Here is a 47,645-nt window from a genome sequence, read left to right as displayed (position 1 = left end):
TTTTCTCGCCCCCGCCGCCCCTACCCGTCCCATCCCTTCCTGGGGGCTGCGCCCCCAGACCCCCGCAATCGGCCTGAACGGCCTCGTCCTCAAACGCCGGACGGGCTGAAAGGGCCCGCCCGTCCTCAAGTGGCGTACGGGCTATTGGGCAGGGTGGTGGGGCGGGATCTCCGGGAGGTCGCCCGTCGCCTCGTACGCCGCGAGCATGTCGATGCGGCGGATGTGGCGGGTGTCTTCCGAGAACGGGGTTGCCAGGAAGGTCTCCACGAACTTCGTCGCCTCGTCCTGGGTGTGCATGCGTGCGCCCACCGCGACCACGTTCGCGTTGTTGTGCTGGCGGCCCAGCGACGCCGTCTCCTCGCTCCAGGCCAGCGCCGCGCGCACCCCCTTCACCTTGTTCGCGGCGATCTGCTCGCCGTTGCCCGAGCCGCCGATCACGATGCCGAGGGCGTCGGGGTCGGCCGCCGTGCGCTCCGCTGCGCGGAGGCAGAAGGGCGGGTAGTCGTCGAGGGCGTCGTAGATGTGGGGGCCGCAGTCCACGGGGTCGTGGCCGGCCTCCCTGAGCCACTCGACGAGGTGGTTCTTGAGTTCGAAGCCCGCATGGTCGGAGCCGAGATACACGCGCATGCGTCGAGTGTGACACGACTGTTTCGGGGCAGCAGCCTCGGGGGTTGATCCCGAAAACTGACCGCAACACTACAGAACCTCAAGGAAACCTCAAGTAACGATCTGGATTCAAAGGTTCAGGAATCGCTTTGCCTCCGATTCACTGGACCGACTGTTTACGCCGTCCCCACCGGCGCGCTTCCCCGTGCTTCCCCGTTCACCCGGCGCAAAGGAATTCCCCCCCATGACCGCCTCTCCGTCCTCCGGGCTTCAGGCCGGGCTCAAGAACCGGCATCTCTCGATGATCGCCATCGGCGGTGTCATCGGTGCCGGGCTCTTCGTCGGGTCCAGTTCCGGTATTCAGACCGCCGGGCCCGGCATCCTGCTCTCGTACGCCCTCGTCGGCACCCTCGTCGTGCTGGTGATGCGGATGCTCGGCGAGATGTCCGCCGCCAATCCGACCTCCGGCTCGTTCTCCGCGCACGCCGACCGCGCGCTCGGGCGCTGGGCCGGGTTCTCCATCGGCTGGCTGTACTGGTTCTTCTGGGTCGTCGTGCTGGCCGTCGAGGCGACCGCCGGTGCCGTCATCCTCGAAGGGTGGATTCCCGCCGTACCGCAGTGGGCCTGGGCGCTCATCGTGATGGTCGTCCTGACCGCCACCAACCTCGTCTCCGTCGGCTCCTACGGCGAGTTCGAGTTCTGGTTCGCCGGGATCAAGGTCGTCGCCATCAGCGCTTTCGTGATCATCGGCGGGCTCGCCGTGTTCGGTGTGCTTCCCGGGGTCGACAGTGACAAGGCCGGGCTGTCGAATCTCACCGACTCCGGTGGCTTCCTGCCCAACGGGGCCGGCGCCATCCTCACCGGCGTACTGCTCGTCGTCTTCTCCTTCATGGGCAGCGAGATCGCCACGCTGGCCGCCGGTGAGTCCGAGGACCCGCAGCGGGCGGTCACCAAGTCGACCAACAGCATCATCTGGCGCGTCGCCGTCTTCTACCTCGGCTCGATCTTCGTCGTCGTCACGCTGCTGCCGTGGAACGACCCCTCGATCAAGGAGAAGGGCTCGTACGTCGCCGCCCTCGACTCCCTCGGTATCGCGCACGCCGGTCAGATCATGAACTTCATCGTGCTGACCTCGGTGCTGTCCTGTCTCAACTCCGGCCTCTACACGGCCTCCCGCATGGCCTTCTCCCTCGGACAGCGCGGTGACGCGCCCAAGGCCTTCGCCCGCACCACCTCCCGTGGCGTACCGCTCGCGGCGATCGTCGCCTCGGTCGTCTTCGGCTTCGTCGCCGTCTTCTTCAACTACGAGTTCCCGGACTCGGTCTTCCTCTTCCTGGTCAACTCCTCCGGCGCCGTGGCCCTGTTCGTCTGGCTGGTCATCTGCTTCTCGCAGCTGCGCATGCGGAAGATCATCGAGCGCGAGTCCCCGGAGAAGCTCGTCGTGAAGATGTGGCTGTACCCCTACCTGACCTGGGCGACCGCCGCCCTCATCGTCTTCGTCCTCGGCTACATGCTCACCGACACCGAGCACGACGGACGCGAGACCGTGCTTCTCTCACTGCTGGTCGCGGCCGTCGTCCTCGCCATCGCCGTCGTACGGCAGCGGACCGGGCGCGGGGGCGTCGTCGTGACCTCCGGCGGTCCCGCTCCGGACGACGCCGAGGACGTCGACGGCGTCGTCAAGGTCGGCTGACGACAGTCCCCTGTGGTGCGGGAGTCGTTCACAGCACCGTGAACGACTCCCGCACCCGTTCGTAGGTCCGTACCGCCTGCTCCTCGATCTCCTCGTGGTACCAGGTGCTTATCTGGTACGACTTCCCCTGCACGTCGAAGCCGAGCAGCCGCGCGTGCCAGTGCGTGCCGTCCAGGGTGAAGGTGTACTCCCAGACGACCGCCGGGTGGCCCTGGTACGTCGTCTCCGCGAGGGTGATCTTCCGGTAGTCCTGGCCCTGGCGGGCGTTGCGCTCCGACTCCTCCCAGGTCTCCAGCAGGTCGCCGCGCGCGAGGGCGGACTTGGCGAGGAGTTCCTGCCTGCCGTCGGGGGACGTGTAGTGCACCTCGGCGCCCGTCTTCACGTCCCGGCGCCAGCCCTCGGGCGTCGCCCAGGCGTACCCGCCCGCCTCCTCGTGCGCGCCCGGCGGCAGGCTGCGCGGGCGCGAGGTGCCCTCGACCGTGGGTTCGGGGGTGGGCTCGGCAGTGGTTCCGGGGGTGGTGGGGGTGGCCGAAGTTCCCCGTGACGTTCCCGGGGTTGCCGTGTTCTTGTCCTCCGGTGAACCCGCCGTCGACGCCAGGACGATACCCACCACCGCCCCCGCCGTGACCACACCGGCCGCCACCATGCCCGTACGACGACGGCCTCGGCGTCGGTCGCTCCCGCGCCCGGGGTCGGGGTCGGGGTCGGGGTCGGGGTCGGGGTCGAACGGGCGCGCGGGGCCCGGGAGTTCGCCGGGCGGCGGCTGCGGGGGCGCCAGCACTGGCGCCGGTGGCTGGGGGCGGGTCTGGGTCTGTGCCCGTGCCTGGGTGTGTTCCCGCTCCTTCGTCCGGACCAGGGAGACACCGGTCTTGCGGGTGGGGATCGCCGAACCGGCCTCGGACCGCATCTCGGAGGGGACTTCGGTGGAGGCGCTGGATGCCTGTATCGCGTCCATCGGCTCCAACGGCAGTGGTGGGGGCTCGGGTTCGGGTCCGGGTTGCGGGTGCTCCCGTGGCTGCCGTGCGGCCCGTACGAGCGGTGCGTCCAGGTAGGCGGGGGTCGGGGTGTCCTGGAGCGGACGTACGGGAGGTGGGGGCGCGGGGGCCGGTATCTCCGGCTCCGGCTCGGGGGCCACCGGCTCGGGGGGCGCCGGCTCTGGCTCCGGGTACGCCACCAGCCGCAGTTCCCTTTCCACGGACTCCAGTTCGGGCCTCGCCGACGGTTCCTTCGCCAGGAGGGCGGCCAGGATCTCGCGCAACGGGCCCGCCGAGGCGGGGAGTTCGGGGTCCTCGTACAGGACCGCGTGGAGTGTCGCCAGGGTCGTCTCGCGGGAGAACGGGGAACGGCCGCCCAGGGCCGCGCAGAGGGTCGCGCCGAGGGACCACACGTCGGACGGCGGGCCCTGGTGCGCCCCCGAGATCCGCTCGGGGGCCATGTAGTCGGGCGAGCCGACGAGCATGCCGACCATCGTGAGGGCCTTCGCGTCCTGGATGGCGGCGATGCCGAAGTCGGTGAGGACGACCCGCTGTTCGCGCCGCTCCACCAGGACGTTGCCCGGTTTGATGTCGCGGTGCAGCACTCCCCCGGCGTGCACCTGGCGCAGTGCGGAGACCAGGCCGAGGCCCAGACGGGCCGTGTCGGTCGGGCCCAACGGGCCCTCCTGGACGAGGAGTTGTTCGAGGGAGCGGCCGGCGACCAGCTCCATGACGATCCACAGGCGCTCACCCTCGTCCACGACGTCGTACACCCGCACGACGTTCGGGTGGTCGATCCGGGCCGTCGCCCTGGCCTCGCGGAGTGTGCGTTCGCGGCGGGTGCGGGTGTCCTCCGCGTCGAGTCCGTCGATCCGCATTTCCTTGACGGCCACCGGCCGGTCGAGCATTTCGTCGGCGGCCCGCCACACCCGCCCCATTCCCCCCTGACCAATACTTTCGACCAGCCGATATCGGCCCGTCACCACCAGACCTGAAGCACCGCCGCCCATATTCCCCGGCAATCCTCTGCACCCCCTCAACGCACGCCCCACCAGAACCACAATGGTCACACTTCGTGCCGTACCAGCATAGTGGTGGGAAATCTTGTGGTACCTCTTCAAGGACTGCGAATTCAGGCGCAGTCCAGGGGGATCCAAGGGGGACGAACATGAGTTCTGGTCGCACGACGGTCATCGCGGGATCGCTGCTCACGGCATCTTTCTCGGCCGTGATGATCCTTTCCTTCACCGCCAGCGCGGAAGACCAGGGACCCGGAAGCAGCAAGGGGGGAAAGGCCGTCGACCCGGCGCCCGCGGGCGTCGAGCTGACCACGGAGTTGCCCGAGAGCATCTCCGTCGACAACAGTTCGAAGGAAACCGCGCTTACCGCCACGGTAAAGAACGAGGGGAGCAAGGAGAGCGGCGATATCCGGCTTCTGGTCGTCGGATTCGATGGAATGACGGTCAAGAACGTTCAGGGTTGTGCGGAGATTCCCGAAGGGGATCTTCCGGAAGGCTCGAACAGCGGTTTCAACTGCGCCGTCGGCAATCTCGCGGCAGGCAAGTCGAAGTCGTACGACGTCGAGGCGACGTTCGACCTCGGAAAGACGGGCAAGATCTGCCTGCCCGTCCAGACGGCGGACGGCTCGAAGACGTACTGGCAGCAGGGCCCGGTCCCGTTCGGTACGACGAACCCGTCGCCGAACGCTCCGGCCACCCCGCTGCTGCTCGGCACCGACAACACCCCGGTGGCACCCGGCGGTGACGAACTCCCGAGCACCGGTCCGGCGAGCAATCTGCTCCCGCTCGGCGGGGCCGGCGCGGCGCTGCTGTCCGCCGGGGCGGCGGGCCTGTGGTGGTCCCAGCGGCGGCCTCAGGGCTGATCGGTAGTCGGTAGACGGTGGAGGGGGAGGCGGTGTCCGCCTCCCCCTCCACCAACACCCTTGTTCTCAGTGCTTGTTCAGCCCTTGTCGACGAGCTTCCACGCCGTCGGCAGTACGCCCATCGCCAGCGCCGCCTTCAGCGCGTCGCCGAGCAGGAACGGGGTGAGGCCGGCCGCGATCGCCGCGCTCAGGCTCAGGTCGGCGGCCAGCGCGAGGTACGGGACGCCGATCGCGTAGATGATCGCCTCGCCGAGCAGCATCGTGCCCGCCATGCGCACCACCGAGCGGTCGGCTCCGCGCCGGGCCAGGGCGCCCACGGCGGCCGACGCCAGCAGCATGCCGAGGATGTAGCCGAAGGACACCGACGTGCCCGAGCCGCCCTCCGCGAACCACGGCACGCCCGCGAGGCCGGCCAGGGCGTAGAAGACCAGGGCGGCGAGGCCGCGCCCGGCGCCGAGGGCGGTGCCGACGAGGAGCGCGGCGAAGGTCTGCCCGGTCACCGGCACCGGCGAGCCGGGCACGGGGACGGCGATCTGGGCGGCGATCCCGACGAGCCCGGCACCGCCGAGCACGAGCGCGGCGTCCCGGACGCGGGAGGCGGGGAGCAGGTCGGCGAGGACCAGGCCGGGGCGGGCGGGGGCGACGGCGGTTGCCATGGGGACTACTCCGCGGGGATGTGAGCGGCAAGGGACATCGTGACGCTATCCCAGCGCCCTCGGGCCGATCACCGTCAGCGCTCGACAAAGGGGGCGACGGCGGCTTGGTGGGCTCCGGACAAACGATGGGGGTTACACCTGGTTCGGCGTGATGCCGGTCACTGCGGTGGCGTGGTGCGGGATACGGGGTGCGGCGGGCGGGAGCGGTACGGGAACTGTAGGGTTCCGCCAATCCCGGTGGCCGCGTGGACAAGTGCCGTCTCGCCCGCTGGTCGCCATCTGGGCAGCGGCGGACCGCTTTGCTAGCTTCGTGAGCATGGTCGCCCAGTCCCGGTACTTCTCGTCGCGTCGCTATGTCGACCTGCGACGCGTGGGCACGGCCACCTGTCGCCGCCCCGGGTGAGGCGGCTCCGGCACGCCTCGCTCCACAGGACCCGCCGGCCTCGACGGCTTCGACGGCTTCCCGGGTCCTCACGAGACGGCGCAGTGTCGGACCCGTTCCCCGAGGATGATCGCCATGCCCCGTGCCGCGGCACCCACCCTTGCTTCCCCTTCTCCCTCCTCTTCCTCTCGTCCCTCCCCTTCCTCTTCCTCTTCTTCTTCTCGGATTCCTCGTGCCGCCGATTCCGACCGGCGGCGGACGAGCGCGAGTGTCGTGCTGCGGTCCGTGCTGGAGCACGGGCCGGTGGCGCGCAGCACCATCGCCCGGCTTACGGGACTGTCGCCCGCGTCGGTGACGGACTACTGCGCGCGGTTCGCCGAACTCGGCCTGATCCGTGAGGAGTCGGCGCCCCGGCGGTCGAACGGCGTGGGGCGTCCGCATGTCCCCGTCGATCTGGACGCCTCGCGGTTCGTGGTCGCGGGTGTGCATGTGGCCGTGCCGTACACGACGGTCGCGCTGCTCGATCTGCGCGGACGGGTGCTGGCCCGGCGGGAGTTGAAGCACGAGCGCACCGACCCGGGGTGGGTGCTGGCGCGGGCCGCCGAGGCGTTGCGGGCGCTGCTGGACGGCGTGCCCGACTGCCGTCCCCTGGGGGTCGGGGTGGCCGTGGGCGGCTGGGTGGACCGGGAGTCCGGAACCGTCGTCGAGCACCCGATGCTGGGCTGGCGGGACGTGGCGGTGCGGGACGTGCTCGGTGCCCGTACCGGGCTGCCGGTCCATGTGGACGGGCACGCAAGGGCGTTGGTGAACGCGGAGCGACTGTTCGGGCCTGCGCGGGGCGGCGGGAGCGTGCTGCATCTGTTCGTCGGCAATGTGGTCGACGCGGCGTTCGCGACCAACGACGAGGTGCACCACGGGCCGCGTTCGCAGGCGGGGGCCATCGCCCATCTCCCGGTGCCGGGCGGCACGGAGGTCTGCGACTGCGGTCGAGTCGGCTGCCTCCAGGCCGAGTTGAGCGAGCGGACGCTGTGCCGACGGGCCCGGGAGGCCGGTGTCGTCGAGGGTACGAATCCCATGCACGTGGTCGCGGCGGCGGCCGGGGGCGACCCGGACGCCGTGGCGCTGCTGGTGCGGCGGGCGGGTGCCGTGGGCCGGGCGGCACGGCTGCTGCTCGATGTACTGAACCCGGAGACGGTGGTCGTGACCGAGATCGGGATCATCCACCGGGAGGACTGCCTCGCCGCGCTGCGCGAGGGGGTCGGCACCGAACGCGCCGCCTTTGTCGTGCCGACGAGTTTCCCGGATTCGGTGCTCGCGGTGGCGGGCGGTTCGGTGGCGCTCGACGTCCTGTACCGGGATCCGCTGGCGGCTTCACCTCAGGCTATTTAATTCAGAAACTCCGAATGTTGACAGGGTCGGGCGTGGCCAGCAGCATCGTTCTCATGAGCCCCTTCGTGAGCTGTCGCACCCTTTGTTGCTGACACGTTGCCGCGTGTGAAGCGCTCATTTCCCCCTGTTCTTCCTGCGTGAATTCACTTTTCCGGGCCTCCTCGCGCCCTGAATTCCGTATGCGTTCCCGCCTTTCGAACTCACGGAGTATCACCATGTCAGTCGACCGACGGCTCTTCCTCACCTCTCTCCTCGGCGCCGCGGCCGGTGTCGCCGGGCTGAGCGGCTGCGCCGACAGCAGTGCCGCCGCCAGCAGCAAGGGTGCCTCGACCGCGCCGCTCGCCGAAAAGGTCCCGGCCGGTACGAGTCTGAAGATCTCCTCGTATCTGAACACCCAGCAACTGCAGTTCAAGCTCGCCAAGTTGGGTGATCTGCCGTTCAAGGTGTCGAGCTGGGCGAACATCGGCGCCGGTCCCGATGTCATCAACGCCTTTCGGGCGGGCTCGCTCGATGTCGCCAACAACGCGGGTATTCCGCCGATCCAGGCGCATTATCAGGGATACGACGCGAAAATCGTCGCGATCAACGTCACCCGCAAGCCGAACTATCTGTTCGCCACCAAGCCAGGCAGCGACATCAGGTCGGTCGCCGACTTCAAGGGCAGGAAGCTCGCGTTCTCGCAGGGCCAGGCCCAGGGCGTCGTACTGCTGCGGGCGTTGAAGGAGGCCGGGCTCGCCTACGACGACGTCGACCTCGTCCCGCTGACCAGCAACCAGTTCCTCACCGCCCTCCAGTCGGGCCAGGTGGACATCGCGCCGCTGGGCAACAGCCAGGCGCCCGCGTATCTCCAGCAGTACGAGGCCAAGGGCGCCCGGACCATCGCGACGGACGTGGTCGACCTGCTGAACCTGCTGTGGGCGCCGGCCGCCGTGCTGAACGACCCGGCGAAGGCCGCCGCGGTCGCCGCCTACATCCCGTACTGGGCCAAGGGCCAGGTGTGGGCGTACGAGAACCCCGACAGCTGGAACGAGGAGTTCTACGTCAAGACGCAGAACCTGACCCTCCCGCAGGCGCAGGCCATCACCGCGCTCGCCAACAAGCCGCTGTTCCCGCCGAGTTGGGACGAGGCGATCAAGTGGGAGCAGGAGACCGCCGATCTGCTCGCGGAGGGCGGCTTCGTGAAGAAGTTCGACGTGGGCTCGCTCTTCGACCACCGCTTCGAGGGCATCGCGGCGAAGTCCGTGAGCGCGGAGTACCGGAGGTGACCGCCGTGACCACATCCACATCCACGTCCTCATCCACCCCCCCATCCACCTCTGGGTCCGCGTCCCCGTCCGGGTCCGCGTCCGGGTCCGCGTCTACGGCCGCATCGGTATCCGCTTCGGCGGTCTCGGGCGCTGAACTCGCCCAGGTGCGCAGGCGTCGTCGGTTGTCCCCGGGCAAGCGGCTGCCCGCCGCGCAGTTGATCGGGCCGGCCCTCTTCATCGCCCTGTGGGCCGGTGCCTCCGCCGCCGGGCAGCTCGATCCGGCCGCGATCCCGGCACCCTGGACCGTGCTGAGGACCGGGGTCCATCTGTGGACCGACGGGACCCTGCCGAACGACATCCTGACCTCGCTGCGGCGGGCCGCCTCCGGCTTCGCGATCGGGCTGACCGCCGGGATCGTCCTCGCCCTGGCCGCCGGGCTCAGCCGGGTCGGCGAGGCGCTGATCGACGGGACGGTCCAGCTCAACCGGGCGATCCCGACCCTCGGTCTGATCCCGCTGTTCATCCTCTGGCTGGGCATCGGCGAGACGTTCAAGGTCGCGATCATCGCCATCGTCGTCTACATCCCGATCTACCTCAACACGCATGCCGCGCTGTCCGGCATCGACAGCCGGTTCGTCGAACTCGCCGAGGTGCAGGGGCTGTCGAAGCTCCAGTTCGTCCGGCAGATCGTCGTGCCCGGCGCGCTGCCCGGCTTCTTCGTGGGCCTCAGGCTCGGGGTGACCGGCTCCTGGCTGGGGCTGGTCGTCCTGGAGCAGATCAACGCCACCAGCGGACTCGGCTACATGATGTTCCAGGCCCAGAACTACGGCCAGAGCGACGTCATCCTCGTCGGCCTGGTCGTCTACGGCGTCTTCGGCCTGGCCTCCGACAGCGCGGTCCGCCTCATCGAACGGAGGGTGCTGTCATGGCGACGCACGCTGAGCAACTGACCCTGGCCCGGCCCGCTGTCCAACTCCGGGGACTGACCCGGTCGTTCGACGGACGGACGGTCCTCGACGCCCTCGACCTCGACATCCCCGCCGGGCAGTTCGTCGCCCTGCTCGGGCACAGCGGGTCCGGCAAGAGCACGCTGCTGCGGGCGGTCGCGGGGCTCGACCACGAGGTCGAGGGCAGTGGGCAGCTCACGGCGCCCGAGCGGGTGTCGGTGGTGTTCCAGGACTCGCGGCTGCTGCCGTGGCGGCGGGTGCTGGACAACGTACTGCTGGGACTTGAGGGCAAGGAGGCCGCCGCCAAGGGGCGGGAGGCTCTTGCCGAGGTGGGGTTGAAGGGGCGGGAGCGGGCCTGGCCCAGTGAGCTGTCGGGCGGGGAGGCGCAACGGGCCGCGCTGGCGCGGTCGTTGGTGCGGGAGCCCGAACTGCTGCTCGCCGATGAGCCGTTCGGGGCGTTGGACGCGTTGACGCGGATCAAGATGCACGCGTTGCTTCGGGAGTTGTGGCGGAGGCATCAGCCGTCGGTGCTGTTGGTGACGCATGACGTGGATGAGGCGGTTGTGCTGGCGGATCGGGTGCTGGTGTTGGAGGCGGGGCGGATCGGGGTTGATCTGGTCGTCGATCATGGGCGGCCTCGGGAGGAGTACAGAGGGGTGCTGCTGGAGGCGTTGGGGGTTACGTCGGACGTGCGGTGAACGGTCCTTTTCCTCGCCCCCGCCGCCCCTACCCGTTCCCATCCTTCTGGGGGCTGCGCCCCCAGACCCCCGCCAATCGGCCTGAACGGCCTCGTCCTCAAACGCCGGACGGGCTGAAAGGCAGACACCAGCCCGGCTGAATTGCCCCGGCCGGCCTCAGGCGCCGGACGGGGCGAAACGCCCTGCCCGTTCTCAGGCGCCAGCCCGGCCGAAATGCCCAGGTGCCCTCAAACACCGGACCGGCTGGAAAGCCCCGCCCGCTCTCAAGCGCCGGGTCGGCTGAGATGCCTGGGGCTCGGCTGGGAGGACGCAGTAAACGGGTGGGTGGGTGGGAAAAGTACTCGCCCCAGCAGCCCCGCCCTCAAGACGTAAAGGATCCCCATGCCCCGCCAACTCCACCTCAACGCCTTCCTCATGAGCACCGGACACCACGAAGCCTCCTGGCGGCTCCCGGAAAGCGACCCATACGCCCACGTCGAGCTGGACCACTACATACGGCTCGCCCGGATCGCTGAGCGCGGCACCTTCGACTCGCTCTTTCTCGCCGACAGCCCACAGCTCTGGGGCAACATCGCCCAGCGACCCGCCGGTGCCCTCGAACCCCTTACCCTCCTCACCGCCCTCGCGACAGCGACCACCCACATCGGGCTGATCGCCACCGCCTCCACCTCCTACAACTCCCCCTACAACCTCGCCCGAAAGTTCGCCTCCCTCGACATCATCAGCGGCGGGCGGGCCGGCTGGAACATCGTCACCACCGCCGGTGTCGAGGCCGCGCGGAACTTCGGGCTCGACGCCGAGCCCGCGCACGCCGAGCGGTACGCCCGGGCCGCCGAGTTCCTCGAAGTGGCGGGCAAGCTCTGGGACAGCTGGGAGGACGACGCGATCGTCGCCGACAAGGCCGCCGGGGTCTGGGGTGACGACTCGAAAGTGCATCCGCCCCGGCACAGGGGGAAGTACTTCAGCGTCGAGGGCGGTCTCAACGTGCCCCGCGCTCCCCAGGGTTACCCGCTGCTCGTGCAGGCCGGGTCCAGCGAGGACGGCAAGGGGTTCGCCGCCCGGTACGCGGAGGCCGTGTTCACCGCCCAGCAGACCATCGAGGACGCGCAGGCCTTCTACGCCGACCTCAAGTCCCGTACGACGGCTGCCGGTCGGGACCCCGACCACATCAAGGTGCTGCCCGGGATCGTGCCCGTACTCGGGTCGACCGAGGCCGAGGCGCTGGCCGCCGAGCAGGTCCTGGAGGACCACATCGTCTACACGCATGGCGTGGAGCGGCTGGAGAGTCTGCTCCAACTGCCGCCCGGGACACTGGAGTTGGATTCCCAGCTCCCCGCCGATCTGCCGCCCGAGAGTGCCATCGAGGGGGCCAAGAGCCGGTACACGCTCGTCGTCGAGCTGGCCCGGCGTGAGCGGCTCACCGTGCGGCAGCTCATCGGGCGGCTCGGCGGCGGGCGCGGGCATCTCACCTTCGCCGGTACGCCCGAGCAGGTCGCCGACGAGATCGAGAGCTGGTTCACGCGGGGTGCCGCCGACGGGTTCAACATCATGCCCGCGGTCCTGCCCTCCGGCCTCGACGCCTTCGTCGACCACGTCGTCCCGATCCTGCGCGCCCGCGGTCTGCTCCGAACGGAATACGGCCCGCGCCGCACCCTGCGCGAGAGGTACGGCCTCCCGCGCCCCGCCAACCAGTACGCCGCCAAGCCCGCTCTCGTCTGACGAACACCGCAACCCTGATCCGGAAGGAACCCCCGTATGTCCGGCATTGAGATTCAGAAAGTCACCGCCAACATCGGCGCCCGGGTGTCCGGCGTCGACATCGCCAAGCCCCTCGACGAGGAGCAGATCGCCGCAATCCGCGAGGCCCTCAACGTCCACAAGGCGCTCGTCTTCGACGAGGTGAACCTGGACGACGAGGGGCAGCAGGCCTTCGTACGCCACTTCGGTGAGCTGACCACCGCGCACCCGACCGTGTCGGCCGTCGACGGCGCTCCGAACGTGCTGCCCGTCGACAGCGAGCGCGGGCGGGCCGCCAACCACTGGCACACCGACGTCACCTTCGTCCTCAACCCGCCGCAGGCCAGCACCCTGCGCAGCATCACGATCCCGCCGTACGGGGGCGAGACCCTCATCGCCAGTTCGGCGGCTGCCTATCGGGACCTGCCGGAGCCCTTGCGGCAACTGGCCGACAACCTCTGGGCCGAGCACACCAACGACTACGACTACGCCGTCCCCGACGAGGAGCTGGACGAGCAACAGGCCGCCCAGCGAGCCCAGTTCACGTCGATCCAGTTCCGTACCGCGCACCCGGTGGTCCGCGTCCACCCGCTCACCGGTGAACGCGGGCTGTTCATCGGCGGGTTCGCGCAGCGGATCGTCGGGCTGTCGGTGGGCGAGTCTCGCAAGATCCTGGACCTGCTCCAGGCGTACGTCACCCGGCCGGAGAACATCCTGCGGCACCGCTGGTCCCCCAACCAGCTCGTCCTCTTCGACAACCGCATCACCCAGCACTACGCCATCGACAACTACGACGGACAGCCGCGCCGGCTGCACCGCGTGACCATCGCCGGTGACATCCCGGTCGGCATCGAGGGCAAGGAGAGCTACTCGATCGCCGGGGACGCCTCGCACTACACCTCCGTCGCCGAGTAGGCCACGCTCCCCCATCCCTCGGCAAAGACCCTCGCGCATACCGCGCGAGGGTCTTTTTATTGCTAGCGTGTAGTTGCAAGCAATGTGCAATAAGAGGTCGAGGGGACCCCGCATGCCCGTGTACACGCTTCCCGAGCTGCCGTACGACTACTCCGCGCTCGCGCCCGTGATCAGCCCCGAGATCATCGAGCTGCACCACGACAAGCACCACGCGGCGTACGTGAAGGGTGCCAACGACACGCTGGAGCAGCTCGCGGAGGCGCGCGACAAGGAGACCTGGGGCTCGATCAACGGCCTGGAGAAGAACCTGGCCTTTCATCTCTCCGGGCACATCCTGCACTCCATCTACTGGCACAACATGACCGGCGAGGGCGGCGGCGAGCCGCTCGCCGCCGACGGCGTCGGTGACCTCGCGGACGCGATCACCGAGTCGTTCGGTTCGTTCGCCGGCTTCAAGGCGCAGCTCACCAAGGCCGCCGCGACCACGCAGGGCTCGGGCTGGGGCGTCCTCGCCCACGAGCCGCTCAGCGGACTCCTGATCGTCGAGCAGGTGTACGACCACCAGGGCAACGCCGGTCAGGGCTCGACCCCGATCCTGGTCTTCGACGCCTGGGAGCACGCCTTCTATCTCCAGTACAAGAACCAGAAGGTCGACTTCATCGAGGCGATGTGGGCGGTCGTCAACTGGCAGGACGTCGCGAAGCGTTACGCCGCCGCCAAGTCCCGTACGGATGTCCTGCTGCTGGCGCCCTGAGCCCGCGGCGGTGAGCGTCCTGCCTCGTGATCGTCTTCTCAACCTTCACCGGCAGGCGGAATGACGGGAGGCCCCCGCGAGGACGTGACTCGCGGGGGCCTCTCCACATCATGACCGGCCGGTCACCTGGGAATCAGAGGTTGCTGAAGTCCGGGCCCTTCGTCCGGGTGCGCTTGATCTCGTAGAAGCCGGGGACCGAGGCGACCAGCAGGGTGCCGTCCCACAGCCTGGCGGCCTCCTCGCCCTTGGGGGCCGGGGTGACGACCGGGCCGAAGAAGGCGATCTGCTCGCCGTCGGCGCCGGGGACCGCGATTACCGGGGTGCCGACGTCCTGGCCGACCTTGGTGATGCCCTCCTTGTGGGAGGCGCGCAGCTCGGCGTCGAACTCGAAGTCCTTCTGCTCGGCGTAGTCGATCAGGTCGGCGGGCAGGCCGACGTCGGCCAGGGCGCCGGCGATCGCCTCCAGGGTCGGGCCCTCGCCGCCGTTGTGGATGCGGGTGCCCAGGGCCGTGTAGAGCGGGCCGAGGACGTCGGCGCCGTGCTTCTGCCAGGCCGCCGTCACCACGCGTACGGGCTGCCAGGCCTGTACGGCGAGCATCTCGCGGTACTCCTCGGGCAGCTCGTCGAGCTTGTCCTCGTTGAGCACCGCCAGGCTCATGATGTGCCAGCGGACCTCGATGTCCCGGACCTTCTCGACCTCCAGGACCCAGCGGGAGGTCATCCAGGCCCAGGGACAGAGCGGGTCGAACCAGAAGTCGACGGGGGTCTTGGTCGAGGTCGTCTCGGACATGGGTCTCCCTAGAGAAAGATGCGCTTGCCAGAGGCAACGCATGCCCGGCGCCGTCGCATTCCCGGTGTCCGCCGCCAGTGGTGCGTGGCAGGATCGGTGCTGGTCGGCCGTGCTGACGACGACCTGTGAGAACCGCCTATGGCGACAACTGATGACGATCTAGGGAGTGCTCGGTGCCCGGTGAGAATCTGTCCCGCGACGAGGCCCGGGAGCGGGCCGCCCTGCTGTCCGTCGACGGGTACGAGGTGTTCCTCGACGTGCGCTCCGCCGTGGGGGACACCGCTGGTGGGAGCGGGGTGCGGACCTTCCGGTCCGTGACCACCATCCGGTTCCGGTGCGCCGAGCCCGGTGCCGCCAGTTTCGCCGACCTCGTCGCGCCGAGCGTCACGGCCGTCTCCCTCAACGGGCGGGATCTCGACCCGGGGGCCGTCTTCGACGGTACGCGCATCCTGCTGGAGGACCTCGCCGCGGACAACGAGCTGGTGGTCGACGCCCAGTGCGCCTACTCCCGCACCGGCGAGGGCCTGCACCGCTTCGTCGACCCGGAGGACGGCGAGGTGTATCTGTACACGCAGTACGAGCCCGCCGACTCGCGCCGCGTCTTCGCCAACTTCGAGCAGCCCGACCTCAAGGCGCCCTTCCGCTTCGAGGTGCGGGCCCCGCAGGAGTGGGTCGCCTGGAGCAACGGGCTCGGCGAACTGGTCGACGGTGTCTGGCGGTTCGCCGAGACCAAGCCGATCTCGACCTACATCACGGCCGTCCTGGCCGGGCCCTATCACTACGTCACCGACACCTACTCCCGGACCTTCGCGGACGGTACGACGCTCGACATCCCCCTCGGCGCGATGTGCCGCAAGGGGCTCGCGCCCTACTTCGACTCCGCCGACGTCTTCCTCGTCACCAAGCAGGGGCTGGACTTCTTCCACGACCACTTCGACTACCCGTACCCCTTCGGGAAGTACGACCAGGGGTTTGTCCCCGAGTACAACCTCGGTGCCATGGAGAACCCCGGACTCGTCACGTTCCGCGAGGAGTTCATCTTCCGGGGGAAGGTGACGCAGGCGTCGTACGAGCGGCGGGCGAACGTCATCCTGCACGAGATGGCCCACATGTGGTTCGGCGACCTCGTCACCATGGAGTGGTGGGACGACCTGTGGCTCAAGGAGTCCTTCGCCGACTTCATGGGCGCCTTCTCGCTCGTCGAGGCGACGCGCTTCACCAACGGCTGGGTCACCTTCGCCAACAACCGTAAGTCCTGGGCCTACCGCGCCGACCAGCTCCCCTCCACCCACCCGGTCACGGCCGACATCCGCGACCTGGAGGACGCCAAGCTCAACTTCGACGGCATCACCTACGCCAAGGGCGCGTCCGTCCTCAAGCAGTTGGTAGCGTACGTCGGCCGGGACGCGTTCCTCGAAGGCGCGCGGCGGTACTTCAAGCGGCACGCGTACGGCAACACGCGCCTCGGTGACCTGCTTTCGGTGCTGGAGGAGACGAGCGGGCGGGACATGGTCTCCTGGTCGCGGGCCTGGCTGCAGACCGCCGGGGTCAACTCCCTCACCCCGCAGGTGCTGTTGAGCGCGGACGGGCTGATCACCGAGCTGGCGGTGCTGCAGGAGGCGGCCGAGTCGCATCCCGAGCTGCGTCCGCATCGGGTGGCGGTCGGGCTCTACCGGCGGTCCCCCGAGGGGGCGTTGGAGCGGTACGCGCGTGCCGAGGTCGATGTCGACGGGCCGCGTACGGTCGTGGCGGAGCTGGTCGGGAGCGAGGCGCCGGAGCTGGTGCTCGTCAACGACGACGACCTGACGTACTGCAAGATCCGTTTCGACGAGGGGTCGTTGGACACGCTCCGCGCGCAGCTCGGCGACCTCACCGACCCGCTGGCCCGCGCCCTGTGCTGGTCCGCGCTGTGGAACCTCACCCGTGACGCGCTGATGCCGGCCCGGGACTTCGTCGACCTGGTGCTGCGGTTCGCGGGGCGCGAGTCGGACATCGGTGTCCTGCAGATGCTGCACGCCTGGGCAGGCTCCGCGCTCACCTTCTACGCGGCCCCCGACTGGCGGGCGACCGGTGAACGCCTGCTCGCCGAGGGCGCGTTGAAGGAACTACGGCTCGCCGAGCCGGGCAGCCAGCACCAGCTGACGTGGGCCCGCTTCCTGGCGGCCGTGGCATCCAGCGAGGCCGATCTCCAGCTGCTCCAGGGGCTGTTGGAGGGCACGGCGAAGATCGACGGCCTCGACGTCGACCAGGAGCTGCGGTGGGCGTTCCTGGAACCGCTCACCTCGCACGGCGTCGCCGACGAGAAGACGCTCGCCGCCGAACTCGGGCGCGACGACACGGCGTCCGGCAAGCGCCACCAGGTCCGCTGTCTCGCCGCCCGTCCCTCGGCCGCCGTCAAGGCCCAGGCCTGGGCGCAGGTCGTCGAGTCGGACGCGCTGTCCAACGCCCTTGTCGAGGCCACCATTTCGGGCTTCGTCCAGGGCTCGCAGCGGGAACTGCTCGCGCCGTACGCGGAGAAGTACTTCGCGGTGATCGAGCGGATCTGGACCGACCGCTCGATCCAGATCGGGATGGACGTCGTACGGGGCCTCTTCCCGTCGCTCCAGGACTCCCCGGCGACCCTGGCGGCGACGGACGCGTGGCTGGCGGAGCGGGCGGACGCGGCACCGGCGCTGCGGCGGCTGGTCCTGGAGGCACGGGACGACCTGGCGCGGGCACTGCGGGCGCAGGCGTGCGACGGGGCGGCGGCGCGCTGACCGGCAGCTCCGTCGCGGTCGTTTCCTGATGTGAAATTCGTTGGTTTGAGCGGGCGCCCCTGGAGCAGGTGTGCCCCTGGGGTGCCGGGGACGGTGATGTCGCGAAAGAAGTGAAGGACCTGCGAGGGGGAGTCGAGTGATCGAGTCCGAAGTCGACGCGCGCGTGGACGAGTTGGTGCGCGGGCTGCGGCGTATCACGGGCGGTCTGCTGGTGATGGCCTCGGCACATCCGGACAGGGGACGGGCGCGTGAACTCGCCCTGGCGGCAAGCGTCCTGACCACGGATGTGCTCCCCCGGCTGGACGAGGACGTCGGTGCGGCGGCGGAGGCCGAGGACGCCGCGCCGCCCGCCCCCGTGCCCACCGGTTCGACGGCGATCGGCACGCTCGTCGAGCGCTATCCGCCGGACCACGCGCACCGTCCGGCCCGGCCCGTCCTGCTGGACCCTGAGCTGCCGTACGAGAAGTGGCGGCATCTGCACCGGCTCACCTACCGGCGCCCGGCCGCCTTCGACTCCGCGCCCTACTGGAACGACCCGACGCCCCACCTCGGCAGACCCGTGCGCTGGGGAGTGGCGTCGAGCGCGACGGTCGTACGGCGGATGCGCCATCACTACGTGACCATGCGGGACCTCGACAGCCATGCGGGCCGACTGGTAGGGCGGATGCTCCACGCCTCCCGGGCGATCCTCGAAACCCGCGCCGTCCGGGGGGACTTGTTCGGCGGCGGCCAGTTGCCCGACCGGCACGAACTGGAGCGGAAGCTGGAGCGGGCGCAGTGGAACGCGGCCGTGCTGGCCGCCGGGCACGGGGACGCGGCGCTACCCCGGCTCGAAACGATCCTGCGGGACTTCGAGATGCTGGCCCGAGCCGTCCTGGAACTCGACGACCTGTACCGCACCAGACCGGCCCACCCCACATCCGAGGGCCGCCTCGCCGACGCGCTGCACGGCACCGCCGCCCTGATCCGGCACTGGCCACCCGGTAACTGAGTCGCAGGTCAGGCCATGGGCTCCAGAGGGGCCATGGAGAGCACGGAGTCGTCGGTGACACGCGCCGTCCACGGCAGGACGGAAACGGGCAGGCCCCCTCGCGGCGAACGAAGGGGCCGTTGAGTGCCGTTGTCTTCCGGACAAGGAGGACACGACGGTGCCCCGGTTGGGCAGAGCACCTGCTCCCATTGAGGGTCAACCACGGCCAGACCGCAAGGGCTGGATTCGGAACATTACGAAAACACCCTCTGAACTGGCAGAACGTCAACCAGCAGCGATAACCGACAAATGGGGGCTGGACTCTTCCCTTTCGGGGACATGCAGGGTGCCTGCATCCTGATACTGGTGACTGGTTGTGGTCGTAGGATCACCCGCCACCCGGCAACGGCGATGTCGGAGTCACCGCATTTCCGGACAAGCGACACAGGGCACGACGGATCTCACGGAGGCACCCCCAGCCATGTCCCACCGCAACAGGCTCATACTCGCGATCACCGGGTTGATCGTATTCACCGCGCTGGCACTCCTGATGATCTGCATCGGACAGCCCGCTTCAGTCATCGGCAGCCTCATCCTGGCGATCGTGCTGGGCGTGACGCAACTGCTCCAGGCCATCGACGGACTCGGACGCCGCGACCTCGACCGTCGCGTCCCGCCGCCCCACACACTGCCGTCCGCCCCCTCCGTCGGCGAGGAGACCGAGACGGACACGGTGAAGAACGAGGGCCGCACCGAAAGGCCGATGGTATGACCGTCTCGCAAGTGAAGGAGTCGGGGCAGTCGCGCCGCCCCGGACGACGACTCACACCGCTTAATGACAACGTTGTCCAAGAGCACCGTGAATGGCTGGTGCCCATCCGGGAAGCGTACGAGGTGCGCGGACTGACATACCGGAAACTGGCTCCGCGGGCGTTCACCAGTACGACGCAGCTGTCGCAGCTGCTGAACGGCAAGGGCAGCTACCCGGAACTGGAAAACGTCCTCGCCGTCGTCAAGGTCCTCAAGCCCGAGCCGTGCACCGAATGGTTCCGAAAGGCATGGGAGGCAGGTGCCGCGGCGGCAGGGCGCGACGAAGAGTGGATCCGACGATGCCTGGCCAAGGTCGACCGCCCTCGGCCGTCGAACAGCGACAGCCGGACGATGCCGGTCATCCACCCACCGGTGATCAACCCTGTGGGGGTCAAGTACAACGTGCCCACCCAACGGGTGGGGAAGCAGACGCCTGGGCCGTTGTTCAAAATCATCGTGGCCATCATCATCGGGGCGGGATGCACCTGGGTTGAAGCTGCCCGCGATGCGGCTCCGACTCGCCAGGACGACAGGTGCACCAGCAGGGACTGTCTGGTCAGCACGGGGCTGTCGCCGGAGACTGAAGCGCACCCCTCGACCCCGCCCGGTGGCGAGGTGAAGGAGCCGGAGGCCATGGTCACCGCCGTACCGGCCTCGCCGGGGGTCGACGAACACGACCGCGAGTACAAGAAGTACCCGGTGCCGAGCCGGCCGGACTCCAGCGCCGACGCGGGCAGGCTGACGGAAGACGCTCGCGTGTACGACCGCCACTACAGGGCCACGAACCGGTACGTGCCCGCATACACCCTCGTGTACGTGCGGTGCCAGGACAGCCTTGGCTACCTGGTCATGTACGGGACCGCGGACCGACTCCGACGGGAAAACTTGGCGGAAATCTCCTGGAAGACCTTGGGGGTCAACCTGAAGGCGTGCACCACCAACCGCTGATCGGAGAACGGAAGGTCCCGCGACCACCGTCCCAGCACCGGTCGTCCCCGAGTCGCTGGGACGGGACACCGATAGGGACCTGGGTGTCTTCCTGCACGATGACGGGTTCACCGGTGGCACTCAGGTCCACGCCGCTCTCCGGGGAGAGCGGCACACCGCCGAGGAGGTCCGTCAACCTCCTACGCCCGGGCGGCGCCGCATGGGCGACCGGGCACTGCTCGCGGGTCAGCTGATCGAGGCCGCCGCACGGCATGGCGTTGTCTCTTCGGTGAGAACTACCGGGACCCGTTACCGAACCCGGCCACTCACCCCCGTAACCCCTGGATGGACCAGCGCCTTTCGGCACTCGAACGCTTGCACTTTAGGGCGAGCTTGTCCTGAATTGTCGACGAGCGTGTAACAGCGGTTAGGGGACGGATCGGACACGGGAATGCCGGAGTCATGACCCACAACACCCCGCTCTCCCCGAGCCCCCGCCCCCTCCGCCACCTCTCCGGCGTCCAGCGCCGGGTGCTGACCGCCGCCCAACTGCGGGCGCACGGCGTCACGGTCGCCGAGGCGAACGAGCAGTGCCGGCCCGGCGGACCCTGGCAGCAGTTCCTGCCGGGGGTGTTCCTGCTGCACCCGGCGCCGCCCACCGGCGAGGAGCGGCTGCACGCGGTGCTGCTGTACGCGGCGAAGGAGCGGGCGGTGACGACGGGGGTCCCGGCCCAGCCGGACTGCGAGGAGCCGTACCGGGAGCGTGGCCGGCCGGTCTACACCGAGGCGATGATCACCGGCCTGGCGGCGCTCGCCCTGCACGGCTTCTCGGCCGCGCCGGCGCTGCTGTCCCTGGAGACCGTCGACGTCCTGGTGCCCCGGCTGCGCCGTCTGCGCTCGACGGGCTGCGTCCGCATCGTCCGTTCCTCGGCGCTGCCGAGGCCCGAGGTGATCGACGGGCTGCCGGTCGCCCCGGTCCCGCGCGCCCTCGCCGACGCGGTGGCAGGCCTGACGGACGCGGGCGCCGTACGCCGGCTGCTGACCGACGCGGTGCGCGGCGGGCACTGTGAACCGGCTGCGGTGGTAAGGGAGTTGAACCAGGCCCGGCTGCTGGGCCGGCCGCATGTCGTGGACGCGGTCGACTCCCTGCTCGCGGAGGGCCGGGCGATCGCGGAGGACCGCCTCTACCGGATGGTGCGCGAGTACGGCCTCCCGGACCCGGTCTGGAACGTCGATCTGCGGCTGCCCGGCGGCCCGTGCCTCGGCGGCCTCGACGCCTACTGGCCCGACCAGGCGGTGGCGGTGGAGCTGGACACCCGCGCCCCGCGCCAGGGTTACCGGCAGTCCTGGCCGTCCGGCCCGTCCGGGCAGGAGGACGACGCGCTGTGGTCGGAGTACGCCCGCAAGCGCGAGCACCTGGAGCGGCTGGGCATCACGGTCGTCCACATCACCCCGCGCAAGCTGCGCGAGGCGATCGAGCAGCAGGCGACGGTGGTACGGACGGCGTTGATGGCGTCGGGGGACCGCGAGCCGGCGGCGTATGTCGTGGTGCTGCCCCGGTAACCGTGACGGACCGGGCGGTATCAGGAGGGGAGAGGAGGGGCCGCCGGGCGACCGGGGGCCCCTCCTCATCGCGCCACTGGAGCCGTCACTTTCCGCAGTACTCCGCCTCGACGACCTTCACCGGGTCGCCGCTCCAGTCGCCGTTGAAGTTGAAGGCGAGGGAGTGCCTGCCGTCCGCCGTGGTGCCCGCGAAGGAACTGGAGCCGTGGATGCCGCCGCTGTGGCCCCAGATCGTGACTCCGCAGCTCAACTCGTTCTCGATGAGCCCGAGTCCGTAGCGGCCGTCGACCACCTCGGCGGGAACGGTCGTCTTCATCTCGGCGAGTTGCTTGGGCGGCAGGACCTTGCCGCGCAGGAGCGCCGAGTAGAAGCGGTTCAGGTCACCGGGGTTGGAGATGATCTCGCCCGCGGCGTTGGCGGCGGAGGGGTTGAACTCCGTGACGTCGTAGATCTTGCCGGTGGTGTTGTCGGCGAGCTGCGAGTAGGCGCGGCTGCTGGGCTGGGGGACGCGGTGGTCCGTGCCCGGCATGTACGTGCCGTGCAGGCCGAGCGGCTCGATGACGCGGGCGCGGACCTCGTCGCCGTACGAGTTGCCGGTGACCTTCTTGATGACCATCCCGGCGAGGGTGTAGTTGGTGTTGGAGTAACCCCAGGCGGTGCCCGGGGCGAACTCGGGCTTGTGCCCCATGGCGATGCCGACGATCTCTTCAGGGGCCCAGGTGCGGTACTTGTTCCTGAAGAAGTTGTCCGGGAGGAAGATCTCGCTCTGGACGTACTCGTCGTCGGTGTAGTTGAAGATGCCGCTGGTGTGGTTGAGGAGCTGGCGGAGGCTGATCTTCCGTCCGTCGTGACCGTTGCCGCGCACGGTTCCGGGGAGCCAGGTGTCGACGGTGTCGTCGAGCGACACCCGTCCCTCGGCCTCCAGTTGGAGCAGGACGGTCGCGACGAAGGTCTTCGTGATGCTGCCGGCGCGGAAGTTGTCGTGGGCGCTGCGGGGCTGCTTGGTCCTGAGGTTGCCGACGCCCGCGGTCGCCTTCCAGACCCCGTGCCGGTCCTTGGCCTGGAGGGCCACACCGGGTACGCCGTCCTTGACGGTGGCGTTCATGGCCTTCCGGGTGGCTTCGTGGCCGACGCGGTGTTCGGCGGCCATGGCGGGCGCGGCGAATGTTCCTGCCGTGACGGCGACGGCTACGGCCGTTCCCACGAGCCTCATGGTGACTGACATGCGGTTTCCCCCTTGTTCCTGTGGTGGTCGGGGGGAGGGACCCGGCGGGCGGGCGTGAGGTTGCCCGGGGGCGGGACGGTTGAGCGCTTTTCAGTCTTTTGGCCCACTGAGCTGGGCACGGACGGTTTTGCCCACGCCGGCGCGCAGGAACCAGTCGAGAGAGTCGGCGAGTTGTTGTACGACGATCAGTCCGCGCCCTCGTTCACCGAGACTCCGGGGCCTGACCTCGGGGAACGTGGGGACGGGGTCGGAGACCTCGATGGTGAGGAGGTGGTCGTCCGCCTCTGCGATGCGCAGGCGCAGTTCATGGCCGGGGATTCTGCCGTGCACGACTGCGTTGGCGACGAGTTCGGAGGTGACCAGGACGGCGTCCTCGATGTCGCCGGGCCAGTTCCACATGGTGAGGCGGCGGTGGACGTGGAGGCGGGCGAGGCGGACGGTTCGTGGGGTCATGGGGTAGCCCAGGGTCCAGTTGTGCACGAGGAGGGCGGGGATGGGTTGGGGGAGGTCGAGCATGGGGGCACCTTTCGGCTTGGGTTGCCCAACCAAGGTGGCCTTACTTCCAGCCCACCTGCAATCGAAACCCGCTCGAATATTCAACGTGGTTGAAAGTGGAATATGCAGAGTTCTACGCAATCGACTGCGTGACGCGCACACAGGGTGCCAGACTCGCCGCACAGCGTGAGTAGCGCGCACAGGGACACAAGGACGGTGCACATGGCAGCCAAGCGCGGGCGGACGGGACAGCGACTCGAACTTGGGCTTCAGCTACGTCAGTTGCGCGAGAACTGCGGTCTCGGGGACCGAGGGGCAGGCTTCACACGCAAGCAGGCGATCCAGGGCACGCGTATCTCCGAGGCCGCGCTGCAGAGGATCGAGACCGGCTCCCTCAACTTCCGCAACGTGGGCGACCTTCGGAAGCTGCTGGACAGGTACGGCGTCACCGACGACGATGTCATTGAGGCGTTGATCAACCTCAACAAGGAGTCGGCCAACCAGGATTGGATCACGCAGTACCGAGGCGTGATGCCGGCCGGGATGCCCGGCTTCGTGGGCCTCGAACCGGAGGCCCACAATATGAGGGCGTACCACCCGACACTGGTGTACGGCCTGCTCCAGACGCAGGCGTATGCAGAAGCGCTGCACGAAGTGCACAAGCCCATGGAGGACACCACCTGGGAGTTCATCCGCAGAAGCGTGGAGGTGCGAATGAAGCGTCAGGAGGTGCTTACCCGCGAGGACCCGGTCAAGCTGCGTGTCGTCCTGGGGGAGGCCGCACTGCGGTATCCAGTCGGGGGCGCAGATGTGATGCGCGATCAGTTCGCGAAGATCGAGGAGTTGTCGGCCTTGGAGCACGTCTCGATCCAAGTCCTGCCATTCCGCTGGAGTTACCGCGCCACGGACGACTTCGCCATCCTCGACTTCGGCGACGAACTCCCCCCGAGGGTCCAGGTCGACAGTCCCTGGGGAGCGGTGTCCACCTCGGACAAGCCCCGCGAGGTCGACCGTTTCACCCGCCGCTTCGATGCGATGGTCGCGTCGGCGCTGCCTCCCGAGGACACCCCCGCTTTCCTGCACCAACTAGAACGAGAGCTGTAGATCCATGCCCACTCACCCGAACGCTTCCGTCCTCGCCGCCAACCAAGCCTGGCGCAAGTCGTCCTACAGCGACGGCAACGGCACCAACTGCGTCGAGACAACCGATCGCGCTCCGGCCGTCGACATCGCCGTCCGGGACTCCAAGAACCCCACCGGCCCGGCCCTGTTGCTCCCGGCAACCGCCTGGGCGGCATTCGTCACGCACCTCCACAAGGAGCTGTAGCCGATGCAGACTCGCCCCTCCACCTACGCCTGGTTCAAGTCCTCCTACAGCGATGCGGGCCAGAACTGCCTCGAAGCAGCCCCCCTCTCCCCCGCCCCCGGCATAGCGATCCGCGACTCCAAGAACCCCACCGGCCCCGCCCTCCACCTCACCCCCGCCACCTGGACCGCCTTCGTCGCGCACCTCTGAGGACGGGAGCCCTTCTTGTCGATGCCGAGCGGCAAGTGGTCCGCCGGGGCGTTGCGGATCAGTAGCCGGACGATCAGCGCGGACGACATCTCCGAGGTGTTGGGGATCGAGCCGCACCGCACAGCCCAACAAGGCTCCGTGTGGATCCGTACCAGCGGTCTGGGCAACGACCGTTGGCCCGACGAGCACATCGCCGCGCTCATCAGGCTGCTGGACGGACGTCATGACGCGCTCGGCCGACTCGCCGCCGACTGCGAGGTCGAACTGGTCCTCGGGTTCGGCAGCGAGGGCGGGCAGGGTGGGTGTGTGCTGCCCGCCGGGCTGTTGAAGGAGATCGGCCTGCTCGGGATCGATGTCGTGCTGGATCTTTATCCGCCGACGCCCGACGACGATCCCCTACCCCTCCTCCTCAACCCTTCTTCAACACCAACTCCACGTTCCGATCCCCCGCACCCCCCGAAAGATCCATCCGCGCCCCCGGCGCATTGAACGACAACTCCCGGTACAGCGCCGCCAGGCCCGTCTGGGACAGGTCCTCGTAGTCCGTTCTGTGCGGGGCCGCCGATTCGACCAGCGTCGTGAACAGGGAGATCGTGCCGTCCTTGTTGTCCGTCAGTTCGATCACTCGGGCCAGTTGGGGGAAGTCGATGTGCGAGGCCGTCGAGATCTCCCAGAACGATCGGCCGTCGGGGGCCGAGTGCGGGGTGATGACGTTGCGGTGGATGTGGCCGTTCACCCAGGCCAGGACGTTGCTGTGGCTGCCCAGGAGGGCCACCACGTCTCCGCCGTCGTGGCGGCGTTCGTTCGGGTGGGCCGGGTCGCGGTGGGTGTTCGTCATCGACTGGCTGGTGTGGTGGCTGAAGACGATCGCGTACGAGCCGTCCTTCGCGGTCTCCTTCAACGTCCGGTGCAGCCAGCGCAGTTGGGCCGCTCCGATCGAACCCTGGTAGTGGCCGCCGGGGTCGGTCGTGTCGATGCTGATGCCGATCACGTCGTCCGAGATGCGGAAGGTGTAGTACTGCGTGTCCGCGTCGAGGTTCGCCGTCGAGTAGCCGTGGCCTGCCGGGCCCACCCCCGCGTACGCCGGGTCCAGGTGCGCCTTCAGGTACTCCGCCCTTGTGAAGGGGGCCCTGTTCTCGTCCGGGGTGACCGAGCGCAGGTCCCGGGTGTGGGCCTGGATCAGTTCGCGGAAGCGGATGCCCCTCGGGTCGTCGGCGCTTCTGATCTCGTCCTGGAGGGCCTTGCTGCGGGCCTCCGGCAGATCCATCAGCTTCTTGCCGCCGACCGCGAAGTCCGTCAGGAACGGGTCGCTGTGCGAGGCGTAGCAGCCCAGCGGGAGGGAGTCGTGGTTGCCGACCGTCGAGTACCAGGGCAGGTTCAGGCCGGGGCTGCGGACCTCTCGTATCGCCGCCTCCAGGAAGCCCTCGATGTGCGGGAAGCCGTCCTGTTTGTCGCTGTCACGGGCGGGTGAGTCCGGCTGCCAGTAGAGGGGGATGTCGCTGTTCTGGACGCCCTCGTAGCGGCGCGGGTCGCCTGTGTTGGGTGTCAGGCGTCCGCCGCTCATCACCTTCATGAACCATTCCAGCTCGGACCGCGCGTTGTTGTCCGTGTTGTCGCCGGTCGTCATCACGAAGTGGAGCGGGGAGCCGGTCACCGGGGCTCCGCGCAGCGCGTTGATCCGTTCCACCAGCGACACGGCGCCCTGTACCGACAGCGCCTCGTGCGGGCGCCACGCGTGCCGGTCCGCCGAGCGCATGTACTCCAGGCGCAGCGGGTGCTGCACATCGGTCAGGTGCAGGTCCGTGAACTGGACGAACGCCGCCATCGTGGTCCGGCGGGCGGCTCGGGCGGCGTGCGCCGACGCCAGCTCCGTACGCACCACCCTCCCCCAGGCCGGGCCGTCACCCAGTCGGCGGTAGCCGCCCGCGCCGAGCGGTGCGGAGACCGAGTTGAGGGTGGTGCCCCGGGTGAAGGGGGCGAGCGCGGCCGGTGCCGCCTGGCGGGACACTGCCACCGGGCCCTCGGCGGCTGCGGATTCGGCCGTCGTGGCGGCCTGGCTGTCACTGGGCCGCAGCGCGTAGCCGACGCCCGCCGAGACGGACACCGCCCCGGCCGCGGCGAGTACCGTACGACGATTGATGCCCGGCGTGGAGCTGACGACAGAGCGTGTGCGCGACATGGCGCGGTCTCCCCGAGTGCGAACGCGTCGGAAGTGGTCGCGGGCGATCGCAGTCGCGAACGTCCCGCTCACTCTGGATGCTTGGCACTTGGCATGACCTGCGCGTGAACGAGGCTGCAACGCGCGACGCCGATCACCGTACGTGGATCTTGGGCCACCCGGCCCGTTCACGACCGCACGGCGAACGGCCCGGAGTCGGTCACTCCGTGTTCATCTGACGGGGTAACCCGTCCCCCACAGGGCCACCCGGCCGGCCTACCGACCGCTCAGCTCTTCGTGCCCGCCTTCTCCGCCCGGCCCGTGATCGGCCGCTCCAGCCAGAGTTCCAGGCCGATGTCCACCATCCGCGCCTTCGTCAGTTTCGCCAGTGCGCCCAGGTCGTGCCAGGCGGCCAGGTCGGTCGAGCCGTCGACCTCCGGGCGCAGCTCGCCGCCGGTGACCAGGCCCTCGTAGACCAGTGCCAGCCCCTGATGGTCCTTCGGACGGCGCAGTCGGCGGGTGAAGGTGCTGCGGCGGGAGTCGATGCCCAGCAGACCTGTCACGTCGATGCGGTAGCCCGTCTCCTCCAGCACTTCGCGGCGGACCGTGTCGTACGGGTCCTCGCCGTGCTCCATGCCACCGCCCGGCAGCACCCATTCGTGGCCGCCCCGGCCGTCCGGGCTGCGGGCGAGCAGTATCTGACCGTTGCGGACGACGACGGCGTAGGCCGCGACCCTCAGCGTTTCGCGCATACGGGGACGCTAGCGCGCGGGCCGGGAATGTTCCTGTGGATTACCCATGAAGCGACGCGATCCGTACTGCATCCGGCCAAAGCGCATCGCGGGTTTTCCCCACTCGTTCATATAGTTTCGGTCAACCATCCCCAAACATCCGTCCCTTACGTAAAGCTATGTGATCGTCCGGGGTCGTATTCCGGACGCTCTTAGTCAAGGTCGAGCAACTCGGCCACTGGACGCACGTTCCCTCACTTACGCACGCTCCTTTACCTACAAGGGATGCCGATGACCCTCACCCCCCAGCGCGAACCGATCTCGGGCGCGAGACGTGTGGCGCGCATAGCCGTGGCCGCCGGACTGGTGGCCGCTCTCTCCGCGGCCGGGCCCGTACCCATGGCCTTCTCCGCGGACACGGCGGCGGACAGCGCGGCGGACACCGCTCCGGCCGACGGTTCCGTCAAGTCGGCGTCGGACAAGCTCGGTTCGGACGACGCCCAGCTGCTCGCCGAGGCCAAGACCGACGGCACCAAGACCGTCACGATGATGATCGCCACCGCGCCGGGCCAGACCGAGCAGGTCGCCGAGCAGCTGGACGCGGTCCAGGGCGGCCTGGTCGGCCGTACCTACGACAAGCTCGGGTACGTCCGGGCCACCGTCCCGACGGCGAAGGCCGACTCGGCCATCGCCGCCGCCGTGAAGCTCTCCGCCGTGCACGGCATCGACCTGCGGCAGGACATTCCGCTGGACGACCCGGCGCCGGACGCATCCGCCACCGCCTCCACCGCCTCCCGGACGAGTGGCACCGCCACCTACCCGGCGCCCGGCAAGAAGACGCCCGCCGAGAACCCGTACAACCCGTCCTTCGAGACGGGTGCCGTCAGCTTCGTGGAGGACCACCCGAAGGCGGACGGCCGCGGTGTCACCATCGGCATCCTCGACTCCGGTGTCGACCTCGGGCACCCCGCGCTGCAGAAGACCACGACCGGCGAGCGCAAGATCGTGGACTGGGTGACGGCCACCGACCCGGTCACCGACCGGGACGGCACCTGGCTGCCGATGACCACCAAGGTGACCGGCCCCACGTTCACGGCCGGGGGCCGCACCTGGAAGGCCCCGGTGGGCACGTTCGGGTTCCGGCTCTTCGCCGAGTCCACCACCGCCGGCGGCGACATGGCCGGTGACCTCAACCGGGACGGCGACACGACCGACGTCTGGGGCGTGCTCTACGACCCGGCCGCCGGCACCGTCCGCGTCGACCTCGACAACGACGGCGACTTCACCGGGAACGAGGCGCTGAAGCCGTACAAGGACGGCTTCCAGATCGGCTACTTCGGTACGGACAACCCCGCCACCGAGATCGCCGAGCGCATCCCGTTCGTCGTCGAGATCCGCAAGGACGTCACCTACAACGCCGCCGGCGCCAAGACCGACTTCGTCAACATCGGTGTCATCGAGGGCCGGCACGGCACCCACGTCGCCGGTATCACGGCCGCCAACGGGCTCTTCGGCGGCGCCATGGACGGTGCCGCTCCCGGCGCCAAGATCGTCTCGTCCCGGGCCTGCACCTGGACCGGTGGCTGCACCAACATCGCGCTGACCGAGGGCATGATCGACCTCGTCACCGTGCGCGGCGTCGACATCGTCAACATGTCGATCGGCGGTCTGCCGCCGCTGAACGACGGCAACAACGCCCGCGCGGAGCTGTACACGCGGCTCATCGACCAGTACGGCGTCCAGCTGGTGATCTCCGCGGGCAACGACGGCCCGGGTACCAACACCATCGGCGACCCCGGCCTGGCCGACAAGGTCATCAGCGTCGGCGCCTCCATCTCCAAGGAGACCTGGGCGGCCAACTACGGCTCGGTCGTCGCGAAGAAGTACGCGATGCTGCCCTTCTCCTCCGCGGGACCGCGTGAGGACGGCGGCTTCGTCCCGACCCTGACCGCGCCCGGCGCGTCGATCAACACCATCCAGACCTGGGCCCCCGGCGCCCCGACCGCCGAGGCCGGCTACAGCCTCCCGGCCGGCTACGCCATGCTCCAGGGCACGTCGATGTCCTCGCCGCAGGCCGCCGGCGCGAGCGCGCTGCTGATCTCCGCCGCCAAGCAGCGGCACATCGCGCTCTCCCCGCTCACCCTGCGCACGGCGCTGACCAGCACCGCGCGGCAGATCAAGGGCGTCCCCGCACATGTGCAGGGTGCCGGTCTGATCCGCATCGTGCAGGCCTGGGACGCCATCAAGGACGGCGCCACCGCCCACGACTACACGGTCAAGGCACCGGTCGACACCGCGATCGACTTCGCGCTCAAGACGCCCGGCTTCGGCACCGGTCTCTACGACCGCGAGGGCGGCCTGAAGACCGGTCAGAAGAAGACGTACGACGTCACCATCACCCGTACCACCGGTCCGGACCGTCCGGTCCGCCACGAGCTGGACTGGCGGAACGACGACGGTACCTTCCGGCTGCTCGGCGACGACGACATCGTGCTGCCGCTGAACAAGCCCGTCACCGTCAAGGTCCAGGCCAAGGCGAAGACCGCCGGCGTGCACAGCGCCATCCTGGAGCTGGACGACGAGCGCACCGAGGGCACGGACAAGCAGATCCTGACCACCGTGGTGGTCTCGAGCCCGCTGGCCTCGCCCGCGTACTCCCTCTCCGACTCCGCGTCGGTGCAGCGCAACAGCTCCAAGTCGTACTTCGTGACGGTGCCCGAGGGCGCCAAGACGCTTGAGGTCGCCCTCGGCGGTCTCAAGACCGGCAGCCAGACGCGCTTCATCTCCCTGCACCCGTACGGGCTGCCCGTGGAGGACTCCTCCACGATCTACTGCTACTCGAACTACTCCAGCCCCAGCAGCCCCAACACGTGCCGTCCCGACCTGCGGACGTACACCGACCCGCTGCCCGGTGTCTGGGAGATCGAGGTCGAGTCGCGGCGTACGTCGCCGTTCCTCGACAACCCGTACAAGCTGGACGTCTCGGTGCTCGGTACGGTCTTCGACCCGGCCGTGCGGACCGTCGCCGAGGCGAAGGTCGGTACGCCGGTCACCGCCGACTGGACCGTGACCAACAACTTCGCCGCGCTGGCGGGCAAGCTGCAGGGCGGTTCGCTGGGCTCCGCGAAGCTGGCGACGCCGACCATCGGTCACCAGGAGACGCAGCAGAGCACGGTCGTCGTGCCCGCGGGCGTCGAGCGGTTCGACGTCTCCATCGGCAGCCCCTCCGACCAGGGCGCCGACCTCGACCTGACCGTTCTCAAGGACGGGGTCGTCGTCGGTCAGTCCGCGGACGGCGACTCGGAGGAGTCGGTCAGTCTCACCGAGCCCGCGGCCGGGACGTACACCGTCGTGGTCGACGGCTACTCCGTCCCGGCGGGCACGACGACGTTCTCCTACAAGGACGTCTACTTCTCCTCGGCGCTCGGCACGGTGCAGGTCGACACCTCCGCGACGGTCTCGATCGCCAGCGGTGCCTCCGCGAAGATCTCCGGCGATGTCGTCGCCCGGTCCGCGGGTCCTGAGGGCCGCCAGCTCTTCGGCGAGGTCCACCTGATCAACGGCCGTGGCACGGCTGCCGGAACCGGCACCGTCGTCATCGAGAAGGTCACCGGATAACACCGCGGAACACAGAGCGGCGGGGTGGGCACTCCCCTGTGGCGCCCACCCCACCGCCCCTCCCCGGCCGGTACCGCCCCCCGCGCGGTGCCGGCCGGTGTCCGTGATCGCGCTCACTGTCCGACGGACAGCGCCCAGCGCACTCCGGAACTGGCCGTCACCTGCACCACGGCGTCCGTCCGGGGATTCTTCAGGGCGATCTGGTTGTACGTGCTGCTGACCTCGCCGGCGACGCACTCCAGGGGGAAGCTCAGGCCCACCGGCCTCAGTTCCACCGTCAGCGTGCCCTTGCCCTGGCAGTTCACCGCGATGGACACCGGTCCGGACCGCAACCCGCCCAGCGGCAGCACCTGGCCGCCTCTGGCGTCCGCCACCGCCGCGAGCACCTTCCCGTCGACGACCTGCGGCGCCTTGGTCACCGTCTCGCCCTCGACGTGTTCCGCCCGCTGCGTGGTCGGCGACGGACTCGGCGGGTTCTCCGACGGGTCCGGGGACTCCGTGCTCCCGGCCGCCGTCGTACGCTCCGCGCCGGCGCTCCCCTTGTCGCCGCCCGTGCAACCGGCGCTCAACGCCACCGCCAGGCAGGCCACCGCGAGCACGGCGGCCCTGCCGGGGCGGCGGGTGCTCAGCCCTCCCACAGGTACCAGCCGACCTTCAGCGGCGTGTAGCTGGTGACGGTCTTCTTCGCCGAGACCTCGCAGTTGTCGTAGATGGTGTAGCTGGTACCGGTGTTCTTCAGCCGGAAGACCCCGTACTTGGCGTTGGTCGTCTTCTTGGACGGGGTGTCCACGCTGATGGAGTTGCCGAGCTTCGCGGTCATCGACGCCGACAGGTTCACCTCGTACTTGGCCTCGATCTTGGCGATCATCGCCTGGACACTGACCGTGAGGCCGGCCGTGACGCTGACACCGACCGTGCCGGAGACCTCCGAGGTGAACGTCGATCTGGCCGTGCGGGAGGTGTTGTTGTAGTTGGAGAGGGTCGGGCCGACACCCTTGTGGTACTGCGCGCCCTTGGTCGAGGGCGTGTAGATGTTGGCCCGGTCGCAGTAGGGCCGGTTGACGTCGTCACTGGACTTGGGCGGCTTCGGGGTGGGCAGCTCCAGGTCGTCGTCCAGATCGGTGCTCGGCGGCTGGGTGGCCTCCGCCTCGGGCACGTCGACGACGGCTTCCTCGGGTACGGCCGGCGGCGCCGTGCCCACCACTACCTCGTCGGCGGCCGGGTCGGTGTCGTCCGCGAAGGCGGCACCCGGCATCACGGAGGCCATCGCGGCGACCGCGGTGACCGTCACCGCGGCCCGGGCGGCTGTGCGCCAGACAGACGCGGGCTTGTTCCTGGACATGCTGAACTCCCTTTCGGAGATGGGGGATTGAAGTGAGGCGTCCCGGGAGGGCCGGCGGAATCCGCTCTCCGCTTCCCGGTGCACTCGACATTAGGGCCGCCCGGACGCCCGGTGAGCCCTCTCGTCTGGCACCCGGTGGCCATGGCCGCTGGCTGCCAGCCGGGCACCTCACCGGTCCCCGCCGGTTCTCCCCGGCCCTCCCTCAGCCCGCCCCCAGCTCGCCCCCAGCCCTCACTCGGCCCACCCCCGACCCTCCAGCCCCGAACAAAAGATCGGATAACGTCAGCTTGAGCGACTCGACCACCAGCCGTCACACACCGTCTTTCGGGGGCCCCATGCTGGAGACCATCGGCATCGACCGATCGACCCACGACGTCTACCGGGCCCTGCTGCTCCACCCGTCCTGGACGCTGGAGGAGGTCGGCCGGCAGACCGGGCTCACGTCCCCGGAGGTCCGCTCGGCGCTCGACCGGCTCACCCAGCTGTCCCTCCTGCACGAGGCCGCCGACCACCAGTTCGTCCCCGTCAGCCCCGAGGTCATCCTGTCGCCGCTGCTGCTGCGCAGAGAGGCCGAGCTGGACGAGCAACGGGCACGGCTGTCCCAGGACCGCGCCGCCCTGGCCACGCTCGCCTCCGAGTACGCGACCCTCGCCGCCCATCGCGGGGACAGCGGGGTGGAGCGCCTCGAAGGCCTCGACGCCGTACGGGTCCGGCTGATGGAACTGGCGCACCGGGCCACTTCCGAGGTGCGCACCTTCGTGCCCGGCGGTGCGCTCAGCGCCGCGGCACTGGAAGCGGGCCGGCCGCTGGACGAGCAGAACCTCACGCGCGGGGTACGGATGCGGACCGTCTACCTGGACAGCGTCCGCAACGACACCCCGACCGTCGAGTACGCCACCTGGCTGGCCGCCCAGGGCGGCGAGACCCGCACCGTCCCCGCGCTGCCCATGCGCATGATCCTCTGCGACAGCTCGGCGGCCGTGATCCCCATCGACGCCGACAACAGCAGACAGGGAGCCCTGCTCATCCGGTACCCCGGGATGGTCAGGGCGCTGGAGGAGCTGTTCGACCTGGTCTGGGAGAGCGCGGTGCCGCTGGGCACCGCGCCGCAGAGCTCCCCCGAGGACGCGCCGAGCGACCGGGAGGCCGCCCTGCTCAGGATGCTCGCGGCGGGCCTGACCGACGAGGGCATCGCCCGCAAGATGGGCATCTCCCTGCGCACGGTCCGCCGCAACACGGCCGAGCTGCAGAAACGCCTCGGCGTGCAGAGCCGGTTCCAGGCGGGCGCCGAGGCGGTACGGCGCGGCTGGCTGTGACCGTACCGGCACGCGGCCCGGCCTCTCGCTGCCTGGCCGCCCCCTGCCATGGCCGGGGGCTGACAGCTCGCGGCGCTGATCCGGCCCGGTGCGCTGCCTAGGGTCGGGCGCGTGTACGCAGTCAAGGTCGTTCTCCTGCCCTCCCCCGACACCGGCTTCTCCGACGGGCCCGGCCCACCCTCGGCGATGCCCGGTGACCAACGGCTCGACGTGATCGCCGAGTACACCCGGATCGCACCGCAGCCGGGCATCGCCCACGTCACGCTGACCAGGTGGGGCGGACGGCTGGTGGGCATGACCTTCGTCGAGGCCGCCGGTCTCGACGAAGCGGTGACGCGGGCCCGCTCCGGCTGGAGCCGCTGGCTGAGCCTCCCGGGACTGCTTCCGGGCTGGGCCCTCGGAGAATGCCGGGCCGACCGCTATCTGAGCGCCACCGCTCGGGCCCTGCCGACCGATGGACGGCTGGCATGACACTGCCATGTCCGCCTGAGGCCAGCCGAAACATCCTGACAGGGGGCACCGGCACCCTGGAGGATCGATCTCGGCACACGATCGTCAACCGGAACGAAGAATTGCAGAGGCAGAGAATGAGACGTATCACCGCACGAGCCGCACGGACCGCCCTCGGCAGTGCGGCAGCCCTCGCGACACTGGCGCTGCCGCTGGTGCTCGGCACCCTGCACACCGGGCCCGCGACCGGCACCTACTCCGTACAGGCCACGGAGACCACGCCCGACTCCGGCGTGGACGAGTTCGGCGACCCGATCGGCCCCAAGCCGAAGCCCGGCGACCCCACCGGCAGCTGGGTCTGGGACAAGCTCCACCCGTAGAGCCTGCCGCACGAGTTTGCAGGAAGACGTTTCGCCCGGTACGACGACCGGGGCGGGCGCTCGCCGAATCGGCGGGCGCCCTTCTCGCTCTCCGGGACGCGCCCCGCCCGCCTCACTCGCACGAGAGGGTGCGTGAGCGCGGCAACTCCGCCGTGATCCTGGCCCGTTGTACGGCGATCTCCCGCTCGTCGGTGGTCCAGATGTCGGGGGACGTCGCGTCGGTCAGGATGCCGACGAGGGCGTGGTCGCCCACGGCCGGCCGGGGGTCGGCCTCCCGGTCCATCACGAACGTCACCTCGGCCGGGCCCGTGTCCGGCTTGTAGTAGCGGGTCACGCGCAGGGTGACCCGCTCCTGGCCGGCGTCGGGTCCCGGCTCCACGGCGGTGACGTCGCCCTCGACGATCAGGCGTACGCAGGCCAGGTACGCGGGACTGCTCAGCGCGCCCGGGGTGCCTCCGGCGTCGACGCCCACGCCGCCGTCCGTGGTCGAGAGGCTCGGGTAGTCCGAGGCGTCCCCGTCCTTGGCACCCGCCTCACCGCTGTGCCGGTCCGCCGCGGTGGACGACGACGCGTCGTCGGTGCCGACCGAGGCGTGCGTCACCAGCCAGCCCGCGCCGCTGATCAGGGCCCCGGCCGCGGCCACGGCGGCGACGCCGAGACCGACGGCACGCAGCCTGCGTACGGCGGTCCGCTCCCGCAGGGGAACCAGACGCCGTACCTCGGTCGTTGCCCTTGCGGCGGCCTGCGCCGCCGGGTGGTCAGCCGGGTGGTCCGCCGGATGTTCCACGGTGTGCTCGGGGGCCAGGGTCTCGCCGAGGAGGGTCAACTGCTCGCGCAGCAGCGCCACATCGGCCTTCGCGGACCGGTGCTCGGCCATGAAGTCGGCGTCGGCGCGGGCGTGCGCGGGCAGGGGCTCGTCGGTGATCGCCGCCAGCAGGGCGTCGAGGCCGCCCGGGCCGTCGTACGCGTCGTGGGCGTCGTAGGTGTCCCTCTCGGGGGGCATGGTCACACCACCTCGTCCTCGTGCAGGCGGGCGCGCAGTGCCCGTACCGCCGTGTGCAGCCTGCTCTTGACGGTGCCCTCCGGGATGCCCAGTTCCTCGGCTATCCCGCGCACCGGCAGGTCGGCGTAGAAGCGCAGCACCAGTACCTGGCGCTGCGGGTCGGGCAGGTCGTCCAGGCCCCGGGCGACGGCGAGGGAGAGCAGGCTCGTCTCCTCGCCGGAGGGGTGGGCGACCGGCTGGCGCAGGGAGGCGAGCCGCTCCCCCAGCCGTTCCTGGCGGCGCTTGGCCCGGTGCCAGTCCATGGCGAGGTTGGACGCCACGACCGCCGCCCACGCCGAGACGTCACGCGGCGCCTCCCGTCCGCTCGCGGTCCGCTCCAGCAGCCGCAGCCGTACCTGCTGTACCCCGTCCAGCAGGTCCGCCTGCGGCACGCCGCCGAGCGCGAGCACCGCCCGGACGCGGCGCTCCTGCACCGGGTCCAGCGGATCGCCGTGGTCGCCCTCCCGGAATTCACCGACGCGCCGGGCCTTTCTGCGCAGCACAGCACCCTCCCCCTCGCCGCGTTTCTCCTACGACGCCGAGGGCGCCCGAAACGTTCGGCGCGGCGGAAAATTTTTCTGAGGCGTGTTTCAGAGGTGTACGTCACATCGCCGGGCCGGGCAGCACAGCTTGCGGCACGAGCCCCGAGCGGGACGAATATCTCCAGGTCAGCGGGGTACGCACCGCAGTTCCACCACCGATGACCGCCGAGGCGCGTCCCACACCCCGGGCATGACACGCAAAGAATTGGACAGGCTGGCCGGGGTCGGCCGCATGATGGAAAAAGCCGCACGCATGCAACAGAAGGAGTCGTCGTGAGGGTCGGAATCGTCGGGGCCACCGGTCAGGTCGGCACGGTCATGCGCAGGATCCTCGTGGAACGCGAGTTCCCGGTGGAGGAACTGCGCCTGTTCGCCTCCGCCCGCTCGGCGGGCTCGGTCCTCGACGGCGTGACGGTGGAGGACGCGGCGACGGCCGACTACACCGGCCTCGACATCGTGCTTTTCTCGGCGGGCGGCGCGACCTCGAAGGCGCTGGCCGAGAAGGTCGCCGCGCAGGGCGCGGTCGTGATCGACAACTCCTCGGCGTGGCGCCGGGACCCGGAGGTCCCCCTGGTCGTCTCCGAAGTGAACCCGCACGCGATCGCGGACCGCCCCAAGGGCATCATCGCCAACCCGAACTGCACGACGATGGCCGCGATGCCGGCGCTGCGTCCGCTGCACGCGGAGGCGGGGCTGGAGGCGCTGGTCGTCGCGACGTACCAGGCGGTGTCCGGGTCCGGGGTGGCGGGCGTGGCGGAGCTGCACGGGCAGGCGCAGAAGGTGGTCGCCGACGCGGAGAAGCTGACGCACGACGGTTCGGCGGTCGACTTCCCCGAGCCGCAGGTCTACCAGCGCCCGATCGCGTTCAACGTCGTACCGCTGGCGGGCAGTGTGGTGGACGACGGTTCGTTCGAGACGGACGAGGAGCAGAAGCTCCGCAACGAGTCCCGCAAGATCCTGGAGATCCCGGAACTGAAGGTGTCGGGCACCTGCGTCCGGGTCCCGGTCTTCTCGGGCCACTCGCTCCAGGTGAACGCGCGGTTCGCGCGCCCGCTGTCGGTGGAGCGGGCGACGGAGCTGCTGTCCCAGGCGCCGGGTGTCGTGCTGTCGGACATCCCGACCCCCCTCCAGGCGGCGGGCCAGGACCCGTCCTTCGTGGGCCGCATCCGCGTGGACGAGACGTCGGAGAACGGCCTGGCCTTCTTCGTCTCGAACGACAACCTGCGGAAGGGCGCCGCGCTGAACGCGGTACAGATCGCGGAGCTGGTGGCGGCGGAGCTGGGCGCGAAGTAACGGGGGTTTCCTCGCCCCCGCCGCCCCTACCCGTCCCGTCCCTGGGGGCGCAGCCCCCAGGGACGGAGAACGAGGAACGGGGAACCAACTCGCCCCCCGCATCGTCAGCACAACGCACCCTTTTCAAGATCGGTGGCCCCATGCCGTCCCACCCCGCCCACCGGCGGGTTCCGGACATCGCATCGGCCACGGGTCCCATGGAAGGATGGCGCAACCCACACATACGAGGAGATGACCGCGTGCCTGGCACAAACCTGACCCGCGAAGAGGCGCAAGCGCGGGCGAAGCTGCTCACCGTTGACTCGTACGAGGTCGAACTCGACCTCTCCGGCGCGCAGGAGGGCGGCACCTACAGGTCCGTGACCACGGTGCGCTTCGACTCCGCCGAGAACGGCGCGGAGTCCTTCATCGACCTGGTGGCCCCGGCCGTCCACGAGGTCACGCTCAACGGCGACTCCCTCGACCCCGACGAGGTCTTCAAGGACTCGCGGATCGCCCTGCCGGGACTGCTCGCCGGTCGCAACGTCCTCCGTGTCGTCGCCGACGCCGCCTACACCAACACCGGTGAGGGCCTGCACCGGTTCGTCGACCCCGTCGACCAGCAGGCGTACCTCTACACCCAGTTCGAGGTCCCGGACGCCCGCCGCGTGTTCGCCTCGTTCGAGCAGCCCGACCTCAAGGCGACCTTCCAGTTCACGGTGACCGCGCCGTCCGGCTGGACCGTCATCTCCAACTCGCCGACACCCGAGCCCAAGGACGACGTCTGGCGCTTCGAGCCGACGCCGCGCATCTCGACGTACATCACCGCGCTCATCGTCGGGCCGTACCACTCGGTCCACAGCGTGTACGAGGCCGACGGCCAGACAGTCCCCCTCGGTATCTACTGCCGGCCCTCGCTCGCCGAGTTCCTCGACTCCGACGCCATCTTCGAGGTCACCCGGCAGGGCTTCTCCTGGTTCCAGGAGAAGTTCGACTACCAGTACCCCTTCAAGAAGTACGACCAGCTGTTCGTACCGGAGTTCAACGCCGGCGCCATGGAGAACGCGGGCGCGGTCACCATCCGCGACCAGTACGTGTTCCGGTCCAAGGTGACCGACGCCGCCTACGAGGTGCGCGCCGAGACGATCCTGCACGAGCTGGCGCACATGTGGTTCGGCGACCTCGTCACCATGGAGTGGTGGAACGACCTGTGGCTGAACGAGTCGTTCGCCACCTACACCTCCATCGCCTGCCAGGCGTACGCCCCCGGCTCGCGCTGGCCGCACTCCTGGACCACCTTCGCCAACTCCATGAAGACGTGGGCCTACCGCCAGGACCAACTGCCGTCCACCCACCCGATCATGGCCGAGATCCGCGACCTCGACGATGTCCTGGTCAACTTCGACGGCATCACGTACGCCAAGGGCGCCTCCGTACTGAAGCAGCTCGTCGCGTACGTCGGCATGGACGCGTTCTTCGCGGGCGTGCAGGCCTATTTCAAGCAGCACGCGTACGGCAACACGCGGCTCAGCGACCTGCTCGGCGCGCTGGAGGAGACCTCCGGGCGCGACCTGAAGGCCTGGTCGAACTCGTGGCTGGAGACGGCCGGCATCAACATCCTCCGCCCCGAGATCGAGACGGACGCGAACGGGGTCATCACCTCCTTCGCCATCCGCCAGGAGGCGCCCGCGCTGCCCGCCGGTGCCAAGGGCGAGCCGACTCTCCGGCCGCACCGGATCGCCGTCGGCCTGTACGACCTCGACGACGACAGCGGCAAGCTGCTGCGCGACGACGAGAGCGGGCGTATCGAGCTGGACGTCGACGGCGAGCTGACGGCCGTACCGCAGCTGGTCGGCAGGCGCCGTCCGGCCGTGATCCTGCTCAACGACGACGACCTCTCCTACTCCAAGGTCCGCCTCGACGACGAGTCGCTCGCCTTCGTCACCGAGCACCTCGGCGACTTCGAGGCGTCCCTCCCGCGCGCGCTGTGCTGGGCCTCCGCCTGGGACATGACCCGCGACGCCGAACTCGCCACGCACGACTACCTCTCCCTCGTCCTGTCGGGCATCGGCAAGGAGTCGGACATCGGCGTCGTGCAGTCGCTCCAGCGGCAGGTGAAGCTGGCGATCGACCTGTACGCCGACCCGGCCGCCCGCGAGGCCCTGCTGACCCGCTGGACGGACGCCACGCTGGCCCACCTGCGGGCGGCCGAGGCGGGCTCCGACCACCAGCTGGCCTGGGCGCGCGCGTTCGCGGCCACGGCCCGTACGCCGGAGCAGCTGGACCTCCTCGACGCCCTGCTCGAAGGCACGCAGACGATCGAGGGCCTGGCCGTCGACACCGAGCTGCGCTGGTCGTTCGTGCAGCGGCTGGCGGCCGTCGGGCGGTTCGACGAGGACGAGATCGCGGGCGAGTACGAGCGCGACAAGACCGCCGCCGGTGAGCGGCACGCGGCGACCGCGCGGGCGGCCCGTCCGACAGCGGAGGCCAAGGCGGAGGCGTGGGCGTCGGTCATCGAGTCCGACAAGCTGCCGAACGCCGTGCAGGAGGCGGTGATCGGGGGCTTCGTGCAGACCGACCAGCGCGAGCTGCTTGAGCCGTACACCGACAAGTACTTCGCGGTGGTCAAGGAGGTCTGGGACTCGCGTTCGCACGAGATCGCCCAGCAGATCGCCGTCGGCTTCTACCCGGCGATCCAGGTCTCCCAGGACACCCTGGCGAAGACGGACGCCTGGCTGGCCGCCGCCGAGCCGAACGCCGCGCTGCGTCGGCTCGTCTCGGAGTCCCGCTCGGGCATCGAGCGCGCGCTGAGGGCACAGGCGGCGGACGCGGCTGCGTCCTAGCCCCCTGGCCGACTGGCCCCCCTTGGGTGCTGTTTCAGCCGAACGGCGCGTCCCGGTCCGCCGGAGCGCGCCGTTCGGCGTACCAGGAGCCCTAGCTTTCCCTATGATCTGACCGCCCTGTACCGGTCGGTCACTCACCCTGGGGAAGGCATCATGCGCACCCGTGTCCACCGCTCGGCCCTGGTCCACGCAGTCGTGTCACTGGCCGCAGGAGGCGCACTGCTCCTCGGCACCCCTCCGGCGAACGCCGCAGCAACCGTGGCCGCCGAGTCCAACTGCAACTACATCGACGACGCAGCGCGACCGACGGTCAACCCGGGCAGCACAGGTGACGCGGTCCGCCAGGTGCAGTGCCTGATCAACTACTACAGCGGCTACCCCAACTGGCTGGAGGAGGACGGGAGTTACGGCTCCCGCACGCTGGCGGGCGTCCAGTGGGTGCAGACCTGCAACGGGACGGCCGGCGGCGCGGACGGCATAGTCGGCCCCAGCACCTGGCCCCGGCTGTACACACCCATGGACGCCTGCGCCATCTAGCCACGTCCGGCGGCCCGCCAGAACCTGACAGCGAGCAGGAGGAACCCCCATGGCCCCGTTGCCCCGACGAACGTTACTGACCGCCCTCGGCGCAGGCGCCGCGTCGCTCGCGCTGCCCGTCGCCCCCGCGTCCGCGGAGTCCGCCGCGTACACCCTGCTGTCGCGCGCCGACTGGGGCGCGGACGAGAGCCTGCGATTCGCCGCCGACGGCACGGAGTTGTGGCCTTCCGCCTACTACCCGGTCCAGACGCTCGTCGTCCACCACACCGCCGACGGCAGCAGCGACCCGGACTCCGCCGCCGTGGTCCGCGCCATCTACCGTACGGCGGCGGCCAGTTACGGCGACATGGGCTACAACTACCTGATCGACAAGGACGGTCTGGTGTACGAGGGCCGCTGGTCCGGCACCGACGGCACCCCCGCACACGACGCCTCGGGCCTGATGGTCACCGGCGCGCACGTGGCGGGGTACAACTCCGGAAACCTCGGCATCGCCCTGCTCGGCACCCTGACGACCACACCCCCGACGTCCGCCGCCCGCACCGCCCTGGTCCAACTCCTGGCCGACCTCGCGTCCCGCCACACGCTGGCCCCCTTGGGAAAGGTCGTCTACGTCAACCCGGTGAGCGGGGTCAGCAGACCGGCACCGGTCATAGGCGGCCACCGCCACTGGGCGTCCACGGAGTGCCCGGGCACGGTGTACACGGCCATGCCATCAATCCGCGACGAGGTCGCCGCCCTGCTGGCTTGAACGCCGGCTCGCCTACCCCCTCCCCCTCCCCTCACAGGCGCGCCGCCCGCAAAGGCGCCCCGCCCTTCGCCCCCGTTGCCGCGGCGGCCGTACCGGACGCCACCCCCACCACCCGCCCCCGTACCCCCAGCTGTCCCGCCACCGTCGCCCCGAACGCCAGCCCCATGCCGACCAGTTGGACCGGCGTGAGGGCCTGGCCCAGGGCTGCCCAGCCGACGATCGCGGCGGTCAGGGGGGAGAGGGGGCCCAGGAAGGTGACCTGGGTCGCGGTGAGGCGGCCGATGCCGCGGAACCAGAGCCAGTACGCCACCGCCGTGTTCGCCAGCGCCAGGTAGAGGTACCCGGCGACCGCCCGGCCGTCCAGCGCGGGCGGGGCGCCCTCGATCAGGAGGGCGAGGGGTGCGATGAGCAGGCCGCCTGCCGTCAGCTGCCAGCCGGTGAGGGCCAGCGGGCCCACGCCCTCCGGGCGGCCCCAGCGCTTCGTCAGTACCGTCCCCGTCGACATCGACGCCGTGGAGGCGAGGGCGGCCAGCACGCCGACCGCGTCCAGCGCCCCGGCCGCCTTCAGCACGACCAGACTGACGCCGAGCGCCGCCGCGACCCCGGTCAGCAGGGTCCGTACGGTCGGCCGCTCGCCCAGGAACACCGTCGCGAGCCCGGCGACGAACAGCGGGCCGACCGAGCCGACGACCGCCGCCATCCCGCCCGGGAGCCGGTACGCGGACAGGAACAGCAGCGGGAAGAAGGCGCCGATGTTGAGCGCGCCCAGGACCGCCGCCTTCCACCACCACGCGCCGCGCGGCAGCACCCGGGTCAACGCGAGCAGGAAGAGACCGGCGGGGAGGGCGCGCAGCAGGCCGGTGAAGAGGGGGCGGTCGGGCGGCAGGAACTCGGTCGCGACGGCGTACGTGGTGCCCCAGGAGATGGGGGCCAGGGCGGTGAGGAGTATGACGCGCATGACGGCGCACCCTTCGAGTAGGTCAGCAATAAGTAGCTTAGCGCTAAGCAACTTGCCGTCAAGCCACTTAGCATTGATCTACTTGCCGTCCATCTACTTGCCGTCGGGCTACTTTCTTGCGGGTGACCTTCCGAGGGCCGGATAATCGGCGCATGAGCGCAGAACCGCCCCCGCAGCGCACGGACCCCGTCGACGCGATCATCGACCAGTGGGCGGCGGTGCGCCCCGACCTCGACACCGCCGCGATGGAGGTCTTCGGCCGTATCTACCGGCTCGCGCGCGCGATGGGCGACCGGACGGAGAAGGCGTACGCGCGGTTCGGGATCGGACGTGGCGAGTTCGACGTGCTGGCGACCCTGCGCCGGGCCGGTGAGCCGTACACGCTCTCGCCGCGTCAGCTGTCGTCGACGCTGATGCTCACCACCGGCGGGATGACCGGCCGGCTGGACAAGCTGGAGCGGGCCGGGCTGGTCCGCCGTTCCCCGGACCCGCACGACCGGCGCGGCCTCCAGGTCACCCTCACGGAGGAGGGACTGACCCGCGTCGACGAGGCGGTCGGCGTCGGCCTGGCCGCCCAGACGGAGGCCCTGGCCGCCCTGGACACCGAAAAGGCCGACCAACTGGCCGGCCTTCTGCGGGAACTGCTGACAGCGGCGGAGGGCCCGCGGCAGCCATAGAGAACAGCACCCTCAGAACGATCAGAGGGAGAGTTCAAAGGTAGGGAGAGGACGTCAGGCCTTGGCGGGCTTGCCGGGCTTGGCGGCCTTCGGGGCGCGGTCCGAGGACTTGTCCAGGACCATCACCAGGCCCGCGATGACCGCGAACAGGGCGATCGGGGCGACGACGTAGAGACCCAGCGTGTCGATGACGCTCAGGCCGTGGCCTGGGTCGTCACCGTCGTCGCGGGTGAGCGCGAGCGCGGGAGACGTCATGAGCAGCATCATCAGCGTCGTACCGGCGACCAGTGCACCGGCGCGCAGGGCGTTCTTGTTGTCCACGGTGCAAAAGTAGCGAACGCCCGGCGGGGCCGCGCGCCCGGGGTGCCCGTACGAGGCGATCGGGGCGTCCGGCAAGGCCCCGGACGCCCGCCGCGGCTCAGGGGGCACCCTCCCTGAGCACCTCCATCAGCGCCCGAAGCCGTGCCGACCCCGCCAGCTCCTCCAGCGTCACCGGCCTGCCCTCCGCGTCGGCGATGGGCAGCCGCCAGTTCGGGTACTGGTCCCACGTGCCCGGCAGGTTCTGCGGGCGGCGGTCGCCGACGCCGTCCGGGAGCCAGACGCCGATCATGCGGGCCGGGGTGCGCAGCAGATAGCGGTGGACGGCCTGGATCTCGGCCTCCTCCGCCTCCCCCGAGTGCCCGCCGCTGCAGCCCTTCAGCAGGCCGAGACGGGAGAGCAGGGTCAGCCACTCGCCGGTGTCGGCGGACGCGGCGGCCCGCTCCTCCGCCACCGGGTTGGTCAACAGGCCGAGCCGGTCGCGGAGTTCGACGTGGTCGCCGGAGAGACGGGCGGCGGTGGGCGGCAGGTCGTGGGTGGTGGCGGTGGCCAGGCAGTCGGCACGCCAGCGGTCCGGGGACAGCGGCCGTCCGTCACCGTCCCAGTCCCGCTCGAACCACAGCACGGACGTACCGAGCACCCCGCGCTCGTGCAGCGTCTCCCGCACCCCCGGCTCGACGGTCCCCAGATCCTCGCCGATCACGATCGCCCCGGCCCGCGAGGCCTCCAGCGCGAGCACGGCGAGCATGGCCTCGGCGTCGTACCGTACGTACGCGCCCTCCGTGGGCGCCTGCCCCTGCGGCACCCACCAGAGCCGGAACAGGCCCATGACGTGGTCGATGCGCAGGGCGCCCGCGTAGCCGAAGAGGGCGCGCAGGAGCTGGCGGTACGGGGTGTAGCCGGACTCGGCGAGGCGGTCGGGTCGCCAGGGCGGCAGGCCCCAGTCCTGGCCGCGCGCGTTGAAGGCGTCCGGGGGTGCCCCGACCGACATGCCGGCCGCGAAGTACTCCTGCTGCGCCCAGGCGTCGGCGCCGCCGGGATGCACGCCGACGGCGAGGTCGTGCACGATCCCGACCGGCATGCCCGCGTCGCGGGCGGCCCGCTGGGCGTCGGCGAGCTGGGTGTCGGTGAGCCAGGCGAGGTGGCAGTGGAAGTCGATCCGGTCCATCAACTCGCCCCGGGCGCGGGCGGTTTCGGCGGACCGGGGGTCCTGGAGACCGGCCGGCCAGCGGGACCAGTCCGAGCCGTGCGTCTCGGCGAGCGCGCACCAGGTGGCGTGGTCCTCCAGCGCCGCACCGGCACGCGCGAGGAAGTCGGCGTACTCGGCCTGCCGCCCGGGCCCGAGCGGCACGGCGCAGACCGACTGCAGTGCCTCGCGCTTGAGTTCCCACACGGCGTCCCGGTCGATCAACTCGCCCTTGTCCAGCACCGCTTCCCGCAGCCGCCGGGCCCGCTCCAGCAGCCCGCGCACCTGTTCACCGTCCCCTCCGAGGTACGCGTACTCGGGGATGCTCTCGACCCGCAGGTGCACGGGGTCGGGGAAGCGGCGGGAGGAGGGGCGGTAGGGGGAGGGGTCGGTGGGCGCCCCGGGTACGGCGGCGTGCAAGGGATTGACCTGCACGAACCCTGCCCCCAACGCCCGCCCGGCCCAGGCGCTCAGCTCGGCGAGATCGCCCAGGTCGCCCATGCCCCAGGAGCGCCGGGAGAGGAGCGAGTAGAGCTGGACGAGGAGGCCGTACGAGCGTCCGGTGGGCGTGGGCAGCCGGGCGGGGGCGACGACGAGGTGGGCGCGGGCGGTGCGGCCGTCGGGTGCGAAGGCGTCCAACTCGTGTACACCGGGGGCGAGTCGGTCGACGGAGTCGCAGGTCTCGCCCTGTTCGGTGCGGATGCTGAGCCGGGTGCCCTCGGGCAGTGCGGCCAGCGCGGTCGCCGTGCCGTCGGCGCCGCACACGACCGTCGGCGGCAGCAGGCGGGCCGCCAGTTCCCGCTCGCGGGCGGCGAGGGCGGCCATGACCGCGTCCGGGGTGCCCGCGTCGACGCCGAGCGCGGCCAGGACGGCGACGAGGGCGGAGTCGGAGGCGGCGACCGTACGGTCCGGGGAGGGCTGGAAGGCGGGGGCGACACCGTGCAGCTCGGCGAGCCGGGCGAGCGCGAGCCGCTCCTCGGGGAGCCCCTCCAGGGACCCGGCGGGTGCGGACATCTACAGCCCCGCGAGGTCCGAGAGCGCCGGCACCGGCCCCTCGTACAGGCCCGTGGGGTCCGCCTCGGCGTCGGCGTGCTCGCTCGTCATCGCCTCGGCGTCGGCGAGCGGGGGCTCGCTGGTGAGCGGCTCGGCGGCGGGCAGCGGCGGCTCACTGGTGAGCGGCGCCTCGGCATCCACGCTCTCTGCGCTGAAGATGTAGGCCGGTACGGCCACGGAGGCCTCCTTGTTGGCGGGTTTCCTTCGCAGGCCTACCCAGCGGGCGGAACGGCAGACGTGTACGAACGGACGAACCACGGCGCCGAAGCTCACATTCCGCGGTTCTTCCGCCGCTCGCACGACGAAATCCCCCACCTTCCACTATTCGCTCAGTACATGCAGTGACCACATGCAGTGACCACATGCAGTGACCACGCTACTGGTCCCGCCAGCCGTGTACGTAGCCTGCTTCCCGGCCGCTGCCACCGCACTGCCGCTGCCGCGCGTCCGGCGGAGCCACGGTACCCGCGAGCGGCCAGGCATGAGTGATCAGGCCCCGAGGAACAGGGGTTTGGAGCTGCCGTCACTGGAGTGTCAAGAGCGTTCTGGTGAGTGGGAGCGAGTACTGCCGGCCCGTGTCATGCCATGGCCTTGGCTGTGAGGTCGGTTTCGGTGGGGAACTGACGTTCCCTCGTCGAATGCGTGACCTTAGCGGGTGGTGCTCGTTTCTCATGACGGCGGAATCTTCGGGCGGCATCGAGTAGGGGGTCACAGGGGTGGGTGAGCTGCGGAGTGTGGCGGCGTCGTTCGTCGCGTCCCGTCCCACTGGTGTGGCCGTCCGGACCCGTCTCAAAGAGCTGACGCCGGGCGATGAGAAGGTGCTGCGCCTGATGGGTGCGCATCTGGGGTCGTTGGCTTCGAAGGATCTCAGGACGCGCTGCCGGGACGGCCTGGAGCACTCCGCCGAAACGTGGGCGGTGCGGAAGCGGGAGCTGACGCCACTCTCGTCGTCGCGGTGGGCCGGATCCATCACCAAAGCCACGCACGACCAGTGGGCACTGGCCCGCCGCTGCCAGTCGGCACACCTCCAGAACCTGGAAGCCGGTATCCGCACCATCGAGCACCGGCTATCCCTGCCGGTCAGGCAGAAGGGAACCAAGAAGGCGCCCGGGGGTTACCGGTCCCGGCGGGAGTGGCATGCGAAGTCGAGGCGGCTACGGGTGCTTGAGGACCGGCTGGCTGCCGCGCGGGCCGACCGCGAGGCCGGCACCGTGCACGTCGTACGCGGCGGCAAGCGGCTGGCCCGTGCCCGGCATCACCTGGACTCGGCCCAGCTCACGGAGTCGGAGTGGCGTGAGCGGTGGGAGGCGGAGCGCTGGTTCTGTCAGGCGGACGGCGAGTCCGGCAAGCGCTACGGCAATGAGACGATCCGGATCAGCCCGGATGGTGAGGTGAGCCTCAAACTCCCGGCCCCGCTCGCGCATCTGGCGAACGCCCCGCACGGCCGGTACGTGCTGGCCTGCCGGGTCGCGTTCGCGCACCGGGGCACCGAGTGGGCCGACCGCGTCGCGGCCAACCGGGCCGTGGCCTACCGCATCC

General features: G+C 70.1%; 43 protein-coding genes and 2 pseudogenes. 29 read left to right on the top strand and 16 right to left on the bottom strand.

Annotated features, from left to right (window positions below; translation table 11 throughout):
• Window positions 1-141: 141 nt before the first annotated feature.
• Entirely contained in the window at window positions 142-627 is a 486-nt protein-coding gene (locus CW359_RS40730) for a ribose-5-phosphate isomerase (RefSeq protein ID WP_105975289.1), read from the bottom strand.
• A gap of 223 nt (window positions 628-850) precedes the next feature.
• Between CW359_RS40730 and CW359_RS40725 the strand changes: the two genes are divergently transcribed.
• Window positions 851-2,299 carry an amino acid permease gene (locus tag CW359_RS40725; protein WP_105975288.1) on the top strand — a complete coding sequence of 483 codons (1,449 nt, stop codon included), beginning with the start codon at window positions 851-853 and terminating at the stop codon, window positions 2,297-2,299.
• 28 nt (window positions 2,300-2,327) lie between these two features.
• Here CW359_RS40725 and CW359_RS40720 read toward each other — a convergent pair whose 3' ends face one another.
• Window positions 2,328-4,211, bottom strand: a complete 1,884-nt coding sequence (locus CW359_RS40720) for a serine/threonine-protein kinase (RefSeq protein ID WP_232838819.1) — start codon at window positions 4,209-4,211, stop codon at window positions 2,328-2,330.
• A gap of 230 nt (window positions 4,212-4,441) precedes the next feature.
• Between CW359_RS40720 and CW359_RS40715 the strand changes: the two genes are divergently transcribed.
• Complete coding sequence (locus CW359_RS40715) at window positions 4,442-5,155, top strand: hypothetical protein (RefSeq protein ID WP_105975286.1); 714 nt, start codon at window positions 4,442-4,444, stop codon at window positions 5,153-5,155.
• A 77-nt stretch (window positions 5,156-5,232) separates the two neighbouring features.
• Here CW359_RS40715 and CW359_RS40710 read toward each other — a convergent pair whose 3' ends face one another.
• Window positions 5,233-5,811, bottom strand: coding sequence for a biotin transporter BioY (locus CW359_RS40710; RefSeq protein ID WP_105975285.1), 579 nt, complete (start codon window positions 5,809-5,811; stop codon window positions 5,233-5,235).
• 517 nt (window positions 5,812-6,328) lie between these two features.
• Between CW359_RS40710 and CW359_RS40705 the strand changes: the two genes are divergently transcribed.
• From CW359_RS40705 to CW359_RS40675, 8 genes and pseudogenes are all read left to right on the top strand, one after another.
• A complete protein-coding gene (locus CW359_RS40705; protein WP_105975293.1) occupies window positions 6,329-7,582 on the top strand; it encodes an ROK family transcriptional regulator in 1,254 nt (417 codons plus the stop codon).
• 215 nt (window positions 7,583-7,797) lie between these two features.
• Window positions 7,798-8,847, top strand: coding sequence for an ABC transporter substrate-binding protein (locus CW359_RS40700; protein ID WP_105975284.1), 1,050 nt, complete (start codon window positions 7,798-7,800; stop codon window positions 8,845-8,847).
• A gap of 146 nt (window positions 8,848-8,993) precedes the next feature.
• Window positions 8,994-9,779, top strand: coding sequence for an ABC transporter permease (locus CW359_RS40695; protein ID WP_408647576.1), 786 nt, complete (start codon window positions 8,994-8,996; stop codon window positions 9,777-9,779).
• Window positions 9,755-10,474, top strand: coding sequence for an ABC transporter ATP-binding protein (locus CW359_RS40690; RefSeq protein ID WP_105975282.1), 720 nt, complete (start codon window positions 9,755-9,757; stop codon window positions 10,472-10,474). Before CW359_RS40695 ends, CW359_RS40690 begins: the two co-directional genes overlap by 25 nt.
• Window positions 10,410-10,599: pseudogene (locus tag CW359_RS47735) on the top strand (cobyrinate a,c-diamide synthase); the annotation flags it as partial. The gene CW359_RS40690 and the pseudogene CW359_RS47735, both read left to right, overlap by 65 nt.
• Before the next feature lie 256 nt (window positions 10,600-10,855).
• Window positions 10,856-12,193 carry an LLM class flavin-dependent oxidoreductase gene (locus CW359_RS40685; RefSeq protein WP_105975281.1) on the top strand — a complete coding sequence of 446 codons (1,338 nt, stop codon included), beginning with the start codon at window positions 10,856-10,858 and terminating at the stop codon, window positions 12,191-12,193.
• A 36-nt stretch (window positions 12,194-12,229) separates the two neighbouring features.
• Window positions 12,230-13,126 (top strand): TauD/TfdA dioxygenase family protein, encoded by an 897-nt coding sequence (locus tag CW359_RS40680; protein ID WP_105975280.1) that lies wholly within the window; start codon window positions 12,230-12,232, stop codon window positions 13,124-13,126.
• 112 nt (window positions 13,127-13,238) lie between these two features.
• A complete protein-coding gene (locus tag CW359_RS40675; protein WP_105975279.1) occupies window positions 13,239-13,880 on the top strand; it encodes a superoxide dismutase in 642 nt (213 codons plus the stop codon).
• A gap of 133 nt (window positions 13,881-14,013) precedes the next feature.
• On the opposite strand, the gene CW359_RS40670 is transcribed toward CW359_RS40675, so the two are convergent.
• Complete coding sequence (locus tag CW359_RS40670) at window positions 14,014-14,670, bottom strand: mycothiol-dependent nitroreductase Rv2466c family protein (RefSeq protein ID WP_105975278.1); 657 nt, start codon at window positions 14,668-14,670, stop codon at window positions 14,014-14,016.
• Window positions 14,671-14,843: 173 nt separating this feature from the next.
• Between CW359_RS40670 and pepN (CW359_RS40665) the strand changes: the two genes are divergently transcribed.
• The 5 genes from pepN (CW359_RS40665) to CW359_RS40645 all read left to right on the top strand — a co-directional run bounded on the left by pepN (CW359_RS40665) (window position 14,844) and on the right by CW359_RS40645 (window position 21,696).
• Window positions 14,844-17,426 (top strand): aminopeptidase N, encoded by a 2,583-nt coding sequence (gene pepN, locus CW359_RS40665; protein ID WP_105975277.1) that lies wholly within the window; start codon window positions 14,844-14,846, stop codon window positions 17,424-17,426.
• Between the two features lie 136 nt (window positions 17,427-17,562).
• Complete coding sequence (locus CW359_RS40660) at window positions 17,563-18,417, top strand: hypothetical protein (RefSeq protein WP_105975276.1); 855 nt, start codon at window positions 17,563-17,565, stop codon at window positions 18,415-18,417.
• A 460-nt stretch (window positions 18,418-18,877) separates the two neighbouring features.
• The gene (locus CW359_RS40655) at window positions 18,878-19,168 is read left to right on the top strand and encodes a hypothetical protein (protein WP_105975275.1); all 291 of its coding nucleotides are present in this window, start codon (window positions 18,878-18,880) and stop codon (window positions 19,166-19,168) included.
• Window positions 19,165-20,154 (top strand): helix-turn-helix domain-containing protein, encoded by a 990-nt coding sequence (locus tag CW359_RS40650; protein WP_157968737.1) that lies wholly within the window; start codon window positions 19,165-19,167, stop codon window positions 20,152-20,154. The genes CW359_RS40655 and CW359_RS40650 overlap by 4 nt, the downstream gene beginning before the upstream one ends.
• A 441-nt stretch (window positions 20,155-20,595) precedes the next feature.
• Complete coding sequence (locus CW359_RS40645) at window positions 20,596-21,696, top strand: hypothetical protein (RefSeq protein ID WP_105975273.1); 1,101 nt, start codon at window positions 20,596-20,598, stop codon at window positions 21,694-21,696.
• 85 nt (window positions 21,697-21,781) lie between these two features.
• Here CW359_RS40645 and CW359_RS40640 read toward each other — a convergent pair whose 3' ends face one another.
• The gene (locus CW359_RS40640; RefSeq protein WP_105975272.1) at window positions 21,782-22,921 is read right to left on the bottom strand and encodes a serine hydrolase domain-containing protein; all 1,140 of its coding nucleotides are present in this window, start codon (window positions 22,919-22,921) and stop codon (window positions 21,782-21,784) included.
• Window positions 22,922-23,011: 90 nt separating this feature from the next.
• A complete protein-coding gene (locus tag CW359_RS40635; RefSeq protein ID WP_105975271.1) occupies window positions 23,012-23,437 on the bottom strand; it encodes an ATP-binding protein in 426 nt (141 codons plus the stop codon).
• Window positions 23,438-23,638: 201 nt separating this feature from the next.
• Between CW359_RS40635 and CW359_RS40630 the strand changes: the two genes are divergently transcribed.
• From CW359_RS40630 to CW359_RS44935, 4 genes are read left to right on the top strand one after another with little or no spacing between them, the layout of a single operon-like run.
• Complete coding sequence (locus CW359_RS40630; RefSeq protein WP_105975270.1) at window positions 23,639-24,520, top strand: helix-turn-helix domain-containing protein; 882 nt, start codon at window positions 23,639-23,641, stop codon at window positions 24,518-24,520.
• 4 nt (window positions 24,521-24,524) lie between these two features.
• Complete coding sequence (locus CW359_RS40625) at window positions 24,525-24,743, top strand: DUF397 domain-containing protein (protein WP_105975269.1); 219 nt, start codon at window positions 24,525-24,527, stop codon at window positions 24,741-24,743.
• 3 nt (window positions 24,744-24,746) lie between these two features.
• Window positions 24,747-24,932: a DUF397 domain-containing protein gene (locus CW359_RS40620; RefSeq protein ID WP_105975268.1), complete on the top strand. Its 186-nt coding sequence runs from the start codon at window positions 24,747-24,749 to the stop codon at window positions 24,930-24,932.
• A gap of 21 nt (window positions 24,933-24,953) precedes the next feature.
• The gene (locus tag CW359_RS44935; RefSeq protein ID WP_107503126.1) at window positions 24,954-25,421 is read left to right on the top strand and encodes a DUF4279 domain-containing protein; all 468 of its coding nucleotides are present in this window, start codon (window positions 24,954-24,956) and stop codon (window positions 25,419-25,421) included.
• Here CW359_RS44935 and CW359_RS40615 read toward each other — a convergent pair.
• Together CW359_RS40615 and CW359_RS40610 are read right to left on the bottom strand one after the other, a co-directional pair.
• The gene (locus tag CW359_RS40615) at window positions 25,342-27,111 is read right to left on the bottom strand and encodes a TIGR03767 family metallophosphoesterase (RefSeq protein ID WP_105975267.1); all 1,770 of its coding nucleotides are present in this window, start codon (window positions 27,109-27,111) and stop codon (window positions 25,342-25,344) included. The genes CW359_RS44935 and CW359_RS40615 overlap by 80 nt on opposite strands.
• A 266-nt stretch (window positions 27,112-27,377) precedes the next feature.
• Complete coding sequence (locus CW359_RS40610) at window positions 27,378-27,842, bottom strand: NUDIX hydrolase (RefSeq protein ID WP_105975266.1); 465 nt, start codon at window positions 27,840-27,842, stop codon at window positions 27,378-27,380.
• Window positions 27,843-28,112: 270 nt separating this feature from the next.
• On the opposite strand from CW359_RS40610, the gene CW359_RS40605 reads away from it, so the two are divergent.
• A complete protein-coding gene (locus CW359_RS40605) occupies window positions 28,113-31,439 on the top strand; it encodes a S8 family serine peptidase (protein ID WP_105975265.1) in 3,327 nt (1,108 codons plus the stop codon).
• Between the two features lie 113 nt (window positions 31,440-31,552).
• On the opposite strand, the gene CW359_RS46960 is transcribed toward CW359_RS40605, so the two are convergent.
• Together CW359_RS46960 and CW359_RS40595 are read right to left on the bottom strand one after the other, a co-directional pair.
• The gene (locus CW359_RS46960; RefSeq protein ID WP_232838818.1) at window positions 31,553-32,077 is read right to left on the bottom strand and encodes a hypothetical protein; all 525 of its coding nucleotides are present in this window, start codon (window positions 32,075-32,077) and stop codon (window positions 31,553-31,555) included.
• Window positions 32,065-32,781, bottom strand: a complete 717-nt coding sequence (locus CW359_RS40595) for a hypothetical protein (protein ID WP_105975264.1) — start codon at window positions 32,779-32,781, stop codon at window positions 32,065-32,067. Before CW359_RS40595 ends, CW359_RS46960 begins: the two co-directional genes overlap by 13 nt.
• Before the next feature lie 335 nt (window positions 32,782-33,116).
• Between CW359_RS40595 and CW359_RS40590 the strand changes: the two genes are divergently transcribed.
• From CW359_RS40590 to CW359_RS40580, 3 genes are all read left to right on the top strand, one after another.
• Complete coding sequence (locus CW359_RS40590; protein ID WP_105975263.1) at window positions 33,117-34,097, top strand: helix-turn-helix domain-containing protein; 981 nt, start codon at window positions 33,117-33,119, stop codon at window positions 34,095-34,097.
• A gap of 111 nt (window positions 34,098-34,208) precedes the next feature.
• Window positions 34,209-34,568 carry a hypothetical protein gene (locus CW359_RS40585; protein WP_105975262.1) on the top strand — a complete coding sequence of 120 codons (360 nt, stop codon included), beginning with the start codon at window positions 34,209-34,211 and terminating at the stop codon, window positions 34,566-34,568.
• 116 nt (window positions 34,569-34,684) lie between these two features.
• Window positions 34,685-34,927: a hypothetical protein gene (locus CW359_RS40580; RefSeq protein WP_105975261.1), complete on the top strand. Its 243-nt coding sequence runs from the start codon at window positions 34,685-34,687 to the stop codon at window positions 34,925-34,927.
• 112 nt (window positions 34,928-35,039) lie between these two features.
• On the opposite strand, the gene CW359_RS40575 is transcribed toward CW359_RS40580, so the two are convergent.
• On the bottom strand, window positions 35,040-35,930 hold the full coding sequence (locus CW359_RS40575; RefSeq protein WP_105975260.1) for a hypothetical protein: 891 nt from the start codon (window positions 35,928-35,930) through the stop codon (window positions 35,040-35,042).
• Between the two features lie 2 nt (window positions 35,931-35,932).
• A complete protein-coding gene (locus tag CW359_RS40570; protein ID WP_105975259.1) occupies window positions 35,933-36,472 on the bottom strand; it encodes a sigma-70 family RNA polymerase sigma factor in 540 nt (179 codons plus the stop codon).
• Between the two features lie 312 nt (window positions 36,473-36,784).
• Between CW359_RS40570 and CW359_RS40565 the strand changes: the two genes are divergently transcribed.
• From CW359_RS40565 to CW359_RS40550, 4 genes are all read left to right on the top strand, one after another.
• Window positions 36,785-37,804: an aspartate-semialdehyde dehydrogenase gene (locus CW359_RS40565; RefSeq protein ID WP_105975258.1), complete on the top strand. Its 1,020-nt coding sequence runs from the start codon at window positions 36,785-36,787 to the stop codon at window positions 37,802-37,804.
• A 239-nt stretch (window positions 37,805-38,043) separates the two neighbouring features.
• On the top strand, window positions 38,044-40,626 hold the full coding sequence (gene pepN / locus CW359_RS40560) for an aminopeptidase N (RefSeq protein WP_105975257.1): 2,583 nt from the start codon (window positions 38,044-38,046) through the stop codon (window positions 40,624-40,626).
• Between the two features lie 153 nt (window positions 40,627-40,779).
• Entirely contained in the window at window positions 40,780-41,163 is a 384-nt protein-coding gene (locus CW359_RS40555) for a peptidoglycan-binding domain-containing protein (protein ID WP_105975256.1), read from the top strand.
• A 49-nt stretch (window positions 41,164-41,212) separates the two neighbouring features.
• Window positions 41,213-41,914: a peptidoglycan recognition protein family protein gene (locus CW359_RS40550; RefSeq protein WP_105975255.1), complete on the top strand. Its 702-nt coding sequence runs from the start codon at window positions 41,213-41,215 to the stop codon at window positions 41,912-41,914.
• Window positions 41,915-41,945: 31 nt separating this feature from the next.
• On the opposite strand, the gene CW359_RS40545 is transcribed toward CW359_RS40550, so the two are convergent.
• Entirely contained in the window at window positions 41,946-42,872 is a 927-nt protein-coding gene (locus tag CW359_RS40545) for an EamA family transporter (RefSeq protein WP_232838817.1), read from the bottom strand.
• Window positions 42,873-43,024: 152 nt separating this feature from the next.
• Here CW359_RS40545 and CW359_RS40540 point away from each other — a divergent pair, with 152 nt between their 5' ends.
• Window positions 43,025-43,549, top strand: coding sequence for a MarR family winged helix-turn-helix transcriptional regulator (locus CW359_RS40540; RefSeq protein WP_105975254.1), 525 nt, complete (start codon window positions 43,025-43,027; stop codon window positions 43,547-43,549).
• Window positions 43,550-43,603: 54 nt separating this feature from the next.
• Here the strand turns inward: CW359_RS40540 and CW359_RS40535 are convergent, their stop codons facing one another.
• From CW359_RS40535 to CW359_RS40525, 3 genes are all read right to left on the bottom strand, one after another.
• Window positions 43,604-43,870: a hypothetical protein gene (locus CW359_RS40535; protein ID WP_105975291.1), complete on the bottom strand. Its 267-nt coding sequence runs from the start codon at window positions 43,868-43,870 to the stop codon at window positions 43,604-43,606.
• A gap of 97 nt (window positions 43,871-43,967) precedes the next feature.
• Window positions 43,968-46,067 (bottom strand): 4-alpha-glucanotransferase, encoded by a 2,100-nt coding sequence (malQ, locus tag CW359_RS40530; RefSeq protein ID WP_105975253.1) that lies wholly within the window; start codon window positions 46,065-46,067, stop codon window positions 43,968-43,970.
• Complete coding sequence (locus tag CW359_RS40525; RefSeq protein ID WP_408647577.1) at window positions 46,068-46,316, bottom strand: hypothetical protein; 249 nt, start codon at window positions 46,314-46,316, stop codon at window positions 46,068-46,070.
• A gap of 506 nt (window positions 46,317-46,822) precedes the next feature.
• Here CW359_RS40525 and CW359_RS40520 point away from each other — a divergent pair.
• Window positions 46,823-47,645, top strand: a pseudogene (locus tag CW359_RS40520) (IS200/IS605 family accessory protein TnpB-related protein); the annotation flags it as partial.

The sequence above is a fragment of the Streptomyces geranii genome, assembly GCF_002954775.1.
Taxonomy (GTDB): domain Bacteria; phylum Actinomycetota; class Actinomycetes; order Streptomycetales; family Streptomycetaceae; genus Streptomyces; species Streptomyces geranii.
The sequence above is the reverse complement of the archived record's forward strand: the minus strand, read 5'-3'. Positions and strand labels throughout refer to the sequence as shown.

Bases quoted from the DNA above. Each gene is read 5' to 3' on its own strand.
- CW359_RS40730 (WP_105975289.1), bottom strand. From the start codon at position 627: ATGCGCGTGTATCTCGGCTCCGACCATGCGGGCTTCGAACTCAAGAAC.
- CW359_RS40725 (WP_105975288.1), top strand. From the start codon at position 851: ATGACCGCCTCTCCGTCCTCCGGGCTTCAGGCCGGGCTCAAGAACCGG.
- CW359_RS40720 (WP_232838819.1), bottom strand. From the start codon at position 4,211: ATGGGGCGGGTGTGGCGGGCCGCCGACGAAATGCTCGACCGGCCGGTG.
- CW359_RS40715 (WP_105975286.1), top strand. From the start codon at position 4,442: ATGAGTTCTGGTCGCACGACGGTCATCGCGGGATCGCTGCTCACGGCA.
- CW359_RS40710 (WP_105975285.1), bottom strand. From the start codon at position 5,811: ATGGCAACCGCCGTCGCCCCCGCCCGCCCCGGCCTGGTCCTCGCCGAC.
- CW359_RS40705 (WP_105975293.1), top strand. From the start codon at position 6,329: ATGCCCCGTGCCGCGGCACCCACCCTTGCTTCCCCTTCTCCCTCCTCT.
- CW359_RS40700 (WP_105975284.1), top strand. From the start codon at position 7,798: ATGTCAGTCGACCGACGGCTCTTCCTCACCTCTCTCCTCGGCGCCGCG.
- CW359_RS40690 (WP_105975282.1), top strand. From the start codon at position 9,755: ATGGCGACGCACGCTGAGCAACTGACCCTGGCCCGGCCCGCTGTCCAA.
- CW359_RS40685 (WP_105975281.1), top strand. From the start codon at position 10,856: ATGCCCCGCCAACTCCACCTCAACGCCTTCCTCATGAGCACCGGACAC.
- CW359_RS40680 (WP_105975280.1), top strand. From the start codon at position 12,230: ATGTCCGGCATTGAGATTCAGAAAGTCACCGCCAACATCGGCGCCCGG.
- CW359_RS40675 (WP_105975279.1), top strand. From the start codon at position 13,239: ATGCCCGTGTACACGCTTCCCGAGCTGCCGTACGACTACTCCGCGCTC.
- CW359_RS40670 (WP_105975278.1), bottom strand. From the start codon at position 14,670: ATGTCCGAGACGACCTCGACCAAGACCCCCGTCGACTTCTGGTTCGAC.
- CW359_RS40655 (WP_105975275.1), top strand. From the start codon at position 18,878: ATGTCCCACCGCAACAGGCTCATACTCGCGATCACCGGGTTGATCGTA.
- CW359_RS40650 (WP_157968737.1), top strand. From the start codon at position 19,165: ATGACCGTCTCGCAAGTGAAGGAGTCGGGGCAGTCGCGCCGCCCCGGA.
- CW359_RS40645 (WP_105975273.1), top strand. From the start codon at position 20,596: ATGACCCACAACACCCCGCTCTCCCCGAGCCCCCGCCCCCTCCGCCAC.
- CW359_RS40640 (WP_105975272.1), bottom strand. From the start codon at position 22,921: ATGTCAGTCACCATGAGGCTCGTGGGAACGGCCGTAGCCGTCGCCGTC.
- CW359_RS40635 (WP_105975271.1), bottom strand. From the start codon at position 23,437: ATGCTCGACCTCCCCCAACCCATCCCCGCCCTCCTCGTGCACAACTGG.
- CW359_RS40630 (WP_105975270.1), top strand. From the start codon at position 23,639: ATGGCAGCCAAGCGCGGGCGGACGGGACAGCGACTCGAACTTGGGCTT.
- CW359_RS40625 (WP_105975269.1), top strand. From the start codon at position 24,525: ATGCCCACTCACCCGAACGCTTCCGTCCTCGCCGCCAACCAAGCCTGG.
- CW359_RS40620 (WP_105975268.1), top strand. From the start codon at position 24,747: ATGCAGACTCGCCCCTCCACCTACGCCTGGTTCAAGTCCTCCTACAGC.
- CW359_RS44935 (WP_107503126.1), top strand. From the start codon at position 24,954: ATGCCGAGCGGCAAGTGGTCCGCCGGGGCGTTGCGGATCAGTAGCCGG.
- CW359_RS40615 (WP_105975267.1), bottom strand. From the start codon at position 27,111: ATGTCGCGCACACGCTCTGTCGTCAGCTCCACGCCGGGCATCAATCGT.
- CW359_RS40610 (WP_105975266.1), bottom strand. From the start codon at position 27,842: ATGCGCGAAACGCTGAGGGTCGCGGCCTACGCCGTCGTCGTCCGCAAC.
- CW359_RS40605 (WP_105975265.1), top strand. From the start codon at position 28,113: ATGACCCTCACCCCCCAGCGCGAACCGATCTCGGGCGCGAGACGTGTG.
- CW359_RS40595 (WP_105975264.1), bottom strand. From the start codon at position 32,781: ATGTCCAGGAACAAGCCCGCGTCTGTCTGGCGCACAGCCGCCCGGGCC.
- CW359_RS40590 (WP_105975263.1), top strand. From the start codon at position 33,117: ATGCTGGAGACCATCGGCATCGACCGATCGACCCACGACGTCTACCGG.
- CW359_RS40580 (WP_105975261.1), top strand. From the start codon at position 34,685: ATGAGACGTATCACCGCACGAGCCGCACGGACCGCCCTCGGCAGTGCG.
- CW359_RS40575 (WP_105975260.1), bottom strand. From the start codon at position 35,930: ATGCCCCCCGAGAGGGACACCTACGACGCCCACGACGCGTACGACGGC.
- CW359_RS40555 (WP_105975256.1), top strand. From the start codon at position 40,780: ATGCGCACCCGTGTCCACCGCTCGGCCCTGGTCCACGCAGTCGTGTCA.
- CW359_RS40550 (WP_105975255.1), top strand. From the start codon at position 41,213: ATGGCCCCGTTGCCCCGACGAACGTTACTGACCGCCCTCGGCGCAGGC.
- CW359_RS40545 (WP_232838817.1), bottom strand. From the start codon at position 42,872: ATGCGCGTCATACTCCTCACCGCCCTGGCCCCCATCTCCTGGGGCACC.
- CW359_RS40540 (WP_105975254.1), top strand. From the start codon at position 43,025: ATGAGCGCAGAACCGCCCCCGCAGCGCACGGACCCCGTCGACGCGATC.
- malQ (WP_105975253.1), bottom strand. From the start codon at position 46,067: ATGTCCGCACCCGCCGGGTCCCTGGAGGGGCTCCCCGAGGAGCGGCTC.